The organism is Kutzneria kofuensis (assembly GCF_014203355.1).
In the GTDB taxonomy this organism is placed as follows: Bacteria; Actinomycetota; Actinomycetes; order Mycobacteriales; family Pseudonocardiaceae; genus Kutzneria; species Kutzneria kofuensis.
The window spans coordinates 4,339,663-4,394,334 of sequence record NZ_JACHIR010000001.1; the positions used below are offsets into that span (position 1 = coordinate 4,339,663).

Annotated in this window: 62 protein-coding genes (2 of these 62 cut by a window edge); 36 read left to right on the plus strand and 26 right to left on the minus strand. The window is 70.7% G+C overall.

Annotation, left to right across the window (positions count from 1 at the left end; all coding sequences use genetic code 11):
* The 3 genes from BJ998_RS20070 to BJ998_RS20080 form a co-directional block, all read left to right on the plus strand.
* On the plus strand, window positions 1-234 hold the final stretch of the coding sequence (locus BJ998_RS20070; RefSeq protein ID WP_184868803.1) for a TrmH family RNA methyltransferase. The gene continues 408 nt to the left of window position 1, outside the view; only the last 234 of its 642 coding nucleotides appear in the window; the start codon falls outside the window, past its left edge; the stop codon is at window positions 232-234.
* Between the two features lie 42 nt (window positions 235-276).
* Window positions 277-1,368, plus strand: a complete 1,092-nt coding sequence (locus BJ998_RS20075) for a glycoside hydrolase family 76 protein (protein WP_376775878.1) — start codon at window positions 277-279, stop codon at window positions 1,366-1,368.
* A gap of 66 nt (window positions 1,369-1,434) precedes the next feature.
* Window positions 1,435-2,283, plus strand: coding sequence for an SDR family oxidoreductase (locus BJ998_RS20080; RefSeq protein WP_184863822.1), 849 nt, complete (start codon window positions 1,435-1,437; stop codon window positions 2,281-2,283).
* Here the strand turns inward: BJ998_RS20080 and BJ998_RS20085 are convergent.
* Window positions 2,266-3,267, minus strand: coding sequence for a LacI family DNA-binding transcriptional regulator (locus BJ998_RS20085; protein ID WP_184863824.1), 1,002 nt, complete (start codon window positions 3,265-3,267; stop codon window positions 2,266-2,268). The two genes, BJ998_RS20080 and BJ998_RS20085, sit on opposite strands and share 18 nt — an antisense overlap.
* A gap of 125 nt (window positions 3,268-3,392) precedes the next feature.
* On the opposite strand from BJ998_RS20085, the gene BJ998_RS20090 reads away from it, so the two are divergent.
* From BJ998_RS20090 to BJ998_RS20115, 6 genes are read left to right on the plus strand one after another with little or no spacing between them, the layout of a single operon-like run.
* Window positions 3,393-4,403 (plus strand): substrate-binding domain-containing protein, encoded by a 1,011-nt coding sequence (locus tag BJ998_RS20090; protein ID WP_221338072.1) that lies wholly within the window; start codon window positions 3,393-3,395, stop codon window positions 4,401-4,403.
* A 1-nt stretch (window position 4,404) separates the two neighbouring features.
* Window positions 4,405-5,385: an ABC transporter permease gene (locus BJ998_RS20095; RefSeq protein ID WP_184863826.1), complete on the plus strand. Its 981-nt coding sequence runs from the start codon at window positions 4,405-4,407 to the stop codon at window positions 5,383-5,385.
* Window positions 5,382-6,212 carry an ATP-binding cassette domain-containing protein gene (locus tag BJ998_RS20100; protein WP_184863828.1) on the plus strand — a complete coding sequence of 277 codons (831 nt, stop codon included), beginning with the start codon at window positions 5,382-5,384 and terminating at the stop codon, window positions 6,210-6,212. Before BJ998_RS20095 ends, BJ998_RS20100 begins: the two co-directional genes overlap by 4 nt.
* A 5-nt stretch (window positions 6,213-6,217) precedes the next feature.
* A complete protein-coding gene (locus BJ998_RS20105; RefSeq protein WP_184868806.1) occupies window positions 6,218-7,054 on the plus strand; it encodes a PfkB family carbohydrate kinase in 837 nt (278 codons plus the stop codon).
* Entirely contained in the window at window positions 7,048-7,674 is a 627-nt protein-coding gene (locus BJ998_RS20110) for a nucleoside/nucleotide kinase family protein (protein WP_184868807.1), read from the plus strand. The genes BJ998_RS20105 and BJ998_RS20110 overlap by 7 nt, the downstream gene beginning before the upstream one ends.
* On the plus strand, window positions 7,671-8,060 hold the full coding sequence (locus BJ998_RS20115; protein WP_184863830.1) for a CoA-binding protein: 390 nt from the start codon (window positions 7,671-7,673) through the stop codon (window positions 8,058-8,060). Before BJ998_RS20110 ends, BJ998_RS20115 begins: the two co-directional genes overlap by 4 nt.
* 20 nt (window positions 8,061-8,080) lie before the next feature.
* Here BJ998_RS20115 and BJ998_RS20120 read toward each other — a convergent pair whose 3' ends face one another.
* The 3 genes from BJ998_RS20120 to BJ998_RS20130 form a co-directional block, all read right to left on the minus strand.
* Window positions 8,081-8,740 (minus strand): DedA family protein, encoded by a 660-nt coding sequence (locus BJ998_RS20120; RefSeq protein WP_312890231.1) that lies wholly within the window; start codon window positions 8,738-8,740, stop codon window positions 8,081-8,083.
* A gap of 77 nt (window positions 8,741-8,817) precedes the next feature.
* Window positions 8,818-11,400 carry an MFS transporter gene (locus tag BJ998_RS20125; RefSeq protein ID WP_184863832.1) on the minus strand — a complete coding sequence of 861 codons (2,583 nt, stop codon included), beginning with the start codon at window positions 11,398-11,400 and terminating at the stop codon, window positions 8,818-8,820.
* Window positions 11,397-11,894 (minus strand): MarR family winged helix-turn-helix transcriptional regulator, encoded by a 498-nt coding sequence (locus BJ998_RS20130; protein ID WP_184863834.1) that lies wholly within the window; start codon window positions 11,892-11,894, stop codon window positions 11,397-11,399. Before BJ998_RS20130 ends, BJ998_RS20125 begins: the two co-directional genes overlap by 4 nt.
* Window positions 11,895-12,031: 137 nt before the next feature.
* Here BJ998_RS20130 and BJ998_RS20135 point away from each other — a divergent pair, with 137 nt between their 5' ends.
* Window positions 12,032-13,414, plus strand: a complete 1,383-nt coding sequence (locus BJ998_RS20135; protein ID WP_184863836.1) for an FAD-binding oxidoreductase — start codon at window positions 12,032-12,034, stop codon at window positions 13,412-13,414.
* Here the strand turns inward: BJ998_RS20135 and BJ998_RS20140 are convergent.
* From BJ998_RS20140 to BJ998_RS20175, 8 genes are all read right to left on the minus strand, one after another.
* The gene (locus BJ998_RS20140; protein ID WP_184863838.1) at window positions 13,404-14,021 is read right to left on the minus strand and encodes a TetR/AcrR family transcriptional regulator; all 618 of its coding nucleotides are present in this window, start codon (window positions 14,019-14,021) and stop codon (window positions 13,404-13,406) included. The two genes, BJ998_RS20135 and BJ998_RS20140, sit on opposite strands and share 11 nt — an antisense overlap.
* Window positions 13,994-15,370: an FAD-dependent monooxygenase gene (locus tag BJ998_RS20145; RefSeq protein WP_184863840.1), complete on the minus strand. Its 1,377-nt coding sequence runs from the start codon at window positions 15,368-15,370 to the stop codon at window positions 13,994-13,996. The genes BJ998_RS20140 and BJ998_RS20145 overlap by 28 nt, the downstream gene beginning before the upstream one ends.
* Before the next feature lie 96 nt (window positions 15,371-15,466).
* Complete coding sequence (locus tag BJ998_RS20150; protein WP_184863842.1) at window positions 15,467-16,228, minus strand: DedA family protein; 762 nt, start codon at window positions 16,226-16,228, stop codon at window positions 15,467-15,469.
* A gap of 37 nt (window positions 16,229-16,265) precedes the next feature.
* On the minus strand, window positions 16,266-17,015 hold the full coding sequence (locus BJ998_RS20155) for a hypothetical protein (protein ID WP_184863844.1): 750 nt from the start codon (window positions 17,013-17,015) through the stop codon (window positions 16,266-16,268).
* A 9-nt stretch (window positions 17,016-17,024) separates the two neighbouring features.
* Entirely contained in the window at window positions 17,025-17,861 is an 837-nt protein-coding gene (locus BJ998_RS20160) for a class II fructose-bisphosphate aldolase (protein ID WP_184863846.1), read from the minus strand.
* Entirely contained in the window at window positions 17,858-18,985 is a 1,128-nt protein-coding gene (gene nagA, locus BJ998_RS20165; protein ID WP_312890232.1) for an N-acetylglucosamine-6-phosphate deacetylase, read from the minus strand. Before nagA ends, BJ998_RS20160 begins: the two co-directional genes overlap by 4 nt.
* Window positions 18,985-19,905, minus strand: a complete 921-nt coding sequence (locus BJ998_RS20170) for an ROK family protein (RefSeq protein ID WP_312890233.1) — start codon at window positions 19,903-19,905, stop codon at window positions 18,985-18,987. The genes nagA and BJ998_RS20170 overlap by 1 nt, the downstream gene beginning before the upstream one ends.
* Window positions 19,906-19,920: 15 nt before the next feature.
* Window positions 19,921-20,808, minus strand: a complete 888-nt coding sequence (locus BJ998_RS20175) for an SIS domain-containing protein (RefSeq protein WP_312890234.1) — start codon at window positions 20,806-20,808, stop codon at window positions 19,921-19,923.
* A 76-nt stretch (window positions 20,809-20,884) separates the two neighbouring features.
* Here BJ998_RS20175 and BJ998_RS20180 point away from each other — a divergent pair, with 76 nt between their 5' ends.
* Window positions 20,885-21,649, plus strand: a complete 765-nt coding sequence (locus tag BJ998_RS20180) for a DeoR/GlpR family DNA-binding transcription regulator (RefSeq protein ID WP_184863850.1) — start codon at window positions 20,885-20,887, stop codon at window positions 21,647-21,649.
* Here the strand turns inward: BJ998_RS20180 and BJ998_RS20185 are convergent.
* Complete coding sequence (locus BJ998_RS20185) at window positions 21,646-22,230, minus strand: SigE family RNA polymerase sigma factor (protein ID WP_184863852.1); 585 nt, start codon at window positions 22,228-22,230, stop codon at window positions 21,646-21,648. The two genes, BJ998_RS20180 and BJ998_RS20185, sit on opposite strands and share 4 nt — an antisense overlap.
* Before the next feature lie 37 nt (window positions 22,231-22,267).
* Here BJ998_RS20185 and BJ998_RS20190 point away from each other — a divergent pair, with 37 nt between their 5' ends.
* Window positions 22,268-22,549: a YciI family protein gene (locus BJ998_RS20190; protein WP_184863854.1), complete on the plus strand. Its 282-nt coding sequence runs from the start codon at window positions 22,268-22,270 to the stop codon at window positions 22,547-22,549.
* Here the strand turns inward: BJ998_RS20190 and BJ998_RS20195 are convergent.
* Window positions 22,509-23,453: an SDR family oxidoreductase gene (locus tag BJ998_RS20195; RefSeq protein WP_184863856.1), complete on the minus strand. Its 945-nt coding sequence runs from the start codon at window positions 23,451-23,453 to the stop codon at window positions 22,509-22,511. The genes BJ998_RS20190 and BJ998_RS20195 overlap by 41 nt on opposite strands.
* Before the next feature lie 75 nt (window positions 23,454-23,528).
* The gene (locus tag BJ998_RS20200; RefSeq protein ID WP_345027738.1) at window positions 23,529-24,128 is read right to left on the minus strand and encodes an aldo/keto reductase; all 600 of its coding nucleotides are present in this window, start codon (window positions 24,126-24,128) and stop codon (window positions 23,529-23,531) included.
* A gap of 215 nt (window positions 24,129-24,343) precedes the next feature.
* On the opposite strand from BJ998_RS20200, the gene BJ998_RS20205 reads away from it, so the two are divergent.
* From BJ998_RS20205 to fbaA, 3 genes are all read left to right on the plus strand, one after another.
* Window positions 24,344-25,579, plus strand: a complete 1,236-nt coding sequence (locus BJ998_RS20205; protein WP_184863860.1) for an MFS transporter — start codon at window positions 24,344-24,346, stop codon at window positions 25,577-25,579.
* 200 nt (window positions 25,580-25,779) lie between these two features.
* Entirely contained in the window at window positions 25,780-27,072 is a 1,293-nt protein-coding gene (locus BJ998_RS20210) for a GGDEF domain-containing protein (RefSeq protein WP_184863862.1), read from the plus strand.
* Between the two features lie 130 nt (window positions 27,073-27,202).
* Entirely contained in the window at window positions 27,203-28,234 is a 1,032-nt protein-coding gene (gene fbaA, locus BJ998_RS20215) for a class II fructose-bisphosphate aldolase (protein ID WP_184863864.1), read from the plus strand.
* A 7-nt stretch (window positions 28,235-28,241) separates the two neighbouring features.
* Here fbaA and BJ998_RS20220 read toward each other — a convergent pair whose 3' ends face one another.
* The 5 genes from BJ998_RS20220 to BJ998_RS20240 all read right to left on the minus strand — a co-directional run bounded on the left by BJ998_RS20220 (window position 28,242) and on the right by BJ998_RS20240 (window position 32,609).
* Window positions 28,242-28,874, minus strand: coding sequence for a DedA family protein (locus tag BJ998_RS20220; protein WP_184863866.1), 633 nt, complete (start codon window positions 28,872-28,874; stop codon window positions 28,242-28,244).
* Window positions 28,867-29,565 carry a lysophospholipid acyltransferase family protein gene (locus tag BJ998_RS20225; RefSeq protein WP_184863868.1) on the minus strand — a complete coding sequence of 233 codons (699 nt, stop codon included), beginning with the start codon at window positions 29,563-29,565 and terminating at the stop codon, window positions 28,867-28,869. The genes BJ998_RS20220 and BJ998_RS20225 overlap by 8 nt, the downstream gene beginning before the upstream one ends.
* Complete coding sequence (locus BJ998_RS20230; protein ID WP_184863870.1) at window positions 29,562-30,263, minus strand: GNAT family N-acetyltransferase; 702 nt, start codon at window positions 30,261-30,263, stop codon at window positions 29,562-29,564. Before BJ998_RS20230 ends, BJ998_RS20225 begins: the two co-directional genes overlap by 4 nt.
* A complete protein-coding gene (locus tag BJ998_RS20235) occupies window positions 30,214-31,377 on the minus strand; it encodes a hypothetical protein (RefSeq protein ID WP_184863872.1) in 1,164 nt (387 codons plus the stop codon). The genes BJ998_RS20230 and BJ998_RS20235 overlap by 50 nt, the downstream gene beginning before the upstream one ends.
* 77 nt (window positions 31,378-31,454) lie before the next feature.
* Window positions 31,455-32,609 (minus strand): hypothetical protein, encoded by a 1,155-nt coding sequence (locus BJ998_RS20240; protein ID WP_184863874.1) that lies wholly within the window; start codon window positions 32,607-32,609, stop codon window positions 31,455-31,457.
* A 279-nt stretch (window positions 32,610-32,888) separates the two neighbouring features.
* On the opposite strand from BJ998_RS20240, the gene BJ998_RS20245 reads away from it, so the two are divergent.
* Window positions 32,889-33,305, plus strand: a complete 417-nt coding sequence (locus BJ998_RS20245; protein WP_184863875.1) for a DUF3151 domain-containing protein — start codon at window positions 32,889-32,891, stop codon at window positions 33,303-33,305.
* 6 nt (window positions 33,306-33,311) lie between these two features.
* Window positions 33,312-34,385, plus strand: a complete 1,074-nt coding sequence (locus BJ998_RS20250; RefSeq protein ID WP_184863877.1) for an FUSC family protein — start codon at window positions 33,312-33,314, stop codon at window positions 34,383-34,385.
* Between the two features lie 7 nt (window positions 34,386-34,392).
* Here BJ998_RS20250 and BJ998_RS20255 read toward each other — a convergent pair whose 3' ends face one another.
* Window positions 34,393-34,641 (minus strand): hypothetical protein, encoded by a 249-nt coding sequence (locus tag BJ998_RS20255; protein WP_312890236.1) that lies wholly within the window; start codon window positions 34,639-34,641, stop codon window positions 34,393-34,395.
* The gene (locus BJ998_RS20260) at window positions 34,638-35,321 is read right to left on the minus strand and encodes a hypothetical protein (RefSeq protein ID WP_184863879.1); all 684 of its coding nucleotides are present in this window, start codon (window positions 35,319-35,321) and stop codon (window positions 34,638-34,640) included. Before BJ998_RS20260 ends, BJ998_RS20255 begins: the two co-directional genes overlap by 4 nt.
* A 68-nt stretch (window positions 35,322-35,389) precedes the next feature.
* On the opposite strand from BJ998_RS20260, the gene BJ998_RS20265 reads away from it, so the two are divergent.
* A complete protein-coding gene (locus BJ998_RS20265; protein WP_184863881.1) occupies window positions 35,390-36,679 on the plus strand; it encodes an adenylosuccinate synthase in 1,290 nt (429 codons plus the stop codon).
* A gap of 19 nt (window positions 36,680-36,698) precedes the next feature.
* Here BJ998_RS20265 and BJ998_RS20270 read toward each other — a convergent pair whose 3' ends face one another.
* The gene (locus BJ998_RS20270; RefSeq protein WP_184863883.1) at window positions 36,699-38,228 is read right to left on the minus strand and encodes a Na+/H+ antiporter; all 1,530 of its coding nucleotides are present in this window, start codon (window positions 38,226-38,228) and stop codon (window positions 36,699-36,701) included.
* Between the two features lie 93 nt (window positions 38,229-38,321).
* On the opposite strand from BJ998_RS20270, the gene BJ998_RS49570 reads away from it, so the two are divergent.
* The 6 genes from BJ998_RS49570 (at window position 38,322) to BJ998_RS20295 (ending at window position 43,043) form a co-directional block, all read left to right on the plus strand.
* A complete protein-coding gene (locus tag BJ998_RS49570) occupies window positions 38,322-38,396 on the plus strand; it encodes a putative leader peptide (protein ID WP_376776002.1) in 75 nt (24 codons plus the stop codon).
* A 76-nt stretch (window positions 38,397-38,472) separates the two neighbouring features.
* Window positions 38,473-39,300: an ABC transporter permease gene (locus BJ998_RS20275; RefSeq protein WP_376776003.1), complete on the plus strand. Its 828-nt coding sequence runs from the start codon at window positions 38,473-38,475 to the stop codon at window positions 39,298-39,300.
* On the plus strand, window positions 39,282-39,986 hold the full coding sequence (locus tag BJ998_RS20280) for an ABC transporter ATP-binding protein (RefSeq protein ID WP_184863885.1): 705 nt from the start codon (window positions 39,282-39,284) through the stop codon (window positions 39,984-39,986). Before BJ998_RS20275 ends, BJ998_RS20280 begins: the two co-directional genes overlap by 19 nt.
* Window positions 39,973-40,935, plus strand: coding sequence for an ABC transporter substrate-binding protein (locus BJ998_RS20285; RefSeq protein ID WP_184863887.1), 963 nt, complete (start codon window positions 39,973-39,975; stop codon window positions 40,933-40,935). The genes BJ998_RS20280 and BJ998_RS20285 overlap by 14 nt, the downstream gene beginning before the upstream one ends.
* 2 nt (window positions 40,936-40,937) lie before the next feature.
* Window positions 40,938-42,074 carry an LLM class flavin-dependent oxidoreductase gene (locus tag BJ998_RS20290; RefSeq protein WP_184863889.1) on the plus strand — a complete coding sequence of 379 codons (1,137 nt, stop codon included), beginning with the start codon at window positions 40,938-40,940 and terminating at the stop codon, window positions 42,072-42,074.
* A gap of 63 nt (window positions 42,075-42,137) precedes the next feature.
* Window positions 42,138-43,043, plus strand: a complete 906-nt coding sequence (locus tag BJ998_RS20295) for a zinc-binding dehydrogenase (RefSeq protein ID WP_184863891.1) — start codon at window positions 42,138-42,140, stop codon at window positions 43,041-43,043.
* 18 nt (window positions 43,044-43,061) lie between these two features.
* Here BJ998_RS20295 and BJ998_RS20300 read toward each other — a convergent pair whose 3' ends face one another.
* Window positions 43,062-44,618, minus strand: a complete 1,557-nt coding sequence (locus tag BJ998_RS20300; RefSeq protein ID WP_184863893.1) for a Na+/H+ antiporter — start codon at window positions 44,616-44,618, stop codon at window positions 43,062-43,064.
* Window positions 44,619-44,638: 20 nt separating this feature from the next.
* Between BJ998_RS20300 and BJ998_RS20305 the strand changes: the two genes are divergently transcribed.
* The 10 genes from BJ998_RS20305 to BJ998_RS20350 all read left to right on the plus strand — a co-directional run bounded on the left by BJ998_RS20305 (window position 44,639) and on the right by BJ998_RS20350 (window position 52,220).
* Window positions 44,639-44,893, plus strand: coding sequence for a UBP-type zinc finger domain-containing protein (locus BJ998_RS20305; protein WP_184863895.1), 255 nt, complete (start codon window positions 44,639-44,641; stop codon window positions 44,891-44,893).
* A gap of 25 nt (window positions 44,894-44,918) precedes the next feature.
* Window positions 44,919-46,175, plus strand: a complete 1,257-nt coding sequence (purD, locus tag BJ998_RS20310) for a phosphoribosylamine--glycine ligase (protein WP_184863897.1) — start codon at window positions 44,919-44,921, stop codon at window positions 46,173-46,175.
* 112 nt (window positions 46,176-46,287) lie between these two features.
* Window positions 46,288-46,695 (plus strand): hypothetical protein, encoded by a 408-nt coding sequence (locus BJ998_RS20315; RefSeq protein ID WP_184863899.1) that lies wholly within the window; start codon window positions 46,288-46,290, stop codon window positions 46,693-46,695.
* Window positions 46,696-46,718: 23 nt separating this feature from the next.
* A complete protein-coding gene (locus BJ998_RS20320) occupies window positions 46,719-47,291 on the plus strand; it encodes a DUF3558 domain-containing protein (protein ID WP_184863901.1) in 573 nt (190 codons plus the stop codon).
* Between the two features lie 13 nt (window positions 47,292-47,304).
* A complete protein-coding gene (locus tag BJ998_RS20325; protein WP_184863902.1) occupies window positions 47,305-48,486 on the plus strand; it encodes a hypothetical protein in 1,182 nt (393 codons plus the stop codon).
* A gap of 6 nt (window positions 48,487-48,492) precedes the next feature.
* Window positions 48,493-49,257: an ESX secretion-associated protein EspG gene (locus tag BJ998_RS20330; RefSeq protein WP_184863903.1), complete on the plus strand. Its 765-nt coding sequence runs from the start codon at window positions 48,493-48,495 to the stop codon at window positions 49,255-49,257.
* A gap of 71 nt (window positions 49,258-49,328) precedes the next feature.
* Window positions 49,329-49,634 (plus strand): hypothetical protein, encoded by a 306-nt coding sequence (locus BJ998_RS20335; protein WP_184863904.1) that lies wholly within the window; start codon window positions 49,329-49,331, stop codon window positions 49,632-49,634.
* Complete coding sequence (locus BJ998_RS20340; RefSeq protein ID WP_184863905.1) at window positions 49,631-50,779, plus strand: transglycosylase SLT domain-containing protein; 1,149 nt, start codon at window positions 49,631-49,633, stop codon at window positions 50,777-50,779. Before BJ998_RS20335 ends, BJ998_RS20340 begins: the two co-directional genes overlap by 4 nt.
* A gap of 27 nt (window positions 50,780-50,806) precedes the next feature.
* Window positions 50,807-51,970, plus strand: coding sequence for a pyridoxal phosphate-dependent aminotransferase (locus BJ998_RS20345; protein ID WP_184863906.1), 1,164 nt, complete (start codon window positions 50,807-50,809; stop codon window positions 51,968-51,970).
* An 88-nt stretch (window positions 51,971-52,058) separates the two neighbouring features.
* Complete coding sequence (locus BJ998_RS20350; RefSeq protein WP_184863907.1) at window positions 52,059-52,220, plus strand: hypothetical protein; 162 nt, start codon at window positions 52,059-52,061, stop codon at window positions 52,218-52,220.
* On the opposite strand, the gene BJ998_RS20355 is transcribed toward BJ998_RS20350, so the two are convergent.
* Both BJ998_RS20355 and BJ998_RS20360 read right to left on the minus strand, forming a co-directional pair.
* Window positions 52,198-52,794, minus strand: a complete 597-nt coding sequence (locus tag BJ998_RS20355) for an HAD family hydrolase (protein WP_246488630.1) — start codon at window positions 52,792-52,794, stop codon at window positions 52,198-52,200. The two genes, BJ998_RS20350 and BJ998_RS20355, sit on opposite strands and share 23 nt — an antisense overlap.
* The gene (locus BJ998_RS20360; protein ID WP_184863909.1) at window positions 52,791-53,828 is read right to left on the minus strand and encodes a threonine aldolase family protein; all 1,038 of its coding nucleotides are present in this window, start codon (window positions 53,826-53,828) and stop codon (window positions 52,791-52,793) included. Before BJ998_RS20360 ends, BJ998_RS20355 begins: the two co-directional genes overlap by 4 nt.
* A 114-nt stretch (window positions 53,829-53,942) precedes the next feature.
* Here BJ998_RS20360 and BJ998_RS20365 point away from each other — a divergent pair, with 114 nt between their 5' ends.
* A complete protein-coding gene (locus BJ998_RS20365) occupies window positions 53,943-54,461 on the plus strand; it encodes a SigE family RNA polymerase sigma factor (protein WP_184863911.1) in 519 nt (172 codons plus the stop codon).
* A gap of 25 nt (window positions 54,462-54,486) precedes the next feature.
* A protein-coding gene (locus BJ998_RS20370; RefSeq protein ID WP_184863913.1) for a hypothetical protein crosses the window boundary here: on the plus strand, window positions 54,487-54,672 show its 5' end (the start). It continues 528 nt past the right edge of the window; 186 of the gene's 714 nt are visible here — the first part of the coding sequence; it begins with the start codon at window positions 54,487-54,489; its stop codon lies beyond the right edge, outside the window.

Here is a 54,672-nt window from a genome sequence, read left to right on the forward strand (position 1 = left end):
GTGGACAACACCCCCGGCTCGGTGCGGATCGAGACCACCGCGCTGCCGCGCGCCTGCGTGCTGCTGTTCGGGCAGGAGGGCCCGGGGCTGTCCGCCGCCGCGCAGGCGTCGGCGGACATGGTCGTGTCGATCGCCCAGTTCGGGTCCACCCGATCCATCAACGCCGGTGTCGCCGCCGGCATCGTCATGCACACCTGGGTGGCGCAACACGCCGACCTTCATACGTCCTGGTGATCGCGGTGTCTGCGGAATCGATCAAGCGCGCACGATGGGTCGGTGACGCACTCCCCGAACGCCCCCGCGCTGTGGGCCGCCAGGGCGGCCATGGCCGAGCGGGCCGTGCGGACAAGACACCTGCGGCGGCTGTGGGCCCTGCCCGGCACCAGACTCGCCGTCACCGGCTGGCCCGCCCGGGGCCGCCGGCTGCACCTGACCTGGCACTACTGGTGGCAGGCGCACCTGCTCGACTGCATGATCGATGCTCAGCTCCGGGCGCCCGCGCCGGAGCGCCTGCATGACATCGAGCGGCTGATCGACACCATTCGGCTGCGCAACGGCCGCCGGTGGCTCAATCGCTACTACGACGACATCGCCTGGCTGGGGCTGGCCCTGTGGCGAGCCGGCGAGGAGCTCGACGTCCGCCGCCCCGGGGCCCTCGAGGAGATCCGGCAGCGGCTTCGCGACGGTTGGACCGACCACGGCGGCGGCGGGATCTGGTGGCGTACCAAGGACAATCTCAAGAACGTCCCCGCCAACGGTCCGGCCGCGATGCTGTTCACCCGCCTCGGCGACCGCGCCGACCTCCAGCGCGCCCTGTCCATTGTGGACTGGATCGACGAGTGGCTCGTCGACCCCGACACCGGACTGGTGCTGGACGGCCTGCGCGTCGACCCCGACGGCGAGGTCTCCGGTGTCGTCGAATGGGCTTTCACCTACTGCCAAGGCGTTTTCATCGGCGCCTGCGTCGAGCTGTTCCTCGCCACCGGCAACCAGGTGTGGGCCACCTTCGCCCGCCGGACCGTGCTCGCCGTGGCCGAGCACATGGTCGGCGAGGGTGGTGTGCTGCCCGGCAACGGTGGCGGCGACGGCGGTCTCTTCGCCGGCATCCTCGCCCGGTATCTCGCCCACGCCGCCATCATCCTCGACGACAAGGACGCCGCCCAGATCGTCTACCTCTCCGCCGACTCCGCCTGGCGCAACCGGGCCGACATCCGAGGGGGTCCGTTGTTCGGGCCGGAATGGATGATGCCGGCCGCCCCCGGCCGGCGTCGCCCGGAGCGGGACCTGTCGGTGCAGCTGTCGGGCTGGATGCTCTTCGAGGCCGCGGCGGCGTTGGAGCGCAACGACGTCCACCCGCACACCGGTTGACCTCAACCTTGGTCGAGGTTGCATCGTTGCCCGTGGAAGGACCATCCGACGGGCGAGGAGCGAACCGTGATCTTGGTGACCGGCGCGACCGGGAGGGTCGGCGGCAGCGCGCTGACCCAGCTGCTGGACAGGGGCGTCGCGGTGCGCGCGCTGGTACGGGATCCCGAACGGGCCGCGGTGCCCGAGGGCGTCGAGGTGGTTCGCGGCGACCTGGCTGACCCGGCCGGCCTCCGCCCGGCCCTGGACGGCGTCGACTCGGTGTTCCTGGTGTGGCCCACCGTCGCCGCCGACCACGCCGCGCCGGCCACCATCGCCGAGATCGCCAAGCACGCGCGGCGCGTCGTCTACCTGTCCGCCAACGGGGTCACCGCCGACGCGACCGACGGGATCCTCGGCTCCCACGCCATGCTGGAGCGGCTGATCGAGGACTCCGGCGTGGAGTGGACCTTCCTGCGGCCGGGCGGCTTCGCGGCCAACGCCCTGGGCTGGGCCCCGCAGATCCGGGCCGAGGGCGTGGTCCGCTGGATCCACGGGGCCGCGCGCCGGTCGTTGATCCACGAGAGGGACATCGCGGCGGTGGGCGTCCGGGCCTTGACCGAGGACGGACTGGTCGGGGCGCGACCCGTGCTGACCGGGCCGGAGTCGATCAGCCAGGTCGAGCAGGCGCGGGCGATCGGACGGGCCATCGGCCGCGCCGTGCGGTTCGAGGAGGTGCCGGACGAGGTAGCGCGGCGGGCGATCTTCGCGGATCTGCCGGCGCCGGTCGTAGACGGCATCCTGGCCGCGCACGCCGCCATGGTGGCCAACCCCGAACCCGTCAACGACATGGTGGAACGGCTCACCGGCCGGCCCGCCCGCACGTTCGCCGACTGGGCCGTCGACCACGCCGCGGACTTCTCAGCCGCAGCCGCATGACTGGCGGTGCATGAGCTTCGCCGGGAGGCGGACGGTCTGCGGCTCCCGGGACGGGTCCTGGATGCGGGCCAGCAGCATCCGCACGGCGGTGCGGCCGATGTCGGCGATGGGCTGGGCCATGGTGGTCAGCGGCGGGTCGACGAGGTCGGCCCATTCGACGTCGTCGTAGCCGACCACGGCGAGGTCGGTGCCGATCTTGAGGTTGCGGCGGCGGGCCTCGTGCAGGACGCCGACCATCATGTTGTTGTTGCCGGCGACCACGGCGGTGGGTGGGGACGGCAGGGCGAGAAGCTGGCCGAGGGCGATGGCGCCGTGGGTGGAGGAGGACTCGCCGGAGGCGACGAGCTCGGGGTCCCAGGGCAGGCCGGCGCGGCCGAGACCGAGGCGGTAGCCGAGGGTCCGCTCGGACGACGTGGTGAGGCCGGAGGCGCCGCTGATCATCCCGATCCGACGGTGCCCGAGCTCGCCGAGGTGCTGCACCAGCGCCGACGTGGCCTGCACGTTCTCGGGGCCGACCTGGTCGATGGGCTGGTTGCCGGGCAGCCGGTCGACCAGCACGGTGGGGATGTTCAGGCGGCGGAGCTCGGGCAGGACGGTGCTGACGGCGCCGGGCGAGGGGGTGAGCAGCAGGCCGTCCACCCGGCGGGCCCGCAGCATCCGTACGGAGTACTCCTCGGTTTCGGCCTCGTCGTGGGTGTCGACGAGCAGCAGGGTGTAGCCGGCGGCGGTGGCCTCGCTCTCGATGGCCTGCATGAGCTCGGCGAAGTACGGGTTGGCGACCAGGGAGATGGCCACGCCGAGGGACCGGGTGCCGCCGGTGACCAGCGACCGGGCGATGACGTCGCCGGTGTAGCCGGTCCTGGCCACCGCGTCGAGGACCCGCTCCTTGGTCTCCGCCGCGACCGCCCTGGTGCCGTTGACGACGTGGGACACCGTCGTGATCGACACGCCGGCCAGCTGAGCGACGTCCTTCATCGTGACCATGGCAGCATTCCTTGCGACGCTTCGTGATCGAAACAGGTGCAACCGTTTGCGCAAACGCTTGCTGTGGACCTTACCCGTAATTAGCGTCGCCGCAACCAGCACCGCCGCTGATCAGGAGGGCCGTCATGAGAATGGGCCTGACGATGGGGACTCTCGTCGCCATCCTGGCCGTCACCACCACCGGCTGCACGACGCAACGCTACTGGGGTGGCTCCACCGCCGTCGGCAACAACACGCAGGCGAAGATCGGACTGGTCACCAAGACCGACACCAACCCGTACTTCGTGGCGCTCCGGCAGGCCGCGCAGGCCGAGGCGAGCAAGCTCGGCGCCCAGTTCACGGCGCTGGCCGGCAAGTTCGACGGCGACAACGACGGGCAGGTGACCGCGATCGAGAACCTGGTGCAGCGCGGCGTGAACACGATCCTGATCACGCCGAACAGCGCGACCGGCGTGCTCAGCGCCATCAAGCAGGCGCGGGACAAGGGCATCATGGTGATCGCGCTGGACACCGAGACCGATCCGGCCACCGCCGTCGATGCCACGTACGCGACGGACAACACCGCCGCCGGCCGGCAGGAGGGCCAGTACGTCAAGGCGGTGCTCGGCGACAAGCCGCCGCAACTGCTGATGCTGGACGGCACCGCGGGCTCCACAGTGGACACGCAGCGGCACACCGGGTTCCTGCAGGGCTTCGGTCTCTCCGACGGCGACCCGGCGATCATCGGCCACCAGTCGGTGAACGGCGACCAGAGCCAGGCTCAGCAGGGCATGGAGAACCTGCTGCAGCGCGCCACCTCCGTCAACGCCGTCTACACGCTCAACGAGCCGACGGCCCGCGGCGCCTACGCGGCGCTGCAGGCGCGGGGCCTGCTCAACCAGGTCGTGATGGGCTCCATCGACGGCGGCTGCCAGGGCGTGCAGGACGTCAAGGACGGCAAGTACGGCGCGACCGTCATGCAGTTCCCGGCCAAGATGGCCGCGCTGGGCGTCGACGCGGCCGTCGAGTACGCCAAGAGCGGCAAGAAGCCCAGCGGCTTCCAGAACACCGGCTCCATGGTCATCACCGACAAGCCGGTGCCCGGCATCCCGTCCCAGGACACCGCCTGGGGCCTGCAGAACTGTTGGGGGAAGTGAGATGGCCACCACCGCGAACGGAACCCGGGCGAGCTTCGGCGAGTACGTGCTGCGCACGCCCGCGGTCGGTCCGACCATCGCGCTCGTCGTCGCGGTCGTCGTGTTCTCCCTGTCCACCAGCACCTTCCTGGAGCTCGACAACCTCTCGCTGGTCGTCGAGCAGTCGCTGGTGGTCGGCACGATGGCGCTGGGCCAGACGCTGATCATCCTCACCGCCGGCATCGACCTGGCCAACGCGGCCAACACCGTGCTGGCCACGCTGCTGATGGCCAAGCTGGTGGTCGGCGGCGCGCCGGCCTGGCTGGCGCTGCTCGTCGGCATCGCCGCGGCCACCCTGATCGGCGCGCTGACCGGCGTGCTGGTCACCAACATCAAGCTGCCGCCGTTCATCGTCACGCTGGGCCTGCTGACCATCCTCACCGCGGTCAGCCGGATCTACACCGGCGAGTCGGTGCCGGTCAGCGACCCGCTGCTGTCCTGGCTGGGCACACGGCGCTACCTGTTCGGCGGCATCGAGGTCACCTACGGCATGACGGTGGCGCTCGTGATGTTCCTCGTCGTCTGGTACGCGCTGACCAAAACCGGCTGGGGCAAGCATGTCTACGCCGTCGGCAACGAGCCGGAGGCGGCCCGGCTGTCCGGCATCAACGTCCAGCGCACGGTCATCGGCGTCTACATCATCGCCGGCCTGATCTACGGCATCGCCGCCTGGCAGGCGCTGGGCCGTGTGCCCAACGCGGACCCGAACGCGTACCAGACGGCCAACCTGGACTCGATCACGGCGGTGGTCATCGGCGGCACGAGTCTGTTCGGCGGCCGGGGAAGCGTGCTCGGCACGCTCGTCGGCGCACTGATCGTCACGGTGCTGCGCAGCGGCCTCACCCAGGCCGGCATCGACGACCTGTACCAGAACGTGGCGACCGGCATCCTGGTGATCGCCGCCGTCGCGCTCGACCGGTTCACGCGAGGGAGGCAGCGATGACCGAGCCGATCCTGCGGGCTCGTGGCCTGGTCAAGCGGTACGGCCGGGTGACGGCGATCGACGGCGCGGACTTCGACCTGCTGCCCGGCGAGGTGCTGGCGGTGGTCGGCGACAACGGCGCCGGCAAGTCCAGCCTGATCAAGGCGCTGTCCGGGGCGCTGGTCCCGGACGCCGGCGAGATCCGGGTGGACGGCGAGGCCGTGCACTTCCGGGGTCCGCTGGACGCCCGCCGGGCCGGCATCGAGACCGTGTACCAGGACCTGGCGCTCGCGCCGGCGCTGGACATCGCCACGAACCTGTTCATGGGCCGGGAGAAGCGGATCGGCGGCTGGCGCGGCAAGTTCCTGCGCACCTTGGACGCCAGGGCCATGCGGACCGAGGCGCAGCGGGTGCTCGACGAGTTGGGCATCAACATCAAGTCGATCCAGCAGCTGGTGGAGACGCTGTCCGGCGGCCAACGGCAGGCCGTCGCGGTGGCGCGGGCGGCGGCGTTCGGCACCAAGGTCGTGATCATGGACGAGCCGACGGCCGCGCTCGGCGTGGCCGAGTCGGCCAAGGTGCTGGAGCTGATCGGCCGGATCCGCGACCGCGGCCTGCCGGTGGTGCTGATCAGCCACAACATGCCGCACGTGTTCGAGATCGCCGACCGGGTCCACGTGCACCGGCTGGGTAAGCGGGTCGCGCTGGTCAAGCCGGGCGAGAGCAGCATGAACGAGGTGGTCGGGCTGCTCACCGGCGCGCTGCGGATGGGTGATGATGGTGTGGTGGAAGAAGTTCGCAACGCCGTGACGACAGGGCTGGGCAGTCACCGGAAGTCGGCCGAGTGACCAGGATCCTGCTCGCCGGTCTGTGCACGGTGGACGTCGTGCAGCGGGTGGCCGACATACCCGCTGCCGGCGAGAAGGTGCAGTCGGAGACGGTCGCGTTGGCCGCGGGAGGTCCCGCGGCCAACGCCGCCGTCGCGGTCGCCGCGCTCGGCGGCATCCCGACCCTGCTGACGGCGCTGGGCGCGCATCCGCTGGCGCTGCTTGCCCTGCGGGACCTCGATGATCACGGCGTCACCGTAGTGGATCTGTTGCCGGCCAAGCAGGATCCGCCGACCGTCAGCGCCGTGACCGTGCGGGACCATGACGGCGAGCGGACCGTGGTGTCGCACAATGCCGCCGGCACAACGATTCTGCCGCCGGTGGAGATCCTGGAGACCGACGCCGTGCTGGTCGACGGGCATCACCCGGCGCTGGCGTTGCGGGTGGCGCGGGCGACGGCGCCGGTCGTGCTGGATGCCGGCAGTCTCAAGGACGTGCACTCCGAACTGCTGCCGCTGGTGGATGTCTGTGCCTGCTCGGCGAGTTATCCGCTCAGCACCAAGGAGTTGCACGACCGTGGCGTGCCGGTGGTGATCCGTACGCACGGCCCCGGCGCGGTCGAGTGGTCGTGCGACGGGCGGACCGGCGAGGTGCATGCGCAGCGGGTCCCCGCCCGGGACACCTCCGGCGCCGGCGACGTCTGGCACGGGGCGCTGACGTTCGGCGTCGGGCGGCTGGGCCGCGTGCCGACCGCCGACGACCTGCCGGGGCTGATCGACCTGGCCAACCGGGTCGCCGGCGTCAAGGTGCGGCATGTCGGCCCGCGCGGCTGGGTGGACGAGGTGCGAGGGGGAACCTGGTGAGGTTCGACGACCTGGTGGCCCGGGCCGAACGGCTGGCGGTCACCGGCCGGCGGTCGTTGCTGGGCATCTGCGGCGCGCCCGGCGCGGGCAAGTCCACGCTGGCGGCGCGCCTCGTCGACGCCCTCGGCGACCGGGCCGTGCTCGTCGGCATGGACGGCTTCCACCTGGCGCAGCGGGAACTCGACCGGCTCGGCCGGGCCGAGCGGAAGGGCGCGCCGGACACCTTCGACGCCGCCGGCTACGTCGACCTGCTCGAACGGCTGCGCCGGCACGGCCCCGACACCGTCTACGCCCCCGAGTTCCGGCGCGAGATCGAGGAACCCATCGCCTGCGCCGTTCCCGTGTTTCGGGAAACGCCGTTGGTCGTCACCGAGGGCAACTACCTCCTGTTGACCGACGAGCCGTGGAACCGGGTTCGGCCGCTGCTGGACGAGGCCTGGTTCCTCGCCCCCGACGAGCAGGTGCGAATTGCCCGTCTGATCGCCCGTCACGAGGCGTTCGGACGCTCCGCCGAGCAGGCCCGTTGCCGGGCGTTAGGCTCTGACCAGGCCAATGCGGTGCGGGTCGACGCCACTTCGGGGCGGGCCGACCTGGTGATCGCTGAGGAGGAGCTGACGTGATCAGGGAACTGCTGACCTCGGCCAAGACGATCGCCGTCGTCGGGTTGTCGACCCAGCCGTGGAAGGCCGCGCACTCGGTGCCGGCCGCGCTCAAGGCCGCCGGGTACAAGGTGATTCCCGTGCACCCGAGCGCCACCGAGATCCTGGGCGAGAAGGCCTACCGCAGCCTGCTCGACATCCCCGAGAAGATCGACATCGTGGACGTGTTCCGTCCCGCCGACGAGGCCCCCGCCATCGCCGAGCAGGCCGTGCAGGTCAAGGCCGGCGCGCTGTGGCTGCAGCTGGGCATCGCCAACCCGCAGGCCCGGGAGATCGCCGAGGCCGCCGGGATGACCTACGTCGAGGACCGTTGCATCGCCGTCGAACGGTCAATGCTCGGGCTGTAGCCGAGTGGTCGGCGAGCGGATCAAGCGTCGACGGGCTCTTCCTCGACGGGTTCGACGGGCTGACGGCTGTCCTGCCGGTAGTGGATGACCCCGACGACCGTGGTCGTGACGACGACACCCACGGCGATCACCAGCGCGACGGTCTTCAGCCACGGAACCTGGTCGAGCAGTCCGGTGCCGAAGTAGCCGACGGTCATGAACACGCCGACCCAGGCGGCGGTGCTGACGATCGAGGCGAGCAGGAACTTCACCGGGTTCATCCCGGCCGCGCCGGCGATGGTGGGCACCACGGTCCGCACCCACGGCACCATGCGAGCGAGCGTCACGGCCCAGAATCCCCAGCCGTCGAGCAGCCGCTGCGCCCGTTCCAGGTTCCGTTTGTTCAGGATCTTGCCGTCACGTCTGGCGACGAACTTGTGGCCGGTCTTGCGGGCGAACAGGTAGCCGCACTGCCCGCCGCCGACGCCGGCGGCCCAGGCCAGCCCGGCGAAGATCCACGCCTGGCCGGCGTGATGCTGCTGCGCGAAGAAGATCCCGGCGGTGAACAGCAGCGAATCGCCGGGAAACAGCAGCCCGATGAGGAATCCGCACTCGACGAAAATGCACACGAGAGCGATCACCGTCAGCACTACGGGGCCGACGGCGTCCAGTGAACCGAAGGCCATCTCGTGCGGGTGCACGTCCGACACCCTATGTCGTCGACGCGGCGGCTGTCCCCGAACCGTGTGAAGGGGACAGCCGCCGCGCCTGCCGACCTTTACTCCGTGTAGCCCAGCTCCACGTCGTGCACGGTCTCCTGACCTGCGGAGACGCGGAGCGCGGCGGCCACCGGCGGGTACCCGCTGGCGATCACGGTGTAGTCACCTTCGGACAGATCCCCGAAGCTGTACTGCCCGTCCGACCCCGTGGTGGTGGCCGCGACGACCTGCCCGTCCGGCGCGACCAGGGTCACCCGGGCGTCGGCCAGCGGCTGCCCCTGGTCGTTGCGGGCCACGCCGCCGAGCGTCGCGCCACCGGCCAGTTCGACGTCCTGGCGCGTGGTGCCGCTGTCGCCGATGCTCACCGGCAGCGCCGTCGGCCGGAACGACTCGGCGCTGACGACGAGGGTGTACTCGCCGCCGACCAGTTCGGTGAACTGGTACGACCCGCCGGCGTCGGTGGACCGCGACCCCACGACCTCGCCGCGCACGTCGGCCAGCGTCACGGTGGCCTCGACCACCGGGTGGCCGCCGAGCGCCGTGACGACGCCGACCAGGCCGCCGGTGCCGGTGAGCACCACGTCGAAGTTGACCGGGGCGCCGTTCACCACGACCGTCGAGGCCTGCGGCTGGTGCGAGCCGGCCGAGGCGATCAACACGTACGTGCCGTTGGCCGGCGCGGCCAGGTCGTAGCCGCCGTCCTGGGCGCTGACGGTCCGCCCGACCTGCTTGCCGTTCAGGTCGATCACGGTCAGCGCGGCGGCGTGCACCGGGCTGCCGTCGGGCCGCCGCACGAAGCCGCGAACCGGGGTTCCGGCCAGCGTGCCGAGGGTTCCCTCCAGGTGCGAGTGACCGTTGCCGTTCCCGTTCATCGCATGCCGTCCGGAGGTGTCGAACGGCTCGGTGCTGGCGAGCGCCGCCGGCGCGGGCGCCGGCTCGGGCTCGGTGGTCAGCACGATGCCGCCCTCCTCGGCGGCCTGCGCCTGGATGCCGGACTGCGTGCGCAGCGGCACCTCCTTGGTGAACACCGTCAGCACGAAGGCCACGGCGGCGACGATCGCGGCGCCGATGAACACGATGTGCATCGCGTTGGTGAAGCCCTCCTGGAAGGGCTGCGCCAGGATCGCCGGGTTGAGCTTCTGGATGAACGAGGAGTCCTGCAGCGCGCCGCCGGCGTTGCCGCCCTTGAGCGCGGAGAACAGCGGCGCGTTGTTCGGGTCCTGCACCACCGACGGCGTGTGGATGGCGGCCTGGAACGCCTGCGTCGGCACGATCGCCGCGAACGCGTCCTTGATCTTGTCGCCGACCGTGCTGAACAGCAGCGACAGGAAGACCGCGGTGCCGACGGTGCCGCCCATCGACCGGAAGAAGGTCGCCGACGCGGTCGCCACGCCCATGTCCCGCGGCGGCACCGCGTTCTGGGTGGCCAGCGTCAGCGTCTGCATGCACAGGCCCAGGCCGATGCCGAAGATCGCCATGTAGATGTCGACCTCGAGCAGGCTGGTGTCCCACTGCAGCCGGTAGAACAGCAGAGCGCCGGCGCCGATCAGCACGGTGCCGATGACCGGGAACAGCTTGTAGCGGCCGGTGCGTGCGGTGATGATGCCGGAGCCGAGCGAGGCGATCATCATCGCCAGCACGAACGGCAGCATCAGCAGGCCGGACTGGGTCGGGGTGTTGCCCTTCACGATCTGCAGGTACTGCGGGATCATCGCGATCCCGCCGAACATCGCGACGCCGACCAGCACGCCGGTGACCGAGGTGAGGCTGAACACGGAGCTGCGGAACAGCCGCAGCGGGATGAGCGCGTCGTCCTTGGCGTAGTGCTCGGCGATCACGAAGGCGATCAGGCCGAGGGCGCCGACGATGTAGCAGATCCAGGCGTCCTGCGAGGTCCAGCCCCATTCGCGGCCCTGCTCGGCGACGATCAGCAGCGGCACCAGGCCGATGGCGATGAACGCCGACCCCAGCCAGTCGATGCGCCGCTTCACGTTCGAGGCCTTGCGCGGCAGGTTGAGCACCACGGCGACGACCGCGAACGCCAGCACGCCGATCGGCACGTTCACCAGGAACACCCAGCGCCAGCCGTCGATGCCCAGGATGCTGGACTGGCCGGCCAGGGCGCCGCCGATGACCGGGCCGAGCACGCTGGAGGTGCCGAACACGGCCAGGAACATGCCCTGGTAGCGGGCCCGCTCCCGGGGCGGCACGATGTCGCCGATGATGGCCAGCGCCAGCGACATCAGGCCGCCGGCGCCGATGCCCTGGAACGCGCGGAACGCGGCCAGCTCGTACATCGAGGTGGCGAAGGTGCAGGCCAGTGAGCCGATCACGAAGATGGCGATCGCCGACAGGTAGAACGGCTTGCGGCCGTACATGTCGGACAACTTGCCGTACAGCGGCGTGGCGATGGTCGAGGTGATCAGGTAGGCGGTGGTCGCCCACGCCTGCTGGTCCAGGCCGTGCAGCTGGTCGGCGATGGTCCGGATGGCGGTGGAGACGATGGTCTGGTCCAGCGCCGCCAGGAACATGCCCAGCATCAGGCCGGACAGGATGGTGAGGATCTGCCGGTGGGTGAACGTCCCGGGGACGTGCTCTGCCTTGGAGGTGGGCGCCGCCACCGGAGCGGCCGTGCTTGTCATCGTGTTGCCTTTCGCTGCTCGGCGATCGCGGTGGCCATCTGCGGTCGGTAGTTCTCGATGTCGGTGTTGAGCGCGTCGAACAGCTCCACGAGCTGGCGGCGGCGCTCGATCGGCCAGTTGCCGAGCATCTGGTCGATGTGGTGGTTGCGCTGGGCGCGGAGCTCGTCGAACAGCCGGCGGCCGTCGTCGGTGGCGGCCAGCAGGCACGCGCGTCCGTCCAACGGGTCGGCCTGCCGTTCGACCAGGCCGGCGCGGACGAGCTGGGCCACCTGTCGGCTGACCGTGGACGGGTCCGAGTGGACCGCGTCGGCCAGCGCGCTCGCCCGCTTCGGGCCGTTGATCACCAGGTGGGCCATCAGCATGTAGCCGGCCTTCTCGACGCCGTGCGGCTTGTCGGTGAACTGGTGGTGGGCCCGTTCCAGCAGCCGAAGGAAGCGGACCAGCTGGAGGCCCAGCTGGTCGGCGTTGTCCAGCCGCTCCTGGGTCGTCTCCATGTCCTACCTCCCTCGTGAAGATCGATGGTTGCTCCAACCAAGCAGTTGGATAGTACAAGCATCTGCGCGAACAGAGTAGTGGGCAAGTCCAATGGTTGTGAAACTCAACACTCGACCGGGTGACTACGGTGAGGTGCATGAACGCTGTCGTTCAGGCCCTCCAGGAGGCCCTCGGCGCCGACTCCGTGCGCGTCGACCCGGACGTCACCGCCACCTACAGCCGGGACATGATGCCGCTGGCTCCGGTCGGGCAGCCGCTGGCCGTGGTCTTCCCGGAGAACGCCGAGCAGGTGCAGGCCGTGGTCCGCATCTGCGCCGGGGCCGGCGTCCCGATCGTGCCGCGCGGCGCGGGCAGCGGGCTGTCCGGCGCCGCCAACGCCATCGACGGCTGCGTGATGCTGGTGACCACCCGGATGAACGCCATCTTGGAGATCGACCAGGACAACCGGCTGGCCGTGGTCGAACCGGGCGTGGTCAACCTGGACCTGCGCGACGCCGTGGAGAAGCACGGGCTGTTCTACCCACCGGACCCGTCCAGCTACGACTGGTGCTCCATCGGCGGCAACCTGTCCACCAACGCCGGCGGTCTGTGCTGCGTGAAGTACGGGGTGACCACGGACTCCGTGCTCGGCCTGGAGGTCGTGCTCGCGGACGGCTCGCTGCTGAAGACGGGGAGGCGCACGGTCAAGGGGGTTGCCGGCTACGACCTGACGAAACTGTTCATCGGCAGCGAGGGCACGCTCGGCGTGATCACCAAGGCGGTGCTGGCGCTGCGGCCGCTGCCGCAGGCGCCGGCCACGCTGGTGGCGGCGTTCAGCACGACCGCGGCGGCCGGCGTCGCCGTGACGAACATCGTGCGCAGCGGCACCGTGCCGTCGCTGATGGAGATCATGGATGCCGTCTCCATCAAGGCCGTCGAGCAGCACCTGAAGACCGAGGTAGGCCCGCCCGGCTGCGAGGCGCTGCTGCTGTGCCAGTCCGACTCCGGCGGCGAGGTGGCCCGGCTGGAGCTGGAGAAGGTGGAGCTGGCCTGCCAGGCCGCCGGCGCGGACATGACCTACGTGACGACCGACCTGGCCGAGGGGCGGATGCTGCTGACCGCGCGGCGGGCCGTGCTGACCGCGCTGGAGGTCTACGGCGCGTGGCTCACCGACGACGTGTGCGTGCCGCGGACCGCGATCGCCGACCTGATCGCCGGCTGCCAGACCATCAGCGAGCGGCACCGGGTGAAGATCGCCGTGGTCGGGCACGCCGGCGACGGCAACATGCACCCGACGCTGGTCTACGACCCCGCCGACGCCGACGAGTTCGCCCGGGCCCGGATCGCCTTCGACGAGATCCTGGAGCTGGGCCTCGGACTCGGCGGCACGGTGACCGGTGAGCACGGCATCGGCAAGATCAAGCGGGAGTGGCTGGCCCGCGAGATCGGCCCGGTCGGGCTGGCCGTGCACCGGTCGATCAAGCAGGCGCTGGACCCGGGCAACCTGTTCAACCCGGGCTCGATGTTCGCTATGGAGTAGGGATCTCGCGGAAGCCGACCTGGCGCAGCACCCGGCCGACGTACTCCAGCACGTCGTCGTGCCGGGGTGGCACCAGCATCCGGTAGAACAACGCCCCCACGATGATCTCCACGATCACCTCGGGGTCGGCGTCCGGCGGCAGCATGCCCTCCCGGATCGCCCTTCGGACCAGCCGAATCCCGCCCTCCCGGCGCTTCGACCCGGAGGCCCGCCAGAACGCGTCGAACAGCTCCGGGTGGCTGAAGGTGGAGCCGATGAGCTGGGCCAGCAGCGGCGCCAGCCGGCGGTCGGCGATGGCGTCCGTCATCGTGCCGACCATGCGGGCGAACACCTCCGGGTACGGCAGCGTGTCGTACTCCTCGTCGGTCAGGTCGGGCGCGTTGCGGCCGTAGACGATGGCCTGGACGAGCAGCTCCTCCTTGGACGACCAGCGCCGGTACACGGTCAGCCGGGCGACGCCGGCCCGCTTGGCGATCTGCTCGATGCTCGTGCCGTCCACCCCGCGCTCGGCGAACAGTTCCAGCGCCGCCCGCAGGATCGCCTCGTCCGCCTCGGGATCGCGAGGTCGGCCCGCGGTCTTCAGCTCGCCAGTGTCTCGTCCAGCCACCTGCCCAGCCTTGCCGGTGCCGGCCGTCCCTGCCAAGCCAGGTGCCCGTCGGGGCGGACGAGCCTGGTCACCGGGCCCGTCTCGACGAGCAGGTCGTCGCCCAGCCGCTCCTTCGCAACCGGCACGTGCGGGTCGTCGGCCGTGGGGACCTCCAGCACCCAGCGGCCGTTCGTCCATCGGGACGCGATCTCCGGCACGCGGTCGCCGCGCGGGCCGAGCGGGCCGCGCCGGTAGGTCAGCGCCAGCTGGCTCGTGCGCTCGAACAACTTCCGTTGCGCCACCGGGAGATTGAGCAGCGGCAGGAACACGGCGTCGCGCAGCAGGCGGCGCCAGAAGCCCATGCCGAGCACGAACGACGTCAGCGCGGTGGTGCCGCTCAGCACCTCCTCGGCGATCGGCCGCCGCTCCGTCTCGTACGTGTCGATCAACCGCTCGGTGGCCCGGCCGTGGAGCACCATTGCCAGCTTCCAGGCCAGGTTCTCGGCGTCGCCGATGCCGGTGTTCATGCCCTGGCCGCTGAACGGGCTGTGCACGTGCGCCGCGTCGCCGGCGAGCAGGATCCGGCCGCGGCGGTAGGCGCCGGCCAGGCGGCGGTGGATGGTGAACGTGGACGTCCAGTCGCAGGCCCCGAACTCGGCCGTCAGCCCGCTTCGCTTCGGCAGCATGGCCTTCAACTCGGCCAGCACGTCGACGGGGCCGGTGCCCGGCAGTTCGCCCTGCAGCCGCCAGAGGTCGTTGCCCGGCAACGGAAACGCCGCGAACATGCCGGCCGTGCCGAGCCAGACCGTCACACCGTCGCGCGGCACCGGCCAGTCCAGGTGCACGTCCGCGAGCAGGAACCGTTCCGCCAGCGGCACTCCCGGGAAGTCGATGCCGGCGAGCTTGCGGACGGTGCTGTGCGAGCCGTCGCAGCCGAGCAGCCAGTCGCCGCGAATGGGCTCACCCGCCTGCACGGTGATGCCTTCGGCGTCCTGGCTCATGTCGGTGACGGCCGTGCCCCACTCGACCTTGCCGCCCAGCTCCGACAGCCGGTCCCGCAACGACTTCTCGATCTCCGACTGGCTGATCAGCGCCCCGCGGCCGGCCCACCGGTCCAGCCGCAGCTCCATCATCGGCCGCCCGCCGGCGAGCGTCGTCACCCGGCGGATGTCCATGCTGCGCTCCGGCAGGTCCCCGAGCGCACCCACCCGGTTGAGCACCTCCGCCCCGCGCGGCTGCAGCCCCAGCGCCCGGGACGTCGAGGCCGGACCCTCGGCCGCGTCCAGCACCCGTACCGGCACGCCCCGCTGCATCAGGGCACACGCCGCAGTCAGCCCCGTCGGCCCCGCGCCCGCGATCAGCACCGTCACGACCCCTCCCCAGGATTAGTAAACAGAACAGCACTGTTTACTAATTGGAGCAGAAGAGACCGCCCCCGTCCAGGGGGCGGTCTCGGGGCTACGACCTCAGCGAATGCGGTCGATGCGCTGGGTGGCGTCCATGTCCTCGGAGCGCATGTCGAACTGCTGGGTGGCGTCCAGGGCCGGACCCTCGCCGGCGAGGGCCTCCCGCTCGATGCGCTCGCGGCGGGCCTTGATCACCTCGAACACGATCGGGATGACCGACAGCACCGGGATGGCGATCAGGAAGACCTCGAGGTTGTCGTGCACGAACTGGATCTGGCCGAGGAAGTAGCCGCCCAGCGGCACGAGCACGGCCCACAGCACGCCGCCGATGGCGGAGTAGGTGAAGAACTTGCGCTGGTCCATCTTGCCGACGCCGGCGATGGCGGTGATGAACGTGCGCACGATCGGCACGAAACGGGCCAGGATGATGGCCCGGGCGCCGTACTTCTCGAAGAACTCGTGGGTGCGCTCGACGTGCTTGCGCTTGAAGATCTTGGAATCGGGCCGGTCGAACAGCTTCGGACCGATGCCGCGGCCGATCCAGTAGCCGGTGACGTTGCCGACGACGGCACACACGGAGAGGATCACGCAGGCCAGCCACAGTGGCATGTCCACCACGCCGCGGGCGATCAGCAGGCCCAGGGTGAACAACAGCGTGTCACCCGGGATCAGGAAGCCGATCAGGATGCCGCAGTCGGCGAAGATCAGCAGGGCCACGCCCAGGAAGACGTACGGCCCGAGGCCCTGCAGGATGGTGTCGGCGTTCAGCCAACCCGGCAGGGCGATGACGGTGGTCGTGCTCGCGGCGATCGCGGTGGTCACGACTCACCAAGGTACAGGTGTTCGCTGAGTGTCCGATTTACAGCATGCTCAGCAGCCCGGCCACGGCCCCGCCGGCCAGCCCCAACACCAGCGCGAACAGCAGGATCAGCCAGCCCGGCACCTGCCCCCGCTCGGCCCGCATCTTCGTGGTCGGCACGGCGTTGGTGGCCACGGCCCGAGTGGGCGGCTCCGGCAGCAGGTGGTCGAACTCGCCGACCGGCGGGCCGACGGTGCTGCCGACCTCGCTGCCGGAGATCAGGCCGAAGCCGGGACCGGCGCCGACCGGCCCGTACAGGTTCTCCAGCGGCGAGAACCGCTCGGTCTCCACGTGGTGCTGGGCGTTGTTGATCCGGATCGTGGCCAGCTCGCCGGTCGAGGGGCCGGAGCTGAGCTCCCGCAGCACCATCTCCTCGGTGAACGCGCTGTCCCCGGACCCGGCGGGCGGCCGAGGGACGGCCTCGGGCTCCTTGGCGACGGCCTCGTCGGCAGCGGGCGCCTCCGGAGCCGATTCGGGCTCGTCCGCGCCGTCTTCCTCCGCGGTCGCCGCGTCGTCGGCGGCCTCGTCGGTGGCGTCCGGCTCGTCCGCGTCGGCTTCCCCCGTGGTGGCTTCGTCCGCCGCGACGTCCTCGACGGCCGACTTCTCGTCGGCGGCCTCGGGTTGCTCCTCGGCCTCCTCGGCGGCCTTGGTCAGCACGGCGGGCAGCGGCGGCATCGTGACCGGCGCGCTCACCGCCTGGGCGCGCAGGGCCTCCGCCAGCAGCCGCTCCGGGTCGTCGGACTTGCTCACGACACCACGTTAGTTGCTTCTGAGCACGCCGAGCAGCCGGGTCACCTCGGCGGCGACCGCCTCCCGGCCCGGCGCCAGGTACTTGCGCGTGTCCACGACCTGCGGATTCTCCGTCAGATAGGTCCGAACGGCCGTGGTGAAGGCGTTGTTCAGGTGCGTCGCGATATTGATCTTCGTCATGCCGGCCTCGACGGCCCGGGTGAGATCGGCGTCGGCGACGCCGGACGAGCCGTGCAGGACCAGCGGCACGCCGACCTTGTCCCGCAGCAACCCGATCAGGTCGAAGTCCAGGGCGGCGTCCCGGGTCAACATCGCGTGCGAGCTGCCGACGGCGACCGCCAGCGAGTCCACCCCGGTCGCCTCGACGAACTCGCGGGCCTGGTCCGGATCGGTCCGGGCGCCCGGCGCGTGCACGCCGTCCTTGCCACCGACCTCGCCCAGCTCCGCCTCCACGTGCACGCCCGCCGCGTGACAGCGCCGAACCACCTCAGCAGTGGCCCGGACGTTCTCCTCGTACTCCAGTTTGGACGCGTCGAACATGACACTGGTGAAGCCCAGCTGCACCGCCTCGGCCACGAGATCGGCGTTCTCCGCATGATCCAGGTGCACGGCGACCTTCGTCGACGACTGCCGGGCCACGGCCAGCGTCGCGAGCCCGATCGGAGCCAGCGAACCGTGATAGCGCACGGCGTTCTCGCTGATCTGCAACACCACCGGCGCGCCCGCCGCCTCCGCCCCGGCGACCAGCGCCTCGGCGTGTTCCAGCTGGATCACGTTGAACGCCCCGACCCCACGGCCCGCGGCGGCAGCGGCGTCGACGATCTCGCCGGTCGGCGTCAGCGTCACGAACGGTCCTCCCGACGACCCCTGCGGTACACGTCTCGCACCCGCAGTTCCTTGTCCAGCACGACAAAGTCCGCGAGCAGGCCGACCGAGACGGCACCGACCTCGTCCGCCAGGCCCAGCAGCTGGGCGGGCCGGCCGGCGGTCGCGGCGACCGCCTCGGCCATCGACAACCCGCACTGCCGCACGAAGTTCCGGAACGCCAGGTCCATCGTCAGCGTGCTGCCGGCGAGCGAACCGCCGGCCAGTGTCGGCACGCCGTCCTGCACCGTGACCTCCAGCCCGCCGAGGTCGTAGACGCCGTCGCCCATGCCGGCCGCCGCCATCGCATCCGTGATCAGCAGCGTGCGCGCCGGGCCGGCGTGGTGCGCGGCCAGCCGAACGGCCGTCGGGTGCAGGTGCACCAGGTCGCAGATCAGCTCGACGCTGACCCGTTCGTCGTCCAACAGCGCGCCGATGGGGCCGGGTTCGCGGTGGTGCAGCGGGCGCATGCCGTTGAACAGATGGGTGGCAACGGAAGCGCCCGCGTCGACCGCGGGCACCACCTGCGCCTCGGCCGCGTCCGTGTGTCCAATCGCGACAATGACCCCGTTGTCCACCAACAGTTTCGTCGCCTCGACCGCGCCTTCCAGCTCCGGCGCGATGGTCACCATCTTGATGGTGCCGCCGCCGGCCGCCAGCAGCGCGCGCACGGAGTCGAGGTCCGGCGGCCGCAGCACCCTGGGGTCGTGCGCGCCGCACCGGGCCGCCGACAGGAACGGGCCCTCCAGATGGATGCCGGCGATGTCGCCGTCGCGGACCAGCTCCGCGAGCTCGCTGATCTGCCGGGCCAGCTCCTTGATCGGTCGGGACACCAGGCTCGCCATCGTGGTGGTGGTGCCGTGCCGGCGGTGGGCGGCGATCGCCAGCCCCGGGTCGTGGCCGGTGAACGCCCGACCGCCGCCGCCGTGGCAGTGCACGTCGACGAAACCCGGCACCAGCCAGCAGCCGTCCAGGTCCACCGTTGCGTCCGGCCGCTCGCCGGCGCCGACGGCATCGATCCGGCCGTCCGTCACCGACACCCAGCCGGGATCCAGCTCGCCGTCGGGCGTGAGGATCCGACCGCCGGCCAGCACCAGGTCAGCCACTATGCCTCCACGGCATCTATCGCCATCAACGCTGCTCCCAGACAGCCTGCCTCATCGCCGAGGGCGGCGAGCAGCAGTTCGGGCTGCCGTTGGAACACGATCAGTTCCGCCAGCCGCTTCCGCAACGGTTCGATGAGCAGATCACCCGCCAGAGCCAACCCGCCGCCGAGCACCACGGCCTCCGGCCCGAGCAGCGTCGCCGCGATCAAGATGCCCTTGGCCAGGGCGTCGACGGCGTCGTGCCAGACCGCGACCGCGTCCGGGTCGCCGGCCCGCACCAGGTCCGCCACCACGGACGCCCGATTCACCTGCTTGCCGGCACGGGCCGAGTAGCGTCGGGCGATCGCCGCCGACGAGGCGACGGTCTCCACGCAGCCGCGCTGCCCGCAGCCGCACGGCTCGCCGTGGCCGACGTCGACATGCCCCAGCTCGCCGCCGTGCACGTGGAGCCGGCCGCCGATCATCAGCGCGGCGGCGATGCCGGTGCCGATGGGCATGATCACCACGTCGGTCAGGCCCCTGGCGTTGCCGAGCCGGTGCTCGGCCAGGCCGCCGGCCCGCACGTCGTGGCCGAAGCTCACCGGCAGGCCGGTCCGCTCGGCCAGCAGCAGCCGGAACGGGAAGTCCCGCCAGCCGAGGTTGGCGGAGAAGACGCCGATGCCCTCTTCCTCGTCGACCACGCCCGGCACCACCACGCCGACCGCGTCCACCGGGTGGTCCACCACCCCGCGCAACTCGTCCACCAGATCGACGATCGCGCCGACCACCGCGTGCGCGGTGGCCGTGCCGTCCTCACCGCGCGGGGTGGCGCGACGCCTGCTGGTCACCACGGTCGCCGCGGTCGGCGTCCCGGACACCAGGGCGGCCTTCATGTCAGTGCCGCCGACGTCGACGGCCACCACGTACCTAGTGCGAGCCACGAGCGGAGGTAAGCATCATTGGTCTACACCTCGCAAGACAACGGAGCGGGTCAGATGCCGCGGCCGGTCGGGGTCCAGCCCCCGGCCCAGGGCGATCGCCACGGCCAGTCGCTGAACGGTCACGAGTTCGGCCATCGGGTCCCGGTCGCCGGCGCGGAACACGCCGCCGGTCGCGGCGACCTGCTCCGGCAGCTCTTCCGGCGCCGTGCCGAACATCCAGGCCACCCGGTTCGGGCCGGTGATGCTGATCGGGCCGTGCCGGTACTCCATCGCCGGGTACGACTCGGTCCACGCGCCGGCCGCCTCGCGCATCTTCAGCCCGGCCTCCAGCGCGAGGCCGTTGGTCCAGCCGCGGCCGAGGAACGTGAACTGCTCGGCGTGCACGAGCTCGTCGGCCAGCGGCTCGACGACCGCCAGCTCGCAGTCGGCGATCGCGCGGTCCAGGTCCTCGCCCAGGCTGGCCCGCAGCAGCGCCAGCACCGAGGTGGCGAACCGGGTCTGCACCACCGACCGCTCGTCGGCGAAGTCCAGCACCACCAGCTGGTTCGCCTTGCTGACGACGGGCGTCTCCGGATCGCCGATCAGCGCCAGCGTGGGAGTGCGGCCGCGCAGCCGGTCGAGCAGGTCCAGCACCTCGGTGGTGGTGCCGGAGCGGGTGATCGCGACGACCCGGTCGTAGCCGCGGGCGAACGGGAACTCGGAGGCGGCGAAGGCGTCGGTCTCGCCCTGGCCGGCGGCCTCCCGCAGCTGGGCGTAGGACTGGGCGACGAACCACGACGTGCCGCAGCCGACCACCGCGACGCGCTCGCCCGGCGCTGGCAGACTGTCGGGCGCCAGCGTGACGGCCCGCCGCCAGCAGTCCGGTTGCGAGATGATCTCCGTCTCGACGAAGTGTTCGCGCACAGTGCTCCCTCGACTGCTCATTACTGTTCGCAACACAGGATACTGGTGCACAAACGCGCAATGAAGGGGTTCGCGGATGAATCGGTACGAGCGGCTCACCGCCCTGCTGGAGCTGCTCGCCGAGCGGGGCCGGGTGGAGGTCGACGACATCGCCGAGGAGCTCGCGGTGTCCGCCGCGACCATCCGCCGCGACCTCGACCACCTCGCCGAGCAGCAGCTGCTGACCCGCACCCGCGGCGGCGCGGTCGCCCACGCCGTGTCCTACGACCTGCCGCTGCGCTACAAGACGGCCCGGCACGCCGACGCCAAGCTGCGCATCGCCCGGGCCGCCGCCTCGCTCGTGGACAAGGGGGCCGTGGTCGGCCTGAACGGCGGCACCACCGCGACCGAGGTGGCCCGGGCCCTGGTCGCGCGGGCGGAGCTGGACCTGACCATCGTCACCAACGCCCTGAACATCGCCAACGAGCTGGCCGTGCGGCAGCAGATCAAGCTGGTGGTCACCGGCGGCGTCGTGCGGCCCCAGTCGTACGAGCTGATCGGCCCGCTGGCCCGCCTGATCCCCGAGGAGCTGACCCTCGACGTCATCTTCCTCGGCGTCGACCACGTGGACCCCAAGCTCGGCGCGTCCGCGCGCAACGAGGGTGAGGCCGCCATCAACCGGCTGCTCGCCGAGCGGTCCGGCCGCGTCGTGGTGGTCGCCGACTCGTCCAAGCTGGGCGGCTCGGCGTTCGTGCGGATCTGCCCCATCGAGGAGATCCACGGCCTGATCACCGACGCGGACGCCGACGAGGCGGTCGTGGCGGAGTTCCGCGACCGCGGCATCGACGTCCAGCTGGTCTAGTTGGCCATCGCCTTCTGCAGCGCGTCCAGGGCCCGGCTGGCGGTGGACTTCACGGTGCCCTTGGAGATGCCGGTGGCCTCGGCGATCTCCGCCTCGGACAGGTCGCCGTAGTAGCGCAGCACCAGCACCTCACGCTGCCGCGGCGGCAGCTTCGCCAGGGCGTTGACCACGGCCTGGTGCTCGGCGGTCAGCATCGCCAGGCTCTCGGCGGAGCGGGCGTTGGCGGTGTGCGGCGGGGTGTAGTCGCGGGCCGTCTTGCGGCGGCGCAGCACCGACCGGCTGCCGTTCACCACCGCCGTGCGCAGGTAGCCGACGGCCGCCTGGGCGTCGCGCAGCCCGCCCCAGTTGCGGTGCAGGCCGGTGAAGGCCTCCTGCACCACGTCCTCGGCCGTCGCCGGCTCGTCCACCAGCAGGATCGCCAGCCGGACCAACCGCATCCGGTGCTGCCGGTACAGATCCTCCAGGGTCAGCGGGGCAGCCGTGGAAGGTTCCGGCCCGTCAACCGCCCGCAGGTGGGAGAGGGTCCGCTCGACGCTGTTCGGCTGCACGTCCACGGCGGCGAGAATACCCAACCGGTGCATTAGGTTGGTTGTCGAACGCCCACATCGGAGGTATGCCGTGCCCAAGTTCGCGGTCGAGTACAGCTACATCGAGGACGTGCCTCGCCGGCACGCCGTCCGACCGGAGCATCGGGACTACCTCAGCGCCCTCGCCGACAAGGGCAAGGTGCTCGCCGCCGGCGCGTGGACCGCGGACGACGGCGCGTTGCTGCTCTTCGAGACCGAGGACGAGTCGGAGCTGCAGGGCATCCTCGACAACGATCCGTACAAGGCGGCCGAGGTCATCGCGTCGACCAAGATCACCCCGTGGACCCCGGTGCTCGGGGCCTGGGTGAGCTAAGGCCTACCCGGCGTTCAGCGCTGTCGAAGCCGGCGGCGCCGCCGGGACCCACCGGGCGGGACGCGTCCGCGCCGCGGGCTTTGACGTCGTCCAGCGCCGCCTGGTCGGAGTCCTTCGCGCCCATCGCGGCGATCGGCAGCGACAGCTGGTTGACGATGCCGCGGAACAGCTTCAGCCCGGCGACCCAGCCCGGCACGTGGATCGCCCTGGCCCGCCGGTTCACGCCGGCCGCCACGGCCTTGCCCACCTCCGACACCGGGTAGGTGCGGCCGATCGGCCCCGGCAGCCGGCTGCGCATCCTGCCGAACACGGGGTGCTGGTCGGCACTGTTGACCATGTCCGTGGCGATCCAGGAGAAGTAGGCCGTGCCGACGTCGACGCCGAGGTGGCGGACCTCGGCTCGCAGGCTGTCCGCGAACGCCTCGCAGCCCGCCTTGCTCGCCGAGTACGCCGCCATGCCGGGGGCGTGGGAGATGGCCGCCAGCGAGGACACCACCAGGCAGTAGCCGCGGCTGCGGATCAGGTGCGGCAGGCAGACCCGTACGGTCCGCCACACCCCGAGCAGGTTGATCTCGATGGTCCGCTCGAACGCCGCCGGGTCGATGGACCGGACGAAACCGGTGGCCGCGACGCCGGCGTTGGCGATCACCACGTCGATCGCGCCGTAGCGCTCCACGACGCCGGCGACCGCGGTCTCCAGCGCCTCCCAGTCCGTGACGTCGGCCTCCCAGGCGCCGGCCTCCGGCCCGCACTCCGCGGCCGTCGCCTCCAGCTGTTCCCGTTCCAGCCCGACCAGGGCGACCTTGGCCCCCAGCGACGCCAGCCGCCGGGCCGACTCGGCCCCGATGCCCCGGGCCGCGCCGGTGATCAGCACAACCTTGCCGGCCATGGTGTTCGTGCCCATCTGCGCCTCCTCGGGGACGGCTTCCGAGCAGCACCGTAACGCAACCTACCGTCAGTAAGCTACTGGCGAGTTCAATTAGCGGTCGTCGTCAGCCGGCGCAGCTCGTCCTCGCCCAGCGGCCCTCGGAACGTCCGGCCGGCACTTGCCGGTGAGGAATCCCGTGGCCAAGCCGTAGTACGGCAGAGCGGGCATGCCTTCGCGGGCCGGTGGCGTGTCCCGGTCGTCGAAGCGGGCGCGAAGGAGGTCGATGTGATCGGAGCGGAGCCGGCACGGCGAGGCGTCGACCGCCGTTGTGACCGTTGTCGCACCCGGCTCCGACGGGCCGGGAAACGGGCCCACCCCGGTCGTGATGATCATGCGGCCGCGATTGCCCCGGGCGGCCGTCCGGGGCCCGTTCATCGATTCCGACGCACCGCCCGAGTTGCCGGCCACCCGGGCCGAGTAGGTGTCCGCGGTGACCAGAAAGTCGCCCCCGGCCTCGACATATGTGTCGGGCACGGTGAACGATGTTTCCGGGTCCGCCGGCCACTCGAAGACGGCGCCGCCCAGGTTCGCCGTCGAAGAGTCAAGGTCCGATGTTCCGATCTTCGCCGCGATTCGAACATAGTCCTGAAGCACCCCGCGCTGCCGGGTGTGATCGTCCAGGAGGGCCGTCCGGCCCGAACTACCGGTCACCCCTTTGCGGATCGGCGCTGCGACCGTACGATCACGGAAAGTCAACTGTGAATGACGCGATCGATATCTGAACGAGCTGGGTTGGCGCGATATCGCTGGCTACGGTGAGAGAGGAAGAGCCTGCCAGGGGTGACGGGCTGCCGGACGAAACGACAGGGAAGCGAACTGTCTCCGCTACTGGGAGGGCGGGGTACGGGGGAGACGAGGGGCGCAAGTTGGAGGGGACCGGACGCGCTGCCAGGTACCGGGACGTATTCGCCAACGGCGAGTTCCGGGCCTTGTGGCTGGCCGAGCTCGTTTCCAGTGCGGGCGACCAGGTGGCGCGGGTCGCGCTGTCGGTGCTGGTCTACGTGCGGACGGGGTCTGCGGCGCTGACCGCGTTCACGTTTGCGCTGACCTTCCTGCCCGCCCTGATCGGACCGGTGCTGGCCGGCCTGGCCGACCGATATCCGCGACGCGAGGTCATGATTGCCTGCGACCTGTCGCGCGGCGCGGTGATGACCGTTATGGCCCTGCCGTTCGTTCCGTTGTGGGTCATGTTTCCCCTCATTTTCGTCGCTCAACTGCTCAGTTCGCCGTCGAATGCGGCGCGTGGGGCCCTGTTGGCCGATGTTCTTGCGGGCGACATGCTCACCGTCGGGCAGGGACTCCGGCAAATCGTGGGACAGATCGCCCAAGTGGGCGGTTTCGCCGTCGGCGGCTTTCTGACCGCGATCCTCACCCCGTACGGCTCACTCGCGGTGAATGCGGCGAGCTTCTTCGTGTCCGCATCGATCATTTTCACCGGAGTTCGTCACCGTCCGGCCCCAATTGGTGACGGTGGGTCGATATCGCTTCTGGAGTCGACGCGTCGCGGCGCCCGACTCGTGTTCGCGGACCGGCAGTTGCGCACGCTTATCTGGATCATCTGGATGATTGGCCTGCCGGTGACCGCGGACGGTATCGCCGTCCCCTACGCGTCGACGATCAGCGCGGAACCGACGGCGGGAAGTTGGTTGCTGGCCGCGACCCCGGTCGGCGCCATCATCGGGGCATTCGTGCTCACCAAGCTCCAGCCGGCACTGCGACTGCGGCTGATGGCGCCGCTGGCCGGCCTGTCCGGACTGCCGCTGCTGATCTGCGTGCTGCAGCCGAACCTGATCATCTCGTGCGTGCTGTTCGGCCTGTCCGGGGTCGCGGCGGCGTACATGGTGGTCGCGCCCGCGACGTTCATCCAGCGCTCGCCACAGGCCAGCCGTGGCCAGGCGATCGGGCTGATGACCTCGGGTTACATCGCTTCACAGGGGATCTGTCTCGCGCTCGGCGGCGTGATCGCCGACCGGCTGGGGCCCGCCGGGGCCCTGGGGGTGGCCGGTGCGGTCGCGCTGGTGCTGGGGGCGGCGCTGACCGTGGCCTGGCGTCGGGTCGACCTCGTGGAGGTGAGCCATGGACCTGCTGGAACCGCAGCTTAGGCGGGCCGGTTCGAGCCGACCCGCCTACGGGGCCGACTACTCCCAGCTGCTGCGTCTCTTGGATACGGTCATGGGCCAGGCCCCCTCCCAGATCTCAGGTCAATCTTCCGTGCACAGTCTGCACTTGCAATGCGGCCCTCACCAGGGTCAGGACAAGGGTAGATGCCTATTCGTGCTCATGCGTCACAGAGGGGACGACAATGGCGGGCAAACCAGCTAGGCAGATCATCGGTGAGCGCGGTTCGCTGCTGACCGTTCCGGTGCGGGCCATTTGGTTCCAGCTGTTGATCGTCTTTGCCGCGGTCGGCATCGTTTCGATGTCGGCGACGGCCATGACGACGAACGCGACGCAGTGGGTGACGCTGGGGGTGCTCGTCGCCTGCGCCGTGGCCCACAACGAGTTGGCCCGTGGTATCGAGCGCGGCCGCCGCGAGGTGTCCGGCCCCGGCCACGTCGACCTGTGTTCCGTGTGGTTGTTCGCCGGCGCGCTGCTGTTGCCGCTGCCGCTGGTCGGCCTGCTGCTGGTGCTGGTGTACGGGCACTACCAGTGGCGTAGCACGTTCATCGCCCTGCACCGCCGGATCTTCTCCGTGTCGGTCCTGGTGCTGTCCGCGCTGGCCGCGCACCAGGTGCTCGGTCTCATCGGCGGCCCCGGCCACCTGTTCGGCCCGTCGGTGAGCACCACCGTGGCAGTGATCCTGCTGGCGCTGGCCGTCTACACCGGTGTCGACGTCGCCCTGATCGCCACCCGCGTGCACCTCTACGGCGCGCCGGGCGTGACCGTGCGCAAGGTGTTCGGCGACCCGAGCAAGCACATGCTGGAGATCTCCACCCTGTTCTACGGCTCGCTGCTGGCCTTCGCCGTCGGCTACAGCCCGGTGCTGGCCGTGCTCGCCTTCCCGCCGGTGCTGATGTTGCACCGGTCGGTGCTGCTCAAGCAGGTCGAGGAGAAGGCGAGCAAGGACGCCAAGACGGGCCTGTTCAACAGCGAGGGCTGGCACACCAGGGCCAACCGTGAGCGGTCCCGGGCACTGCGCTCCAAGGAGGCGTTCGGCCTGCTGATGGTCGACCTCGACCACTTCAAGCGGGTCAACGACACCTACGGGCACGTCGCCGGCGACGCGGTGCTCAAGGCGGTGGCGGACGCGATCTCCAACGAGGTCCGCGACTACGACTCGGTCGGCCGGTTCGGCGGCGAGGAGTTCGTGGTGCTGCTGCCGGGCATGAGCGAGGACGACGGTGTCGGCGTGGCGGAGCGGATCCGACATGCGGTGACGCAGCTGGTGGTGGAGGCGCCCGTCGAGGGTCGGACGACGGTCATCCGGAACCTGTCGGCGTCCATCGGCGTCTCGACCTTCCCGAACGCCGGTGACGACATCGAACCCTTGCTCCTAGCGGCCGATGCCGCCCTCTACCAGGCCAAGAACAGCGGGCGAAATCGCGTGGTCAGCTGGACGGCCCTGGCCAAACCCGTGCTGGCGGTCGCGGCCTGAATCTGGGCATGTCGTTCGGCCGGCGCTGACTGTATCGTTCCAGCGGGCGGGTGCGCTCGGCGGTTCGCCGCCGGCGGCCCCCTCGTAGGATGGTGCGCGAAAACGTCGAAATCCCGAGGAGTGACGACCGATGCCTATCGCGACCCCCGAGGTCTACGCCGAGATGCTGGACCGGGCGAAGGCGAACGAGTTCGCCTACCCGGCGATCAACGTGACCTCCTCGGAGACGCTGAACGCGGCGCTGCGCGGCTTCGCCGAGGCCGAGAGCGACGGCATCGTCCAGGTCTCCACCGGTGGCGCGGAGTTCCTGTCCGGCACCAAGGTCAAGGACATGGTCACCGGCGCGGCGGCGCTGGCCGAGTACGCGCATGTGGTCGCGGCCAAGTACCCGGTCAACATCGCGCTGCACACCGACCACTGCCCCAAGGACAAGCTGGACGGCTTCGTCCGCCCGCTGCTGGCGATCAGCCAGGAGCGCGTGGCCCGCGGCGAGAACCCGCTGTTCCAGTCGCACATGTGGGACGGCTCCGCGGTGCCGCTGGACGAGAACCTGACGATCGCCGCCGAGCTGCTCGACCAGGCGGCCAAGGCCAACATCATTCTCGAGGTGGAGATCGGTGTCGTCGGCGGCGAGGAGGACGGCGTCGCCAACGAGATCAACGACAAGCTCTACACCTCCAACGAGGACTTCCTGAAGACGCTGGACGCGCTGGGCGCCGGTGAGAAGGGCCGCTACCTGCTGGCCGCCACCTTCGGCAACGTGCACGGCGTCTACAAGCCGGGCAACGTCAAGCTGCGCCCCGCGGTGCTCAAGGCCGGTCAGGACGTGGTGGCCGAGAAGCTGGGCAAGGCCGGCACCAAGCCGTTCGACCTGGTCTTCCACGGCGGCTCCGGCTCGCTGCCGGAGGAGATCCAGGAGGCGGTCAGCTACGGCGTGGTGAAGATGAACATCGACACCGACACGCAGTACGCCTTCACCCGGCCGATCGTCGACCACTTCTTCAAGAACTACGACGGTGTGCTGAAGATCGACGGCGAGGTCGGCAACAAGAAGGTCTACGACCCGCGCAGCTACCTCAAGGCCGCCGAGGTGGGCATGGCCGCCCGCATCGCGCAGGCTGCCGAGCACCTCAAGTCCAGCGGTCGCATGATCGCCGGCTGAGTCCGGTTCAGTCACCGTCGAGCGCGTCCAGCAGCCGCTGGGCGCGCTCGACGCCGTTGTGGGGCCGGCGGAGCCGGTGGACCACGGCGGTGCCGATCACCACCAGGACGATGAATCCGTACGAGACGGCCATGCCGGTCAGCGGCTCGTCCTGGAACGCGGTGCCGCCGACGAATCCGACCAGCGCGGCCTGGGTGCCCCAGAGCAGGACGCCGGCTACTTCCGGGGGGAGGAACCAGGACGGCGAGAAGCCCAGCGCGCCGGCGGTGGCCAGCGTCGCGGCGCGGCCGCCGGGGACGTAGCGGCCGAAGACTATGAGCAACCGGCCGCGGCGTTCGAGTTGTCGCTGGGCCCACTCGCGGGCGCGGGCGCCCCGTTCCCGGCGCATGAGGCGGGTGAGGACGGCGGCGCCGGTGCTGCGGCCCAGGAAGTAGGCGGCGGTGTCGCCGGCGAAGGCGCCGGCGGCGGCGACCAGGATCAGCTGCCCGAGACCGAAGGCACTCGGGGCGATGAGCACGCCGACGAGCACGACGGTGGTCTCGCTGGGCATGAAGGGCAGCAGGGCGTCCAGGGCGGCGATGACGAACACGGCGGCCCAGAGCCAAGGCGAGGAGGCGAGCAGCCGCACGATCTCAAGCACCGATCGACCGCCTCGCCGCGGCGGCCAGCTCGCGCCGGTCCTCACCGTGCACCAAGGGATGCGCGGTGAGTCGCACCCGGAGATCGCGGGCCCGGGCGACTCGGGACAGCGAGGCCACGAGCGTGTCGTCCCCGACGTACGCCGCGATCGGCGTGCTGTAACTGATGGTCACCGGACGGACCGGCGCGTCAGCGTCCAGCGCGGCCTGGAACGCGGCCCGCCGGAACACCCCCATTTCCCTGCCACACCAGGTAGTTCCCTCCGGGAAGACGAGAACCGAACACCCCGAACGTAAGGCGTGCGCGAGTCGGGCGACAGTAACGGACAGTGAACGCAAGTTGTCGCGTTCGATGAAGATCGTCCCGCTTCGCCGGGCCATGGCCCCGATCAGCGGCCAGTCGGCGACCTCGCGCTTGGCCAGCAGCCGCAGCGGCTCGATCGCGAGCAGCGCGGGAATGTCCAGCCAGGACACGTGATTGGCCACGATGAGCGTGCCGCGACCGGCGCTGAGCCGCTCCACGTTGGACGTCAGCCGCACGTCCAGGGCGTCGAGGAGCCCGGTGGCGTCGCGGCGCAGCACCGGTCCGACCGTTCGCAGCGCCCTCGTGACGGCCTTGACGCGGGACACCGGCGCGACCGTGGAGGTCGCGCAGTGCGGCGTGCACGGGGATGTCGGCAGCCAGGCGGTCATTTCTGCGCCGCCAGGAAGAACTCCAGGTAACGCGGATGCACCCGGTCCATGGACAGCAGCACGAACAGATCCGCGGTGCCGAAGTCGGCGTCGTGCGCAGGCGGCCCGCACACCCAGGCGCCGAGCCGCAGGTAGCCCTGAATCAGCGGCGGGATCGGCGGACGGGACGAAGGCGGCCCTGGTGGCGTCCACGGCTGGTATGGCCGCACTCGCAGCTCCGGCGGCGACAGGTGTCGTTCCTGCGCCAGCGACCAGGTGGCGGTCGCGGCGTCCGGACCGTCGGCCAGCGACACCGACGCGCAGCCGGCCAGCCAGCGATGGCCCGACAGGAGCACATACCGGGCCAGCGCGCCCCACAGCAGTGTGATGACCGCGCCGCTCCGGTGGGCTGGATGCACACAGGAGCGGCCGGCCTCCACCAGGTCGGCGCGCACCCCTGCCAGCGCGCCGAGGTCGAACTCACCCTCGGAGTAGACCCGGTCCGCCCGTCCCGGCGGCAGCAGCCGGTACGTGCCGACGACCTCGTCCCCCGCCCGGACCACGATGTGGTCGCAGAGCTCGTCGTACGGATCGATGTCCACACCGCCCGGACGCTCCAGGCCGAAGACGTCGTTGCGCAGCCGTTGGGCCGCGCGGACAGTGTCCCGGTCATCGGCGACCGCCACCGAGTAGCGCGCCTGCGTTGCCGTTTTCCCCATGCTGCCAGCGTGTCCGTGACTCGCCGCCGCGGACAGGCGGCGTCCACCCGAGTCCGACGGGGGTTAACCCCCCAATGCCGACCAGCGCCAGCAGCAGCACGGCGACGGCGGCCGGCCAAGACCGGAAGTCCGACGGCGGCGCGACCAGCAGCGCGTTTTGGCCCCACAGAGCCAGATATCCCAGTGCCGGCGCCAGCACGGCGGCTGTGAGCGGGGCTCGTAGCAGGTACGCGAGGTCCACCGCCACGCCGATGGCCAGCGCCCAGAACGGCACCGCGTACGGCGGAAAGCCAATGCCGGCAATGAATCCGAGCGCCAGCGCGCGATAGCCGACGTAGCAGGCGGCAATGGCCGTTGCCGTCAACCTGCCACGTAGGAACCGCTTCGCCAGCATCAGCGTGATCGTCGCGGACAGGATGCACCACACCGGATACAGCCATTCCGGCAGCCCCAAGGAGAAGTGCTCGACGGCGGCCCGGTCGACCGGATGGTGGATCTGGGACGCCGCGAACTGCAACAGTTCCGGCTCCGCGTACGGCTGGCCGCGGTCCCACGCCGCCAGCGACAACACGCCGTACTCCTGCTGCTCGTTGGGGAACCACAGGTTCTCCATCAGGGACAGCCACAGCGCCGCCATGCCGACCCGACGGAACCGGTGCGAGCGCGGGAACTGCTTGTGCCAGCCCATGATCAGGCCGACCAGGGTGACCGTGGTGCCGGTGTAGAGCAGCACGTGGGTGACGCTCCACGCGGTCAGGTCCAGGCCGTTCACCGTGTGGTTGACGATGTCCATCGGGATCGTCACGACGAACGACCCCATCCCGACCTGCAGGAACCGCAGCGACCGCCGGTCGACGCCGTAGCCGGTGTAGGTGTGGGCCAGCACCAGGGCCACCGCGATGCCCGTGCCGACGAAGTTCACCATGTGCGGCGGAGCCGTCGTGTCCCGGATCCACTTGAAGTGCCAGGCCACGTCCCAGCTGGCGCCCAGCGTCTTGAACGCCAGGGCGACCAGCCAGGACGTGTACAGCGCGACCGTCACCGGCGGCGGCGTGGCCCTCCCCGGCTCGCCACGCGTCCACAATGGACCGATTCGCTGCAGTGTCCCCCTCATGGGGACAATCGTGGCGACGACGGCGGCCGGCGTGAATAGGTAATGGCCCCCAGCGGGGGTAGGGAAAACCCCCGGGGTCAGCCCTTCAGGGTCGTCTGCTTGAAACCGACATTCGGTGTGCCTGAGAGCGTGACTCGCCGGGTTACCGCGGTGGCGCCGAGCCAGAGGACGCACAGGACGGCGGCGCTGATCGGGGCCGCCCAGTCGGCCCGTGGCGGGGCGGCCAGCAGCACCGACTGCGCGAACAGCAGCCCGTAGGTCACGGCCGTGACGGCAACGGCGCCGACAACGGGCCGCAGCCACTTCGACATCGGGACCAGGAACACGATGTCGATCGCCACGCCCGCGCCGAGCAGGAAGAACGGCACCGCGGACGGCGGGAAGCCGGTGGCGGTCAGCACGAGCCACAGCACCGACCGGAAGCCCACGTACAGGCCGGCCATCGCGGTCGCCGCCCAGCGCCGGCCGACGATCTGCCGGCCCAGCGCGAACAGCAGCACGCAGACGCCCAGGCCCCACACCGGGTACACCCAGTCCGGCATCGGCAGCGAGAAGTGCACGATGCCGGCCCGGCCGATCGGCTGGTGGATCTGGTCCGCCGCGAACTTCAGCAACTCGTCGTTGGCGTACGGGTGGCCGGGACTGGCGTCCCAGGAGGCGATCTCCAGCACGCCGTACTCCTGCTGCTCGTTCGGGAACCAGAAGTCCTCGAAAACCATCGTCAGCAGCACGATCAGGCCCGGAACGAACCACCGGCCGCGGGCGGCGTTGCGGTACCAGCCGAGCGCGACGCCGATGAGCATGCCGGCGGTGCCGATGAACAGCAGCGAGTGCGACGGGCTCCAGGTGGTGATGTCCAGCCCGTTCACGGTGTGGTTGACCACGTCGATCGGGATGGCGATGAGGAACAGCCCGGTGCCCCACTGCATCCAGCGCAGCGTGGTCTTGTCCGCGCCGTAGCCGGTGTAGGTGTGGAACAGCACCAGCGCGACCGCGATCGCGGTGCCGACGGTGTTCAGGTCGTGCGGCGGCGCGAGGTTGTCGCGGATGGTCCAGAAGTGCCACGAGATGTCCCACGAGCCGCCGAGCAGCTTGAGCACCAGGGCGACGAACCACCAGGCGTACATGATCGAGACCAGCTCGGCCGGGGTCTCCCGGCCCGCGGTCCCCCGCGTCCAGTACAGCGACCACAGCTCGCGCACGCGCGCCACGGACCAGCCCTTCGTGCTCATGGTTCGAGAGCATGAACGCTCCTCGGTGCCGATTCCACCGTTTCGGCCGAACCGAGATCAGGCACATACCACCCGATCGAGTGGGTGACGCGCGTTGCCCGCACGGGACGGAGTGGGCAATGTCACCGGTCTAACCGAGTACGGGAGTGATCAGAAGTGAACAAGCGTGTCGTCGCGGGTGTTGTGGTCACCGCGCTGGTGCTGGTCACCGGCGGGGTGCTGGTCCGCCTGCTGCTGAGCTGATTCTCGCCGGCGCCGGGCGTCGGGCACGATGTGGCCATGAGCCTGAACGAGAACCTGCTCGGCCCCGGCCCCACCCTGCTGCCCGACCGTCCTGAGCTGCAGGCCCAGCTGGAGGGCGGCGCCGACCCGGCCGATGTCGCGCGCACCGCGCCGGACTTCAGCGAGGCGTGGGCGGCGCTCGCCGAGCGCGCGCTGGCCGGCGGAGACGCCGTCACCGCGTACGCCTACGCCCGCACCGGCTATCACCGTGGCCTGGACCAGCTGCGTCGCAACGGCTGGAAGGGCTTCGGCCCGGTGCCGTGGTCGCACCGCGCCAACCAGGGCTTCCTCCGCGCGCTCGCCGCGCTGGCCAAGGCCGCCGGCGAGATCGGCGAGACCGAGGAGTACGAGCGCTGCCGCACCTTCCTCGCCGACAGCGACCCGCAGGCGCCCGCGGCGACCGGCCTGGCCTGACCCGACGTGCTCCAGCGGCTGCGGGCGCAGCTGCGCCGCCGGTTCCGGCGGCTGCAGCGCACGGCCCTGCCCATCGCCCAGGCCGGGATCGCCGCCGGCGGCGCGTGGCTGGTCGCCACCGACCTCGTCGGCCACACCCAGCCGTTCTTCGCGCCCGCGGCCGCGGTCACCTGCATCGGCGTGGCACTGGGTCAGAAGCTGCGCCGGGTCATCGAGCTGGTGGTCGGCGTCAGCGTCGGGGTCGGTGTCGGCGATGTGCTGATCTCCCGGATCGGCGCCGGCACCTGGCAGATCGTGCTGGTGGTGGTGCTGGCCATGGCCGCCGCCGTGCTGCTCGACGGCGGGGCAGTGATCGCCCTGCAGTCGGGCACCTCGGCCGTGCTGATCGCCACGCTGGCCCCGCCCACCACCACCGGCGGCTTCGACCGGATGATCGACGCCCTGATCGGCGGGACGATGGGGATGATCGCCATCGCCCTGTTCCCGCCGAACCCGCTGAACCTGGCCCACCGGCACGGCCGGGTCGTGCTCGGCGAACTGGCCGGCGTGCTGCGGGCCATCGGCGCGGCCGTGCTGGAGCGGGACACCGTCGCCGCGGCGGCCGCCCTGAGCCGGGCCCGGGCCAGCCAGAAGGCCATCGACGAGTTCAAGACCGCCCTCGTCACCAGCGCCGAGGTCACCACCATCGCCCCCATCCGCTGGCGTAACCGAGGCGAGCTCGACCGGTACCGCGCCGCCTCCGGGCCGATCGACCTGGCCGTCCGCAACACCCGTGTGCTGGCCCGTCGGGCGCTGGCTGGGCTGCGGGACGGCGAGGAGGTGCCGGCCAAGCTGCCCGCCGTGCTCGACGGCCTGGCCAACGCCGTCGACACCCTGCGCGACGAACTGGCCCGTGGCGTCGATCCCGTGCGTACCAGGGCCTTGCTGCGCAGCGCCGCCGCCGAGTCGGACCAGCTGCTGACCGCCGACGACTTCTCGGTGCGGGTGATGGTCGCCCAGCTCCGGTCCATCGTCGTCGACCTGCTCGTCGCCGGCGGCGTCAGCCGCTCCGACGCGCTGTCCGCGCTGCCGCCGCCGTGAGGGGTCCTCAGCCCTCCGGCCGGTTCAGCACCCCCAGCAGCGCGTGGTGCACCGGCTCGTGGTCCTTGGGATCGGCCAGCCGGCAGTCGGCGGCGGCGAGCCGGTACCACTCGTCCGCGCCCTCGTAGCGGATCTCCACCGTCACGGCGCCGTCGTCCGCCAGCGTCGTGCGCAGCTCCAGGTCACCGGTGATCACGCCGACGTCGTCGGTCATCACGCCGCCGGGTCCGGCCTTGAACAGGGATGTGAGCGTCACAGCAAACCCCTCGCCAGCCGCAGGTCGTCGGTGTTGCGGTACCAGGTCCACTTCGTCACCGGGCGCGGGTGCGGCACGCCGTCCAGCCGCACGACCGCCGGCACGCAGCCGATCTGGCAGGCCCGGCCGCGAGCGGCCGTGGTGCGCTTGACCACCAGCGCCCGCTTCGTCACCTGGACGAGCAGGCCGGCGCCGCGATCCGGGTCCGGACTGACGGTAATCCGGCTGGCCTGGCCCCGCAGGATCACGGTCTCATCGCAGTAGGCCATGCCCCGGACCGGCCCAATCACGCCTCGGCCGACCAGCACACCGCCGCTGTCGTCACGGATCAGCGGCACCGGATCCGGCTCGCCGGTCAACGCCACGTCGATCGCCCGGCCGGCGTCGAGTGGCAGATCCCACAGCGAGGCGACCGTCGAGTCCGACTCGGTCGGCACGTAACCGACCGTCACCTCCTTGAGCTTGTCCATGCGCAGCAGCCGGAGCGTGACGGCGGCCAGGTCGGCATCGCCGCCGACTACCACCAACCGGCGTTCGTCCAGGCCCTTGACCAGGTGGTCGACGTCGTCCTTGCCGGGCCGGGACGGGACCCGGTGCAGCTCCACATCGTCACGGTCGGCAAGAGCTGGTGACTGAGCGTGACCCGCGTCCTTTCCGCAGGCCAGCACTAGTGCACCCATCGCCACCTCCTGGTCTACAGTCGTGCACCGGCATTCGGCCTTTAGTCGACTAGCACGGGGAGTCTCACATGCCTGCCATCGTCCTCATCGGCGCCCAGTGGGGCGACGAAGGCAAGGGCAAGGCCACCGACCTGCTCGGGGACCGCATCCAGTGGGTCGTCCGCTACCAGGGTGGCAACAACGCCGGCCACACCGTCGTGCTCCCCGACGGCCAGAACTTCGCGCTGCACCTGATCCCCTCCGGCATCCTCACGCCCGGCGTGCACAACGTCATCGGCAACGGCGTTGTCGTCGACCCCGGCGTGCTGCTGGACGAGCTGGCCGGGCTGGAGGCCCGCGGCGTGGACACCAGCCGGCTGCTGATCTCCGCCGACGCGCACCTGATCATGCCCTACCACGTGGCCATCGATAAGGTCAGCGAGCGCTACCTGGGCAAGGCCAAGATCGGCACCACCGGCCGCGGCATCGGGCCGGCGTACCAGGACAAGGTCTCCCGCGTCGGCGTCCGCGTGCAGGACCTGCTCGACGAGAAGATCCTGCGGCAGAAGGTCGAGGCCGCGCTGGACTTCAAGAACCAGCTGCTGGTCAAGGTGTACAACCGCAAGGCCATCGACCCCGAGCAGGTCGTCGACGGGGTGCTCAAGCACGCCAGCGAGTTCGCCCACCGCATCGCCGACACCCGGCTGCTGCTCAACCAGGCCCTCGACCGCGGCGAGAACGTGCTGCTGGAGGGGTCGCAGGGCACGCTGCTCGACGTCGACCACGGCACCTACCCGTTCGTCACCTCGTCCAACCCCACCTCCGGCGGAGCGTCCTCCGGCTCCGGCATCGGGCCGACCCGGATCACCACCGTGATCGGCATCCTCAAGGCGTACACCACCCGCGTCGGCTCCGGGCCGTTCCCGACCGAGCTGCACGACGAGATGGGCGAGCGGCTGCGCAAGACCGGCGGCGAGTTCGGCGTCACCACCGGCCGGTCCCGCCGCACCGGCTGGTTCGACGCCGTGATCGCCCGCTACGCCTCGCGGGTCAACGGCATCACCGACTACTTCCTCACCAAGCTCGACGTGCTGTCGGGCCACGAGAAGGTGCCGGTCTGCGTCGCGTACGAAGTGGACGGCCAGCGGATCGACGAGATGCCGATGACCCAGACCGACGTGCACCACGCCGTGCCCGTGTACGAGGAGCTCCCCGGCTGGTTCGAGGACATCAGCCACTGCCGCACCTTCGAGGAGCTCCCCGCCAACGCCCGCGCCTACGTCGAGTACCTGGAGTCCATCGCCGGCGCGCGCATCTCCGCCATCGGCGTCGGCCCCGGCCGCGACCAGACCATCGTCCGGCACCAGTTCGTCAGCTGATCGTCCCGGCACGTGGGGGTCACAGGCGTGACCTCCACGTGCCGGTGAGCATGGCTTCTTCGAGGTCGAGTTCGCGCATCACCTTGCGCATGACCTCGTCGTCCAGCCGGCCCGCCGAGCGCTCGGCGACGAGGACTTCCCGTTGCCTGGACAGCATTTCCCGGCGGACACGGGTGATCGCGCCCTCCTGGGACGGGTCCTGCTCGATGATCCGGTCGCGGGCCTGCATCATGGCGTGCATCCGCTGGCTGAACATCTTCCGCTGTTCGACGGGGATCTCGGCCGGCACCAGCTCGGACAGCATGGCCTTCGCGGCCTTGGCGGCGACCTTGCGGGCCCGCTGCTCCTGGGTGGTGTCCTCGGGCTGCTGGATCTTCAGCGCCCGGATCAGCCACGGCAGCGAGATGCCTTGCAGCAGCAGGGTTCCGACCGTGACGACAAACGCGGCGAACTGGATGTAGGCCCAGCCCGGGGTGGAATCGGGGATGCCGGCGGCCGCGGCGAGGGTGACGACGCCTCGCATCCCGGTCCATGACAGAACGGCGCTGATCCGCCAGGACGGCCGGCGTCGGCGGCGGGTCATCCGCAGCAAAGCGTTGCGGCCGAAGACGAACACGATCCGCACGACGATGGCGACGCCGAGCAGGGCGAGCGCGGCCGGCAGCACGGAGAAATCGGAGATTCCCTTCAGCACGAACGGAAGTTCGAGACCGATCAGGCCGAACACCAACGACTCCAGCAGAACGTCCACAGTGGTCCAGACGGACTGCTCCTGCAGCCGGGTGGCATAGCCGGCCTTCGGGGAGTTGTGCCCGAGGTACAGGCCGGCGGCGACGACGGCGAGCACGCCGGAGCCGTGCAGCTCCTCGGCCACCAGGTAGCACGCGAACGGAACCACCAGCCCCAGCACGGATTCCATCACGGTGTCGTCCAGATGGGTACGCGCGAAGTGGGCGACGACGCCGATGACGAGGCCGACGGCGATGCCGACCACCACCGCGATGGCGAACGTCGACAGCTGGGCGAACAAGCCGGTGCTGGCGCCGGCGATGCCGGCCAGGGCGACCTTGTACAGGGTCAGCGCGGACGCGTCGTTGACCAGTGATTCCCCGGTGAGCACGGTCATCGCGCCCCGGGGCAGCCCGAGCTTGCGGCCGATGGCCACGGCGGCGACGGCGTCCGGCGGCGCGACGACCGCCCCGAGCAGCAGCGCGACCTCCCACGGCAGCTCGGGCATCAGCAGGTGCGCGATCAGCCCGACGACGAACGCGGTGATCACCACCAGCACCACGCCGAGCTGGATGATCGGCCCGGCCACGGCCTTGAAGCTCAGGTACGAGCTGTCCAGCGACGCCGAGTACAGCAGCGGCGGCAGCACCACGCCGAGCAGGATGTGCGGGTCCAGTTGGTAGTCGTCGGCGCCGGGCAGGAACGAGATCGCCAACCCGACCACCACCAGCAGCAGCGGGGCCGGCAGGTCCCGCCGGCGGGCGACCGCCGTCACCGCGATCGAGCCGACGACCAGGAGCAGCAACTGGGCTCCGTGCATCCGAAAACCTCCCTCTCCGACGGACTCCCAGGATCCGGGAGCGCCGCCGACCAGCGTTGACACGCCGTCGGCGGCTCGCCAAGACTCCCACGCATGGGTGAACGACTGGTCGCACGTATCCACGTGGACCTCCGCCGGCAGGCCAGTGCGGTCTGTCCGGTCCGCTGACTTCCTCCCGCACCGTTCCATCGGCTGAGAAAGCCTCACCTTCGCGCGCCCACCACCCGTCGGAGGAATCGTGTCGATTCCCGTCCTGGCCGCCGACCGCACGCACGACGCGCCGTCGGTCGCCGCCATCCCAACCCGCAAATTCCGCCGCCGCCCGCTGTCCGGTGCCTGGCGCTGGCTCAGCCCGGTCGCCCTGCTGCTGGTCTGGCAGGTCGCCAGCGGCACCGGCATCCTGCCCGAGGACAAGCTCGCCTCCCCGGCGAAGGTGCTCGCGGCCGGCCTCGACCTGGCCACGTCCGGGCAGCTCGGCGACGCCTTCGCGGTGTCGCTGCGCCGGGTGCTGATCGGCGTCGCCGTCGGCGCGGTCATCGCGCTGGCGCTGGGCATCACCGCCGGCCTGTCCCGCTGGGGCGCGGTGCTGGTCGACCCGCCCGTGCAGATGCTGCGCACGCTGCCGTTCCTCGGCCTGATCCCGCTGTTCATCATCTGGTTCGGCATCGGCGAGGAGCCCAAGATCGCACTGGTCGCGCTGGGCTTCGCGTTTCCCTTGTACCTCAACGTCTACGCCGGCATCCGGGACACCGACCCGCAGCTGCTGGAAGCGACCGCGGTGCTCGGCTTCACCCGCTGGGAGCGGCTCGCGCACGTGGTGCTGCCGGCCGCGCTGCCGCAGGCGCTGGTCGGACTGCGGCAGGGCCTCGGCGTCGCCTGGCTGTCGCTGATCGTCGGCGAGCAGATCAACGCCGACGCCGGCCTCGGCTACCTGATCAACAACGCCCGGGACTTCCTGCGCACGGACCAGGTCGTGGTCGGCCTCGTCGTGTACGCGGGGCTGGGCCTGCTGACCGACGCGCTCGTCCGCGCGCTGGAGAGGAAGGCGCTCAGATGGCGCAACACACGGTGACCGTGCGCGGCCTGGTCCGCCAGTTCGGTCCGCGTCGCGTGCTGGATGACCTGGATCTCGTTGTCCGTCAAGGAGAATTCGTCGCCCTGTTGGGGCGTAGCGGTTCCGGCAAGTCGACGCTGCTGCGGGTGCTGGCCGGCATCGACCGGGACGCCGACGGCGAGATAGCCGTCAACGGAACGGTGTCGGTGGCCTTCCAGCAGCCGCGGCTGCTGCCGTGGCGGCGGGTCTGGCGCAACGTTTCCCTTGGCCTGCACGGAGTCGACGGCCGCGAGGTCGCCGAGAAGGCGCTGTCGGAGGTGCAGCTCACCGACCACGCGCAGGCGTGGCCGCTGACGCTGTCCGGCGGTGAGGCGCAGCGCGTCTCCCTCGCCCGGGCACTGGTCCGCGAACCCGACCTGCTGCTGCTCGACGAGCCGTTCGGCGCGCTGGACGCGCTGACCCGGCTGGCCATGCACCGGCTGGTCGACGACCTGTGGCAGCGGCACCGCCCGTCGGTGCTGCTGGTCACCCACGACATCGACGAGGCGCTCGTGCTCGCCGACCGGGTCCTCGTGCTGCACGAAGGCCGGATCGTCGCCGAGCACACGCCGCCCGCCGGCCGGCCGCGCCGGCATGCCGACCTGACCGAACTGCGGGCCCGCGTGCTCGCCGACCTGGGAGTTGCCACCGATGAAGCCGCGTAAGGCCCTGTTACCCCTGCTCGCCGTGACGGCGCTGGCGCTCGCCGGCTGCGGCGGCGCATCCGCCGCGTCCGGTCAGGTGGTGCTCAGGGTCGGCGACCAGAAGGGCGGCTCGCAGGCGTTGCTGCAGGCCGCCGGGCTGCTCGACGGCACCCCGTACAAGATTGAGTGGTCCACCTTCACCTCAGGCCCGCCGCTGCTGGAGGCGGCCAACGCGGGCGCGATCGACATCGGGGGCGTCGGCAACACGCCGCCGATCTTCTCCGCCGCGGCCAACGCCAAGATCACCATCGTGCAGGCCGGCCAGCACACCGGCCCTGGCGACGCGATCCTGGTGCCGAGCGACTCGACGATCCAGGACCCCAAGCAGCTCAAGGGAAAGACCATCGCCGTCGCGCAGGGCAGCTCGGCCCACGCGCAGCTGTTGTCGGTGCTGAACAAGTTCGGCATCGCGCTGTCCGACGTGAAGATCGACTACCTGCAGCCCTCGGACGCGTACGCCGCCTTCACCCAGCATCGGGTCGACGCCTGGTCGATCTGGGACCCGTACACCTCACAGGCGCTGCTGCAGGCGCACGCCCGGTCGATCGTCAACGGCAGCAGCGGCACCGCCAACGGCTACTCGTTCCAGGTGGCCGCCACCAAAGCGCTGGGTGACTCGGCCAAGGTGAGCGCGATCAAGGACTACCTGGCGCGGCTGGCCAAGGCACAGAAGTGGTCCGGCACGCACAAGGACGAGTGGGCCGCGTCGTGGTCGAAGGTCACCGGGCTGGACCCGGCCGTCGCCAAGGCGTCCGTGAACGACGGGGCCACGCTGCCGATCCCGTTGGACGACAAGGTGATCGCCTCCGAGCAGCAACTCGCCGACTCGTTCACCGCGGCGAAGGTGATTCCCACGAAGCTGACGTTCGCAGACTTCGTCGACAAGCAGTACGAGAGCACGGGGAGCTGACGATGAGCGTTGTCCTGCACTGGTTCCTGCCCACCTCGGGCGACGGCCGCACCATCGTCGACCGGTTCCACGGCTCGCAGGAGGCGGGCGCGCCGGCCCAGCGCGGCCCGGACATCGACTACCTGGCGCAGATCGCCCGGGCCGCTGAGCAGCTTGGCTTCGAAGGCGTGCTGACACCGACCGGCACCTGGTGCGAGGACGCGTGGCTGACGACGGCCGCGTTGATCGCGCAGACCGAGCGGCTGAAGTTCCTCGTGGCCTTCCGGCCCGGCACCGTGTCGCCGACGCTCGCCGCCCAGATGGCCGCCACCTACCAGCGCATCTCGCGCGGCCGGCTGCTGCTCAACGTGGTCACCGGCGGCGACGCCGTCGAGCAGCAGCGCTTCGGCGACTGGCTTGAGCACGACCAGCGCTACGCCCGTACCGACGAGTTCCTGACCATCGTGCGCAAGCTGTGGAGCGGCGCCCCGGTCGACTTCGACGGCCAACACCTCAAGATCGCCGGCGGGCTGGTGCCCACACCGCCGGACCCGCTGCCGCAGATCTACTTCGGCGGGTCCTCCGACGCGGCCCTGCCGGTCGCGGCGCGGCACGTCGACGTGTACCTGACCTGGGGTGAGCCGCCGGCGCAGGTCGCGGAGAAGATCGCCCGGGTGCGGGAGTTGGCCGAGGCAGGAGGCCGCACGCTGCGGTTCGGCATCCGGTTGCACACGATCAGCCGGGACAGCTCGCGCGAGGCGTGGGCCGAGGCGGACCGGCTCGTCGAGGCGATCGACCCGGCCTCGCTGGCCAAGGCGCAGGCGCAGCTGGGCGCCAGCCAGTCCGTCGGGCAGCAGCGCATGGTCGCCCTGCACGGCGGCCGGCTGGACAAACTGGAGATCTACCCGAACCTGTGGGCCGGCATCGGGCTGGTCCGTGGCGGCGCGGGCACCGCACTCGTCGGCAGCCACCAGGAAGTGGCCGATCGGATCGAGGAGTACCACTCGCTCGGCGTCACCGAGTTCATCTTCTCCGGCTACCCGCACCTGGAGGAGGCCTACTGGTTCGGCGAGGGCGTGCGACCGGAGCTCGTACGGCGCGGCTTGATCGATGCTGACCTGCCGAAGTCCGCATCACGCGAGCTGGTGCCGGCGCTGTAGGAAATACGGTGGGCGCGCGGGGGGTTGGCTTAGTCCGACGACAGTCGAACTACAGGAGTTGTGATGCGCGCGCTGCTCGTGGATCCGTCCGCCCCGTCCGGGTTCCGGTTCGGTGAGGTCGCCCAGCCGGTCCCGGCGCCCAACCAGGTGCTGGTCGAGGTCAAGGCGATCTCGGTGAACTACGGCGAGGCCTCCGGCGGTTTCGTCTCGCCCGAGGGCGAGGTGCAGGGCTGGGACGCCGCCGGTGTGGTCGTACAGGCCGCCGCCGACGGCAGCGGACCCGACGTCGGCTCACGTGTCGTCACCTACGGTCGCGACGGTGGCTGGGCCCAGCTGCGCGCCGTCGACACCACGGAATTGGCCGTGCTGCCCGACAACGTCGACTTCGCGTCGGCCGCGGCGATCCCGGTCGCCGGCGCGACGGCGCTGCGGGCGCTGCGCCGGCTCGGGTCCGTGGTGGGCAAGCGGGTGCTGATCACCGGCGCGGCCGGCGGCGTCGGCCGCTTCGCCGTGCAGCTGGCGGCGCGGGCCGGTGCCCACGTCATCGCCTCCGTCAGCGGTGCGGCTCGCGGCGCGGGACTCGACAAGCTCGGCGCGGCGGAGGTCGTCGTCGGCGTCGAGGGCGTCGAGGGTCCCCTGCACGGCGTGCTGGACAACGCCGGCGGCCCGAACACGGCCACCCTGTTCGGGCTGCTCGCGGAGGGCGGCTCACTGCAGTCCATCGGCGCCGCCTCCGGCGAGCCGACGGTGTTCCCGCCGTACTCGACGGTCGGCCCGAAGCGGCGCCTGGAGGCGTTCATGATGGGCGTCGGCATCGGCGAGGAACTCGCCTACCTGGTGTCGCTGCTCGCCGCCGGGCAGCTCGACGTGGAGATCGGCTACCGCGGCAGCTGGGACCGTGCCGACGACGCCATCGAGGCGCTGCTGGGCCGCAAGGTCGTCGGCAAGGCCGTGCTGGACGTCGCCTGACCCTGCCCGGGGTCGCGCTCACTCGCGGGTGAGCGCGGCCTCCTCCAGGTCCAGTTCCCGTTGCACGCGGCGGAAAACCTCGTCGTCGATCTCGTGAGCGTCGCGGGCGGCGAGGAACACCTCGCGTTCGGCCAGCAGCATGGTCAGGCGCAGCCGCTGCCAGCGGGCCGCCGGGGTCTCGCCGATCTCGTCGTCCGACCGGCCCAGCCGCTCCCACGCGGCGTTGCCCCGATGCTCGGCGAGCAACTTCAGCCTCGTGACCACGTGTTCCGGCGTTCCCTCGCTCGTCGCCTGGTCGAGGCGCTCCACCGATGCCTTCGCCGCGTGATACTTCACCTGCGCCTCGGCCAGCGTGTCGGTGTGCTCGTCGGTGCTCCGCACGCCCAGCAGCCGGATCAGTCCCGGCAGCGAAAGTCCTTGCACCATAAGGGTTCCGACCGTCACCACGAACGTGCACAGCAGGATCACGTCGCGGCCGGCCATGTCCAGCGGCAGCGCCGACGCCGCCGCGAGCGACACCACGCCGCGCATTCCCGTCCACGCCACGATGAACACCCCACGTGGCGACGGCGGCTCCTCCCGTTCGCGGATCTTCGCCGACAACAGGCGGGGCACGTACGTGCCCGGATACACCCACAGGATCCGCACCACGATCGCCGCCAGCAACACCAGCAGCGCCGACCCGAACAGCGGCCAGGTAGCGCCGCTGTCCGTCAACACGACCCGCAGCTGCAGGCCGATCAACGCGAACACCCAGGACTCCAGCAGCATGTCCACCGCGCGCCAGACCGCCGTCTCCTGCAACCGGGTCGCGTAGCCCGCCCGCGGCGCGTTGTGCCCCAGGTACAAGCCGGCCGCGACGACCGCCAGCACGCCCGAGGTGTACGCCGCCTCCCCGATCAGGTAAGCGCCGAACGGCACCAGCATGCCCAGGCCGCTCTCCAGCACGCTGTCGTGCAGCCGCAACCGGATCCAGTGCACCACCACGCCGATCAGGTAGCCGATCAGCGTGCCGCCCACCGACGCCAGCAGGAACGTCAGGATGCCCGAACCCCAGGACATCGCCGCGCCGGTCGCCGCCGCGACCGCCACCTTGTACGCCGTCAGCGCCGTCGCGTCGTTGACCAGGCTCTCGCCCGTCAGCAGGGTCATGATCCGGCGCGGCAGGCCCAGCTTGCGGCCGATCGCCACCGCCGCCACCGCGTCCGGCGGCGCCACGATCGCACCAAGTACGAGTGACGCGGGCAACGAAAGCGCCGGGATCGCCAGATGCGCGACCAGTCCCACGCCTAGCGTGGTCGCCAGCACCAGGCCGATCGCCAGCAGCCCGATCGGCCGGATGTTGCGGCGGATGTTGACGTACGAGGAGTCCAGGGCGGAGGAGTAGAGCAGCGGCGGCAGCACGATCACCAGCACCAGCTCCGGCTCCAGCCGGAACGACGGCATGCCCGGCACGAACGACACCGCCAGGCCGACCGCCACCAGCAGCAGCGGGGCCGGCCAGTCCAGCCGGCGGGCGACCGCCGTCACCGCCAGCGACCCGGCCAGCAACAGGAGAATCTCGACGCCTTGCACGAGGGGAAAGGGTATTCAAGATGGCCTGCGTACACGTGCCCGACGAGGCCGCGGTCCCGCAGACTTCGGCAGGTTGCCAGGACTGCCTCGCCGCCGGCGAGCGCCGGTGGGTCCACCTGCGACTGTGCCTGACGTGCGGGCACGTCGGGTGCTGCGACTCCAGCCCGCGGCGGCACGCCTCCGCGCACCACGCCGACACCGGGCATCCGGTGATGCGCTCGCTCGAACCCGGCGAGTCGTGGCGGTGGTGTTTCGTGGACGACCGACTCGTCTGAACCAGCACCTGTACGCTGTTCGGTCGTGCGCGTCCTCGTCATCGGGTCTGGTGCCCGGGAGCATGCCCTGTTGCTGGCGTTGTCCAAAGACCCCGCCGTGACCGCGTTGGCCTGCGCCCCTGGCAACGCCGGCACCTCGGCCGTGTCCGAGACGTACGGCGTCGACCTCGCCGACCCCGGCTCGGTCGCCGCCCTGGCCAAGGAATGGAACGCCGACCTCGTCGTGATCGGGCCCGAGGTGCCGCTCGTCGCCGGCGCCGCCGACCCCGTGCGCGACGCCGGCATCCCGTGCTTCGGGCCGTCCAAGGAGGCCGCCCGGATCGAGGGATCCAAGGCGTTCGCCAAGGACGTCATGCAGGCCGCCGGCGTGCCCACCGCGCGAAGCGAGATCGTCGACACGCCCGCCCGGCTCGACGCCGCGCTGCACCGGTTCGGGCCCACCTGGGTCGTCAAGGACGACGGGCTCGCCGCCGGCAAGGGCGTTGTCGTCACCAAGGACTACGACGTCGCCCGGGCGCACGCCATGCACCTGCTCGACGGCGGGCACCCCGTCCTGCTCGAGTCCTTCCTCGACGGTCCCGAGGCCTCCTTGTTCTGTGTCGTCGACGGCGCCACCGTCGTGCCGCTGCTGCCCGCCCAGGACTTCAAGCGGGTCGGCGACAACGACGCCGGCCCCAACACCGGCGGCATGGGCGCTTACAGCCCGCTGCCGTGGGCCCCGGCCGGCCTCGTCGACGACGTCGTCGCCCGCGTCGTGCAGCCCGTCGTCGACGAGCTCGCCTCCCGCGGCACCCCCTTCTCCGGGCTCCTGTACTGCGGCTTGGCGTTGACCTCCGACGGCCCCCAGGTCATCGAGTTCAACTGCCGGTTCGGCGACCCCGAGACCCAGGCCGTGCTGGCGCTGCTCAAGACCCCTCTCGCCGGCCTCTTCCTGGCCGCCGCCGAGGGCCGGCTCGCCGACCACCCGCCGCTCGAGTGGGAGGACGGCGCCGCCGTCACCGTTGTCATCGCCGCCGAGGGCTACCCCGGCCGGCCCCGCACCGGCGATGTCATCACCGGTGCCGAGCTCGACGGCGTCCTGCACGCCGGCACCCGTCGCCGTGACGACGGCGCCGTCGTCTCCTCCGGCGGCCGTGTCCTCTCCGTCGTCGGCACCGGCCCCGACCTCGCCTCCGCCCGCGACGCCGCCTACGCCCTCGTCTCCCGCGTCGAACTCACCGGCTCCCACCACCGCTCCGACATCGCCCTCAAGGCCGCCGACGGCGAGGTCCGCATCCCGTAGGAACCGCCGCGCCCCCGCCTTCGTCGAACTCAGGCACGGCACACACCATCGTTGGTAGCCTGCGAACCGGGTCCGAGTAGTCACGAAGCGTGCGGGGGCGGTCATGAGTGACATGGCAAAGCAGGTCGGCGCCGACCTGGCGTCCATCAACGCATCCATCATGGCGCCGTTCGGCGCGGTCGCCGGCGAGTTCGCCGGTATCAGTGGCGGCCAGCTCACCGTCAACCACGACACCGTGCTGCAAGCGGGCAAGATCATCCAGCAGCAGGTCGACCAGCTGAACGCGATCACACGCCCGAAGTTGCAGAACCTTTTTTCTGGTGTGATCGGTGGCGACGACGTCAGTCAGGCGGCCGCCTACGAGTGGTCCAAGATTCTCTTGATCAACGACGACTCGTATGCGAACCGGATCGGTCAGTACATCGACGGTCTCGAGAAGCTGGCTGAGCAGCTCAAGACAGCCGCGCAGCAGTACGGGTTCACCGAGGACCAGATCAAAGACGCGTTTGGAGCCAAGTAGTGCGAGTCGGTACTCGAGTCGGCGTGGCGATCGCGCTGGTCGGAGTCGCTGCGGCCGGATGCACGACCCAGGATCCGGGTACGGCGAGCCCCGGCACGACCACCACACCGACTGGATCGTCGGTGTCCATTCCAGCGCGTCCCAAGGACTTGAGCGTCAATGTCGACCCCTGCGCCTTGCTCACCCAGGATCAGATGGCACAGATGAAGGTGTCGAGCGGCACGCCTGGACCAGGCTGGGGCGAGACCGGAGCGACGACGAGTTGCACGTATCAGGTCACCGATCCGGTCAAGTACACGATGACGGTACGGCTCGACCCGAAGCGCGGCATCGACTACTGGTTGGCCTACACGGGAAACTGGACGGCAAGGCAGGTGACGGTTTCATCATTCCCCGCGATTCAGATCGTGGCCAAAGGGGAGGATTGGAACGCGCCCGCCGGGCATCTGTGCGACACGATAGTGAGTATCGCCGACGGAAAAGAGTTGTTTGCCGGTGTTCTTCCGCATTCCGGCGACCTCAGCAACACTCAGATGTGCGACCTGTCGAAGCAGTTGGCCAGCCTGACGTTGGCGACCTTGCAGACGAAGAGCTAGAGCGGAGGCGACCATGGCACCGAAACTCGGCGACATCCGGTTCGACGGGTTCTCCAACGCGCAGCTCGCGGACCAGGTGAACAAACTCAAGCAGGGGCCGGGCAATGAGGCTGTGCAGTCGGCGATCGACACGCTGCACAGCGTCGCTCAGGACCTCGACGCGACGAACCAGATCCTGACCACGCAGATGGCAAAGATCGGGATCGACTGGCACAGCGTGGCCGGCCAGGGTGGTCAGCAGCAGTTGGCCTCGACCGTGAACTACGGGGACCAGTCGCAGTACCACATCGACACCGCCAATTCCGGGCTGGCGACGCAGAGCGATTCCTACGCAGTCGCCAAGACCGCGCCTGCACCGTCTACGGATACCGACAAGACGACCATGGACAACGTGGCGGGGTTCTTCGGGTATCAGACGGACCATGCCAAAGAGGTTGAACAGGCGCAGGCTGATCGGGATCAGGCTATTGCGCAGTTGAACGCCTATCAGTCGAACTCGCAGGATGCCATCGCCAGCACGACGCCGATGAGTGCGCCGCCGAACATCGGGCTGGTGGCGCAGCCGGTGCAGGGGGCGTCGATCAACTCGGTCGGCGGCTACGGCGGCACGGCGAGCGGGTACGCGGGCCCAGGTGGCGGCGGCTACGGCGGCTACTCGGCGACTGGAGTGCCGGGAGGCGGTGGATACGCTCCGCCGGGTGGGGTTCCTGGGGGTGGCGTGCCGGGGCCGGGTGGCGTGACGGGGGTCGGACCGGGCACGGGGCGGTTGCCGGGGGCGTTGCCGCCGGCGGCGGCAGCGGCGAGTGGGCTGCTGGCGGAGGAAGTGGGCCTCGGGGCGGCGCTGGCGGGCGGCGCGGGCGCGGTGGCGGCGGGGGCCCGGAGCGGCAACCCGAACGCGATGGTCCGTGGTGGCGGGACGAACGCGGCGCCGGGCGAGAAGGGGAACACGCCGAGCAAGGCGAGCGCGACGGCGGGGGCGATCGACGAGGAAGAGGCGGCGCGGGCGAGGACGGCGGAGCGGATCGGGCCGCAGGGCCGCGCGGGGTCGTCGATGATGCAGCCGGGCGCCGCCGGCGGCAAGGGCAAGAAGGAAGAGGACAGCGAGCACGACCGGAAGTACACGGTGGAGGAGGACCTGTTCGGCGACCACCGCTTGGTGGCGCCGACGGTGCTCGGCGAGGACCCGGACGCGTAGCCGGCGATGGAGCCGACGGTCCTGTCCCGACTGGACTTCGACGTCCTGTGGGAGAACGAGCGCTTCCCCCGCCGGCACGTGGCGCTGAACGTGCCGAGCCCGGGGATGACGCACACGGAGCGGTCCCGCCTGGTCCAGGAGACGTGGCGCTCGCTGGAGCAGCGGGGGCTGGCGGAGCGAGGTAGGGCGACGCCGGACATCTCGGACGATCTGGCGCTGCTGGCCTACCCGAGGCGAGCGGTGTACGGCTTCATCTGGGCCCCGGACCGCAAGATCACGCTGTTGGCGGCGTCGAACGGCGGCAGCGCGCTGATGGGCGTGGTCGACGGCGACGAGGTGTGGCTGATCCGCACCCGGGACGAGTCGATCGCGGACTCGGCGGTGTCGGTGGCGGGCGACATGCCGCCGGGCCCGGGCCAGTCGGTGAGCCTGCCGACGAAGGTGCTGACGGGCGCGGACGGCCGCGCGCACGGCGACCCGCAGCGGCTGGTCATGGAGTTGTCGGACGAGGGCGTGCCGCTGGGCCAGGCCCAGGCCCTGGTCGGCATGGTGGCGGGCATGACCACCCGGGGCCAGTTCGGCGTGGAGACGGCGAAGGGCGCGGAACGGCCGAAGCGGGCGGACCGGGTGGTGGCGTTCCATGACACGCCCAACGGGCGCTACCTGCATCTGGTGAAACCCAGCGCGGACCGCACGGAGTGGAGCACCATCACCCCCGCGGACAACCAGCGGCTGGCGACCAGCCTCCGGGAGCTGCTCGACGAGGTCTGATCACCCGTCGGGCTGAAATCGGAACCACCGACCGGTCGGGCCCGTCAGAGTTACGCGAGAAGGGGGGCACCGTGACGGCAACGAAGTACAACTTCGACGCGATCGACGCCTGCCGCAGTGCCATGAACACGCAGGCCGGGCAGTACGGCGGCGTCGGCGACGGCTTCCAGGGCTCGTCGACCAGCGCGGACGTGTTCGGCAAGCTGAACGCCTCGGCGGGCTTCGCGAGCGCGATCGACGGTTTCGCGGGCGCGGTGCACGGCGAGCTGCAGGCGGCGGAGAACCTGCTGCGCAAGGTGGAGTCCTCACTGGACTCGATCCAGACGACGCTGCAGGAGCAGGAGAAGCAGAACGCGAGGGGACTGACGGCGACATGAGTGCTGTCGACGACGTCGCGGGCTTGCCCGGTGGCGGCGAGGTCGCCGACATCGCCCGCAAGGTGGAGAACGCCCAGCCGCAGTCGATCCGGGACACGGCGAAGCACTGGCGGGACAGCGCGTCCAAATGCGACGACCAGGGCAAGGCCGTCACGTCTGCGGTGAACGCGCTGGACGGCGCCTGGGCGGGTGGCTCGGCCGACGCCTTCACGGCCTACATGGGCAACTTCACCAAGGCCGGCTCCTCCATGTCGGAGGCGCTGAACAACGGCGCGGCGGCGCTGGAGGCGGCGGCGGGCGCCCTCGAACAGGCGAAGTCCGCTGTGGACAGTCGCTGTGAGGGCCTGCTCGGCGAGGTCCGCAACTGGGACGCGGCGAATCCGCAGCCCAAGGACGGCGAGCGCGAGGCGGCGATCAAGCCGCTGTGCGACGCGGCCAAGGGTGACGTGCAGAAGGCCGTCGACGCGGCCGACCACGAGTTGAGCAATGCTCTCAACCAGCTCAAGAGCGCGACCTTCATCGCGTCCAAGTTCTCCGTGCTGCCGGCGCCGGGCGAGCAGTCCTTCGTGCCCGCGCCGGGACGCACCATCGACTGGCAGGCGAAGCCGGATCCCGGCCCGGCCAACACCACCACGCAGGGCGCGAACCCGCCCGCCTCGCACTCCGGCGGAGGAGGCGGCGGTGGCGGGGGCGGCGGTTACGACGGAGGCGGCGATGGTGGCGGCGGAGGCGGTGGCCTCGGCCCCAGCGGCGGCCCGCCGGCCGGTGGCGGCGGCCCCGCGCCGCAGGGCCAGGTGAAGGAGTGGATCGAGGAGGCGATGAAGATCCTCCAGGAGAACGGCGTCGACACCTCGAAGATGAGCGAGAACGACATCTGGGCGATCATCCAGCACGAGTCCGGCGGCAACCCGCACGCGATCAACCTGTGGGACTCCAACGCCAAGGCGGGCCACCCGTCCAAGGGCCTCATGCAGTGCATCGACTCGACGTTCCAGGCGCACAAGCTGCCCGGCCACGACGACATCTACAACCCGGTGGACAACATCATCGCCGGCGTCCGCTACTCGATCGCCCGCTACGGCTCGGTGTCCAACGTGCCGGGCATCCGGGCCATGTCGCACGGGGGCGCGTACCAGGGCTACTGACGCGACGGGCCCAATTAAGCTGACGGCATGGTCGTCGCCAGGCGCGCGGATGTGCCGCCGTTTCACGTGATGGACGTGGTGTCCGCCGCCGCGGAGCGGCAGCGGACCCACGGTGACGTGCTGTCGCTGGCCGCGGGCCAGCCGTCCACGCCCGCGCCGGCCCCGGTGCTGGCGGCGGCGCACCGCGCCCTGGAGACGCAGCCGTTCGGCTACACCGAGCAGCTGGGCATCCCGGAGCTGCGGGAAGCCATCGCCGGCCACTACCGGAAGCGCTACGACCTGGACGTGGCGCCGGAGTCGGTGATCGTGACGACCGGCTCGTCGGGCGCTTTCCTGTCGGCGTTCCTGGCCGCCTTCGACGCCGGCGACCGGGTGGCGCTGCCGCGGCCGGGTTATCCGGCGTACCGGAACATCCTGGCGGCGCTGGATTGTGAGGTGGTGGACCTGCCGTGCGGGCCGGAGGTGGACTTCAAGCCGACGGTGGCGATGCTGGAGGGCCTCGACATCCAGGGCCTGGTCATCGCCAGCCCGGCCAACCCGACCGGCACCGTCCTCGAGGCGCATCGACTGGCCGAACTGGCGACCTGGTGCGAGCGCAACGCCGTCCGGCTGGTCAGCGACGAGATCTACCACGGCATCAGCTACGGCGAGCCGCTCGACTGCGCCTGGCGGACCTCCCGCGAGGCGATCGTGGTGAACAGCTTCTCCAAGTACTTCTCGATGACCGGCTGGCGGCTGGGCTGGATGCTGGCGCCGACGGAGCTCGTCCGGCCGGTGGACCGCCTGACCGGCAACTTCACGCTGTGCCCGCCCGCGCCGAGCCAGTACGCGGCGGTGGAGGCGTTCTCGCCCCAGTCGTACGCCGAGGTCGACGCGCATGTCCAGCGTTACCGGGCCAACCGGGACCTGCTGGTGAAGGGCCTGGCCGAGCTGGGCATCGACAAGCTGGCCCCGGCCGACGGCGCGTTCTACGTGTACGCCGACGTCTCGCACCTGACCGACGACTCGATGGCCTGGTGCAAGCGCCTGCTGGCGGAGACCGGCCTGGCCATCGTGCCCGGCATCGACTTCGACCCGGCGCACGGCGACCGGTTCGTCCGGCTCTCCTTCGCCGGTTCGATGCTGGACATGGAACGGGCCCTGGACCGCCTCGGTGGCTGGCTCCCCGACAGCCACTCAGGGCGACCCTGATCTGTCCCTGATCTGGCGCCGAAAACCCGCCAACCGTCGGACCCGGGTGGCAGGCTGGTCTCAAGGCAAGCTGACGAAGGAGACTGCCATGGTGTTCGTTGCCATCATCGCCGTTCTGCTGATCGCGTGGCTCGCGATCACCGTCCTCGGCGCACTGCTCAAGGGCCTGTTCTGGCTCGCCATCATCGGGGGGATCCTGTTCGTCGCCACCGCGATCTACGGCGCGATCAGGAACAAGTCGCGAACCTGATCAGGGTGTCGGCCAGGTCGTCGGCCGACGTCCACAGGTGGGCGGACATGCCGACGGCCAGCGCACCGTCCACATTGGCCTGACGATCGTCGACGAACAGGCAGTCCGCCGCCCTGGCCCCCAGTTTGCCGAACAGGGCGGCGTAGATCTCGGCGTCCGGCTTGGCCAGCGACAGGTCGCCGGAGAACACCAGGTGCGTGAAGTGCTCGGCCCACGGCTGGCGCTCGGCGACCCGGCCGAAGGAGCTGGGGGCGTTGGACAGCAGCGCCAGCCGGGCGCCCATGCCGGTGAGCCGGCCGAGCAGCTTCACGGTGTTGTCGTCGGTGGGCAGCCAGCCCTCGATGTCCAGCCGGGTCAGCTCTTCGGACAGCTGCTCGTCCACGTCGACGCCGACGTGCGCGCAGACGGCCCGCCAGTAGTCGATGTCCGGGCAGCCGCGGTCGTAGACGTCGCGCTCGGACCAGTAGCCCGGCTCGAACGCCGTGACCTCGGCGCCGACCCGGGCCGCCATCGCCGGAATCGCCTGCGTGTGCCGGCTGATCACGCCGCCGTAGTCGAAGACCAGCCAGTTCAACTCGCGCTCCCGATTCGGTGCAGGGCGTCCTTGACGTCGGCGGTGCTGAGGTCTCGGTGCGTGACGAAGCGCACCTGGCCGGACATGGGGCCGGTCTGGATGCCGAGCCGGCCGAGCATCTTGATGGCGTTGCGCAGGTCGGGGACCGCGGCCAGCACGATGTTGGTCTCCGGGGTCCGCACGCTCCAGCCGAGCTCGGTCAGGCCCTCGGCGAGCAGCTTGGCGTTGGCGTGGTCGTCGGCCAGGTCGTCGACACGGTCCAGCGCGACCAGCCCGGCCGCGGCGAGGATGCCACCCTGCCGCACGCCGCCGCCGAGCATCTTGCGCACCCGCCGCGCCTCGACGACGAACTCCTCGGTGCCGGCGACGATGGATCCGACCGGCGCGCCGAGGCCCTTGCTCAGGCAGACCTGCACGGTGTCCACGCCGACGGTCAGCTCGGCCGGAGCGACGCCGAGCGCGACGGAGGCGTTCCACAGCCGTGCGCCGTCGAGATGCACGCGCAGCCGGCATTCCCGCGCGGCGGCGACGAGCTGCATGTGCGCCTCCAACGGCATCACGGTGCCGCCGGCGGCGTTGTGGGTGTTCTCCAGCGACAGCAGCGTGGTGTTCAGGCCGTGATAGCTCGGCTCGCTGCCGGCGATGTCGTGGATGGCCGCGGCGGACATCCGGCCGGGGCCGGCGTCCCAGTCCATCGGGTACGGCATGCCGCCGGCGATCCAGGCGGCGGTGCCGAGCTCGTTGTCCAGCACGTGCGAGGAGTGCGCGGCCAGGAACCGGTCGCCCCGGCGCAGGTGCAGGAACAGCGCGATCAGATTGCCCATGCTGCCGCTGGGCACCCACAGCGCGGCCTCGGTGTTGAGCAGCCCGGCCACCCGTTCCTCGAGCGCGCGCATCGTGGGGTCGTGTTCGAGCACGTCATCGGCCACCTCGGCGGAGGCCATCGCGGCGCGCATCGCCTCGTCCGGCTTGGTCACGGTGTCCGAGCGGAAGTCGAGCAGCGGCTGCTGGGTCACGGTCGGATCACACCACATCGGGTATGGGGGACCTGCACCCACCCGTATGGCGGACGTCACGGGCGGCGTGCAACCGTATGGGCCGACCTTTCCGTCCGGTAGGTGTCGACACGAAGAGCAGAGAGAGCCCGCGTGGACCAGCGCGACGAGCAGGAGTTCGCGGAGTACTTCGCGGCCCGGCGCGATGCCGTGCGCCGGACCGCGTACCTGATGTGCGGCGACTGGCACCGCGCGGACGATCTTGCCCAGACCGCGTTCGTCGCGCTGCACCGCAGGTGGCACAAGATCAGGGACAGGGAGGCCCTGGACGCCTATGTCCGCCGGACGGTGGTGCGCGCGGTGATCGACGAGTCGCGCCGGCCGTGGCGCCGGGAGCGGTTCACCGACCAGCTGCCCGACACCCCGACGGCGGCGACCGAGGTCGGCGACGCGGTCGCCACCAGGCACGTGCTGCTCGACGGGTTGCGCAAGGTGCCCCCGCGCCAGCGGGCGGTGCTGGTGCTGCGGTTCCTGGAGGGACTGGACGTCGCCGCGGCGGCGAAGGTCCTGAAGTGCACCGAGGGCACCGTGAAGTCCCAGACCGCGCGGGGCCTCGAGACGCTGCGGGCGGAGCTGGGGGACGTCCTGGACGACCTGCGGCCGGCGACGTGAGCGTGACGGGGAGGTGGATGAACGGATGGATGACAAGCAGCTAGCCGAGAAGTTCCGTGACGCGGTCGGCGACGTGCCGCCGCCGTCCTTCGACACCCATGACGTCGTGGTCGCGTCGGCACGGGCGACCGCGCGGGCCCGCAAGCGCTTGCAGACCGGCGCCGGCGTCGCGGTCGGCGTGCTGCTGATCGGCGGCGCCCTGGTGCTGACC

What these genes read in the sequence shown, in the direction of transcription:
- BJ998_RS20085 (WP_184863824.1), bottom strand. Translation starts at nt 3,267, where the DNA reads ATGGTCACGATGAAGGACGTCGCTCAGCTGGCCGGCGTGTCGATCACG.
- BJ998_RS20090 (WP_221338072.1), top strand. Translation starts at nt 3,393, where the DNA reads ATGAGAATGGGCCTGACGATGGGGACTCTCGTCGCCATCCTGGCCGTC.
- BJ998_RS20095 (WP_184863826.1), top strand. Translation starts at nt 4,405, where the DNA reads ATGGCCACCACCGCGAACGGAACCCGGGCGAGCTTCGGCGAGTACGTG.
- BJ998_RS20100 (WP_184863828.1), top strand. Translation starts at nt 5,382, where the DNA reads ATGACCGAGCCGATCCTGCGGGCTCGTGGCCTGGTCAAGCGGTACGGC.
- BJ998_RS20125 (WP_184863832.1), bottom strand. Translation starts at nt 11,400, where the DNA reads ATGACAAGCACGGCCGCTCCGGTGGCGGCGCCCACCTCCAAGGCAGAG.
- BJ998_RS20130 (WP_184863834.1), bottom strand. Translation starts at nt 11,894, where the DNA reads ATGGAGACGACCCAGGAGCGGCTGGACAACGCCGACCAGCTGGGCCTC.
- BJ998_RS20135 (WP_184863836.1), top strand. Translation starts at nt 12,032, where the DNA reads ATGAACGCTGTCGTTCAGGCCCTCCAGGAGGCCCTCGGCGCCGACTCC.
- BJ998_RS20180 (WP_184863850.1), top strand. Translation starts at nt 20,885, where the DNA reads ATGAATCGGTACGAGCGGCTCACCGCCCTGCTGGAGCTGCTCGCCGAG.
- BJ998_RS20185 (WP_184863852.1), bottom strand. Translation starts at nt 22,230, where the DNA reads ATGCACCGGTTGGGTATTCTCGCCGCCGTGGACGTGCAGCCGAACAGC.
- BJ998_RS20195 (WP_184863856.1), bottom strand. Translation starts at nt 23,453, where the DNA reads ATGGGCACGAACACCATGGCCGGCAAGGTTGTGCTGATCACCGGCGCG.
- BJ998_RS20210 (WP_184863862.1), top strand. Translation starts at nt 25,780, where the DNA reads ATGGCGGGCAAACCAGCTAGGCAGATCATCGGTGAGCGCGGTTCGCTG.
- fbaA (WP_184863864.1), top strand. Translation starts at nt 27,203, where the DNA reads ATGCCTATCGCGACCCCCGAGGTCTACGCCGAGATGCTGGACCGGGCG.
- BJ998_RS20225 (WP_184863868.1), bottom strand. Translation starts at nt 29,565, where the DNA reads ATGACCGCCTGGCTGCCGACATCCCCGTGCACGCCGCACTGCGCGACC.
- BJ998_RS20230 (WP_184863870.1), bottom strand. Translation starts at nt 30,263, where the DNA reads ATGGGGAAAACGGCAACGCAGGCGCGCTACTCGGTGGCGGTCGCCGAT.
- BJ998_RS20235 (WP_184863872.1), bottom strand. Translation starts at nt 31,377, where the DNA reads ATGAGGGGGACACTGCAGCGAATCGGTCCATTGTGGACGCGTGGCGAG.
- BJ998_RS20240 (WP_184863874.1), bottom strand. Translation starts at nt 32,609, where the DNA reads ATGAGCACGAAGGGCTGGTCCGTGGCGCGCGTGCGCGAGCTGTGGTCG.
- BJ998_RS20245 (WP_184863875.1), top strand. Translation starts at nt 32,889, where the DNA reads ATGAGCCTGAACGAGAACCTGCTCGGCCCCGGCCCCACCCTGCTGCCC.
- BJ998_RS20260 (WP_184863879.1), bottom strand. Translation starts at nt 35,321, where the DNA reads ATGGGTGCACTAGTGCTGGCCTGCGGAAAGGACGCGGGTCACGCTCAG.
- BJ998_RS20265 (WP_184863881.1), top strand. Translation starts at nt 35,390, where the DNA reads ATGCCTGCCATCGTCCTCATCGGCGCCCAGTGGGGCGACGAAGGCAAG.
- BJ998_RS20270 (WP_184863883.1), bottom strand. Translation starts at nt 38,228, where the DNA reads ATGCACGGAGCCCAGTTGCTGCTCCTGGTCGTCGGCTCGATCGCGGTG.
- BJ998_RS20280 (WP_184863885.1), top strand. Translation starts at nt 39,282, where the DNA reads ATGGCGCAACACACGGTGACCGTGCGCGGCCTGGTCCGCCAGTTCGGT.
- BJ998_RS20285 (WP_184863887.1), top strand. Translation starts at nt 39,973, where the DNA reads ATGAAGCCGCGTAAGGCCCTGTTACCCCTGCTCGCCGTGACGGCGCTG.
- BJ998_RS20290 (WP_184863889.1), top strand. Translation starts at nt 40,938, where the DNA reads ATGAGCGTTGTCCTGCACTGGTTCCTGCCCACCTCGGGCGACGGCCGC.
- BJ998_RS20295 (WP_184863891.1), top strand. Translation starts at nt 42,138, where the DNA reads ATGCGCGCGCTGCTCGTGGATCCGTCCGCCCCGTCCGGGTTCCGGTTC.
- BJ998_RS20305 (WP_184863895.1), top strand. Translation starts at nt 44,639, where the DNA reads ATGGCCTGCGTACACGTGCCCGACGAGGCCGCGGTCCCGCAGACTTCG.
- BJ998_RS20315 (WP_184863899.1), top strand. Translation starts at nt 46,288, where the DNA reads ATGGCAAAGCAGGTCGGCGCCGACCTGGCGTCCATCAACGCATCCATC.
- BJ998_RS20325 (WP_184863902.1), top strand. Translation starts at nt 47,305, where the DNA reads ATGGCACCGAAACTCGGCGACATCCGGTTCGACGGGTTCTCCAACGCG.
- BJ998_RS20330 (WP_184863903.1), top strand. Translation starts at nt 48,493, where the DNA reads ATGGAGCCGACGGTCCTGTCCCGACTGGACTTCGACGTCCTGTGGGAG.
- BJ998_RS20340 (WP_184863905.1), top strand. Translation starts at nt 49,631, where the DNA reads ATGAGTGCTGTCGACGACGTCGCGGGCTTGCCCGGTGGCGGCGAGGTC.
- BJ998_RS20345 (WP_184863906.1), top strand. Translation starts at nt 50,807, where the DNA reads ATGGTCGTCGCCAGGCGCGCGGATGTGCCGCCGTTTCACGTGATGGAC.
- BJ998_RS20350 (WP_184863907.1), top strand. Translation starts at nt 52,059, where the DNA reads ATGGTGTTCGTTGCCATCATCGCCGTTCTGCTGATCGCGTGGCTCGCG.
- BJ998_RS20360 (WP_184863909.1), bottom strand. Translation starts at nt 53,828, where the DNA reads ATGTGGTGTGATCCGACCGTGACCCAGCAGCCGCTGCTCGACTTCCGC.